Below are 56,379 nucleotides of genomic sequence, written 5' to 3'. Positions count from 1 at the left end.
GTGCGTCCCCTCGGGGGCGGCCGTGCCGAGGTATCTCATCTCGACGCCGACCATGCGGCAGTCCTCGCAGAACGTCAGCGAGACCATGAACGTGGCACTGGCGTGCGCGGCCGCGTTCCAGGCGGTGCACCTGCAGAACCTGGCACGGCCGGGCAGCATCCGGTCGGTCGCGCTCGTGGGGATGGGCGCGCGGACGGGACGGGTGCCGGCCACGGTCTGCGCCAATCTGATGTGGACGGGCTACACCCTGTTCCACGACCACGGGTTCGCCGGTTACGACGAGTTGCGTGCCGCGGTGCTCGGCCAGCTCGACGACATCGAGGGAGCGGGGTCCGCGCGGCGGGTCCGGATCAACGTGCCGGAGCGGCCTTCCTTTCGCCACTGACCCGACCGTCCAGCAGGCCGGCGCCGCACCACAGAGCGCGCCGGATCCGAGTTCCGGGAGTTCTGCCCTCGTGAGTGAGATCGACGTTCCGGCCGCGACCGTGCCCCCGGCGGGGGATCCGCTGGGTCTGGCCGACCTGTTCACCGGCGGCGGAGAGCCGTGGCTGCCGTTGCTGGGTCCGGTGATCGAGGCGCAGCCGGGCGCCGCCGACTTCATCGGCCCGAAGCGCGGTTCCGAGGTGGTGCCGGTCCGCGAGCTGACGTTCCAGGCGCTGAAGCCGCATCCGCCGCACAAGTGGAAGGTGGTCGTCTTCGGACAGAACCCGTATCCGCGGGCGGAGAGCGCGACCGGCATCGCGATGTTCGACAACACCTTCAACGACTGGAAGGACAGCCAGTTCGGTCGGGTGGTCAGCATGCGCTGCATCATCAAGGCGGCCGCGATGTGGAAGTACGGCATCGTCAAGAAGACGCCGATCGCGGACGTCCGGAGCCTCCTGAAGAAGGAGGACACGGTCCAGCCGCCGGAGTGGTTCCAGGCGATGCTCACCCAGGGCGTACTGCTGCTCAACGCGTCCCTCACGGCCAGCGCGGACGGGGCGATGCCGACCGATCTGCACACGTCGTTCTGGCGGCCCGTCGCGGAGCAGATCGTCGAGGAGATCCTCCGGGCCAAGCAGCACGCGGAGGAGGAGGACCGCGGTGTCGTCTTCGCCTGGTGGGGCGCGCACGCCCGCAGCCTGAAGAGGGTCGTCCAGCGGCTGGAGAAGAAGTACCCGGGGGTGGAGGTCCGGCACCTGGACCACCCGAACCCGGCGGCGCAGGGCGACATCTTCTGCGAGGGCGACCACTTCGCCCAGGTGAACGACGCCCTGGCGTCGGTGGGCGCCGAGCCGGTCGACTGGCTGCCCCGGAAGGGCTGGGACCAGGGGACGACGGGCGGCGGCGGTCCGGAGGGCGGTGGCGTCGCGGAGCGGATGGGGGCGTTCATCGCGTCGACGATGGAGCTGCACCAGCTGTATCTGGAGCGGCTCACGAGCGTCAAGGACGAGGGACTCGTCCTGCCGCCGATCACCGGCGTGTTCGACACGCCGCTGATGGAGTTCCGGAAGGCCGTCGAGCCGGTGTCCCGGGTGCTCGTGAACCTGGACCGGCACATCGAGAGGTCGAGCCTGTTCGGCGAGACCAAGGCCGCGGCGCAGGCTGCGGCAGAGGCGGCGGACGGGCTGTCCGCCGACGCGATCTCGGCGCTGTACCTGTACACCTGCGAGTCGGCGTTCTACCGCGAGATCAACGCCGTGCTGCGTTCCTCGGACCGGGAGCGGCTGGTGCCGTACCTGCCGTACCTCCGGCTGCTGTTCTCCGCGGTGGCGGCGCTGCCGGCGCGGACACAGCCCCTGTGGCGGGGTGTGGCACTGGACCTGCGGTCCCAGTACCCGGTGGGGCGGACGGTGACGTGGTGGGGCGTGTCCTCGTGCACGTCCGAGCTGGGCGTGGCCCGGGGCTTCCTCGGGAGCCGTGGCAAGCGGACCCTGTTCGAGGTGACACCGGCACGGGCGGTGGGCATCCGGCGGTTCTCCGCCTTCACGGGCGAGGAGGAGTACATCCTCGCGCCGGGCACCCAGCTGAAGGTGACGGACGTGAAGGCCGAGCGCGGCGGACTGTGCACCGTGCGGCTGACGGAGCTGGAGGGCCAGGGGCTGGTGTCCTAGAGACCGATCCGACCCGCAGACGCCCCGACCCACACCGCCCCGACCCACACTCGCCCCGCCCCGACCCGCCCCGGCCGTTCGCCCTACAGAGGCGGATGCGCCGGCGCGGGGCCCAGGGTGGTGGTGCCGGCCGTGCGGTGCCCGAGGCCCGTGCGGTACGCGTCGAGCGCGGCCTCCGTCCGGCCGGTGCGGCGCAGCAGGTCGCCGAGGAGCCGGCACAGGTCGGCGAGGTCCCCGGCGGCGCCCGCGCGCTCCAGGAGGCTCAGCGCGCGGACGTAGTGCTCCTCGGCGGCCTCGGTGTCGCGGGCGTCCTCGGCGATGATGCCGAGCAGCCGGTGCGCGGCGGCGGCGTGGACCGCGCCGCGTTCCGGCGACAGCCCCCCGAGCACGCCGCGCAGCAGCTCCGAGGCCTCCTCGGAGCTGCCGCGCCTGTGCAGCACGTCGGCGAGTTCGACGGCGACCTGACTGCTGTAGAGGGCGGCGTGATGGGAGGCGAGCATGGCCTGCGCGGCCCGCAGCTCCTCCTCGGCCCGGGCGAGGTCCCCGTTCTGGGCGTACACATAGCCGCGCATCCAGCGGCAGTTGGCCAGCTCGGTCCGGATCTTCAGCTGGCGGTACATCTCGGCGGCCTTGGCCAGCGAGGCGTCGGCCTCGGCGATCCGGCCCTCGGCCAGGAGGGTGCGGGCGACCGAGCGGTGCATCCGGGCGATCAGCGCGGGATCCCCGACCTGCGGGGCGAGGGCGAGTGCCAGCTCGGCCGCCTGCGCGGCACGGGCCTGCGCGCCCAGGTCCATGTAGGGGCCGATCGAGGCGGTGTAGAGCAGGAGCAGGGCGTCCGGGTCGTGCAGCCCGCCGAGGTTGAGCTCGTCGAGCGTGGACTCCAGGAGATAGACCGCGTACCGGAGTTCACCGGCCAGGTAGTGCGCGACGGCGCGGCCCCGTCGGGCCGGCACGCGGGCGGGCAGCGAGGCGTCCGCGAGGGTCTGTTCGGCGCGCTCGAAGTGTGCGCGGGCGGCCGTGAGGTCACCGGTCTCCAGATGGCATTCGCCGAGCCCGAGCTGTGCGGTGGCCTGTTCCTCGACGAGTTCGTGCGCCTCGGCCTCCCCGAGCAGACCGGTGTACTGGGCGGCGGCCTGTTCGGCCTCGCCGAGGGCGAGGGTGCGCTGGGCCTCGGTGAGCCGGAGGCGCAGGTCGGTGGCGAGGTGGGCGGGCCGTCCGGTGGCGAGCTCCTCGAAGGCGACGCCGAGCCGGCCGGCGAGATGGTGCAGCGCCTCGTCGGAGGGGCGTACGCGACCGGCCTCCAGGGTGGAGACGTACGCGGACGTGTAGGCGGGCTCGGCCAGTTGTCGCTGTGTCAGCCCCCGCTCGCGCCGCAGTCGCTGGACCCTGCGGCCGATGGTCCCGGGGTCGTCCCGCTTCGCCATGCGCTCCATCATGCCAGTGCCTCCCCTGTCGCCCGCCGCGCACGCGACAGCCGTGAGCGCCGTCCCGCGTCCCGTCGTACCCGTACGCGCCGAAGCCTTGTGTCCCCGGCGGTCGAGCCCCTAGCTTAAGCGGCTACTTAAGCCCAATTACCCAACTGCTTTAGAGAGGTTGTCGTGCCCGGACACGGACGCACCCGTACCCGCTGGATCACCTCCGTCGCCGCCGCCGTCACCGCCGCGGCCCTGCTCGCCGGCGCGCACACGGCCGGAGCCGCCCCCGTCCCCGCCGCCACCGGCTCCGGCCCGGTGGCCACGCACGAGGTCGAGTACTTCGAAGGCCCCACGGCCACGCCACGGCACAAGAAGGTCCCGGCGCGGCCGCCCGCCAGGATCGCCGGGCACCAGGCCCCCACCCCGGCCGCCGCGACGGCGGTCACGGCCGTCCAGGAGACCGGACCCGTCTCCGGACGGCTCGACCTGGTGGTCATGGGCGACGGATACACCGCGGAACAGCAGGCCGACTTCCGCGCGGACGCGCAGGCGACCCTCGACGCGGTCTTCGCCATCGAGCCGTACGCCAGCTACCGGGGCCTGTTCAACATCTGGCTGGTGGACACCGCCTCCGCCGAGTCCGGCGTCTCCGGCGACCCGACCGCGGACGTCGTGCGGAACACGGCCCTCAGCTCCTACTTCTTCTGCGACGACACGGAGCGGCTGCTCTGCGTCGACACGTCGAAGGTCACCGCGTACGCCAACCAGGCGCCCGCGTCGGACGTCGTCTTCGTGCTCTCCAACTCCGCCAAGTACGGCGGCGCCGGCTACTCCTTCGCCACCCCGCCGTCCGGGGCGTCCTACCACGGCGTCGCGACCATGTCCTCGGACAACGCGAAGTCGTACCTCATAGGTGCCCACGAACTCGGCCACTCCATAGGCGACCTGGCCGACGAGTACCAGTACGCCGGCTACGGCACCTACCCCTACCCGTCGTCGGCCAGCGCCAACATCTCCGTCACCGCCGAACTGGACGTTCGCAAGTGGTACCGCTGGCTGGGCGAACAGGACCCGACCGGCTCGGTCGTCGGCACCTACGAGGGCGGTGACTACTACGAGACCGGCGTCTACCGCCCCACCAGCACCTCCCTCATGCGGACCCTGACCTCCACGGAGTTCAACCACGTCGGACGCGAGACGATGATCAAGGGCTTCTACACCTACGCGGACGCCCTGACCTCGACCGTGCCGACCGGCACGCGAGTCGGCTCCACGCAGCCGCTGAGCGTGCGGCTCGCCCCGCTGACCGGCCTCGCGGGCCTCAGCCTGACCTGGTACGTCGACGGCCGACAGGTCACCGCCGCCGCCGGCGACCTGTCGGTGACGCCCGCCGAACTCGGCGCCACCCGCAGCGGCCAGCGCGTGACGGCCACCGTCACCGACACCACGGCGTCCGTGCGCGACCCCGCGGTCCGCGCGGCGACGGCCAACTCTCTGAGCTGGCGAGTGCGCTGACGCGCGCCTGACCGGGCCGTGCCGCCCGCGGCCGGCGGCCCGCCCGGTCCCGTTCCGTTCGCGTGCGTCGTCGATCCGGGTGAAGCTCGTAGGGCCGGCCGGGCGGCCGGGCTCGCGCCTCGCCGCCCTCGGCCGGTCCGGCCCGACGACCGGCCGGTCCGGGCCGAGGACCGGCCGGTCCGGGCCGAGGACCGCGTTCCCCGACGTGCGGGAGGCACGAGTGAGCTCCGACCCCGAGGAGTCCCGGCAGCCCCACCCCACGGACCCCTGGGACGAGGCCGTCCTGGAGGCGGTGTTCGCCCAGTCGGACATCGGCCTCCACGTCCTCGACACGGACCTTCGCGTGGTGCGGGTGAACGACGTCGCCGTCGGCGTGCGCGGCATCTCCGCCGACCGGATCCTCGGGCTGCCGGCGAGGGAGGCGTACGCGCCGGCCGGAGTGAGCGTCGACGAGGACGTGCTGAGAAAGGTGCTCGCCACCGGCCACCCGGCGCTCGACCGCCTCGTCAGGGGCCGGCCCCCCGCCGATCCGGGCACGGAGCACGTGTTCTCGGTCTCCGCCCATCGGCTCCAGGACCGTCGGGGAACCGTCCTGGGAGTGGTCGTCACCAGCACGGACGTCACCGAACGCGAACGCGCCCACGCGCGCCTTCGGCTCCTGCACGACGTCCACGAGCGCATCGGCACCAGCCTGGACGTCGAGCGCACCGCGCGGGAACTCGTCGCCGTGACGGTGCCGGGATTCGCCGACTGGGCGGTGGTCGCCCTCACGGACGCCGTGCTGCGAGGACGGGCACCCGGTCTCCTGTCCCGGGACCCGGCCCCCCTGCTGAGGTGCGCGGCGACCGGACGGACCGGGGCGGCACCCCCGGTGCCCGAGGCCGGCGCCGTCCTCCTGCCAGGGATCTTCGGAGCCGCCCTGCCCCCGTCGGCGTCGTTGTTGCCGCCGGACGGGCACGGCGGGGCCCACGGCGCCCGGCTCGTCACTCCTCTGGCGGTACGGGGCCAGATCTTCGGGGCCGTCGCCTTCCGGCGCGGATGCGGAGGAGAGACGTACGGGGAGGAGGACGTCGCACTGGCCGAGGGCATCGCGAGCCGTACGGCGACCTGTCTGGAGAACGCCCTGCGGTTCACGCGCGAGCACATCGTCATGACGGCGCTGCGGAGCTGGCCGCTGCGCCAGGAGCAGGCCACCCAGAGCGCCGTCGACGTGGCCCTGCGGCACCGGCCCGGCGGCAGCGCCGCCGGGTCGTGGTTCGACGTCATCCCGCTCCCCGGCGCCCGTGTGGCGCTCGTCGTCGGCCAGGTCGAGCACGCCGGCCTGAGCGCCGTGGCCACCATGAGCCGGCTGCGGACCGCCGTACACAGCCTCACCACGCTCGACCTCGACCCCCACGAACTCCTCGCCCGCCTCCACGCCACCACGCTGCGGCTCAGCGCCGAACAGGACACCTCCCCGAGCGCGGGAAGCGCCCGGGACGCCCAGGGTCCGGCCGAGGGCGGCGACCATCCCACGGCGAGCTGCACGATCGCCGTTCACGACCCGGTCGACGGGCGACTGGACATCGCACGGGCCGGCTCCTCGCTGTTCGCCGTCGTCCGCCCCGACGGATCGGTCGACACGAAGCCCGTCGACGACGGGCCCCTGCTGGGTGCCGAGGGCCCGCCGTTCGCCTGCTCCACGTTCCACCTGCCCGAAGGCAGCACCCTCTGCCTGGCCTCCGCGGCCGAGTCCGGTGACGCGGGCCCGCGCACGGCGGAGGTCGTCAACGCCCTCGCGCACCCGGACCACACCCCGGAGGCGATGGCGGACGCCGTGGAACGGCTCCTGGCCCCCGACCGCGTCCTGCTGATCGCCCGCACGCGGCACCTGCCCCCGAGCGAGCTGGGGCAGTGGGCCGTCCCCTTCGACTTCTCGGCCGTCGGCGCGGCACGGGCGCATGTCGAGGAGCGGCTCCGGCAGTGGAAGCACCCCGTCGACCCGTTCACGGCCACGCTCGTCGTCAGCGAACTCGTCACCAACGCCGTCCGCTACGGCGCCGCGCCGATCGTCCTGCGACTGATCACCGACGGCGACACGCTGACGTGCGAGGTCAGCGACGCGGGACAGGCCGCACCGCACCTGCGCCATGCCAAGGCCGTGGACGAGGGCGGTCGCGGTCTGCTGATCTGCGCCACCCTCGCGGACAACTGGGGCGTACGCCACACCGACGAGGGCAAGACCGTGTGGGCCGAACTGCGGCCGGAGGGCGAGGGGACGCCTCCGTAGGGCCTCTCGTGCGGATCAGGCCGGATCCGAACGAAAGACCCTGGACGCCCGGCCCGGAGCGATACTGGGGCTGTGGTCCGTTCACCGTCGTGCGTCGGCGCCCTGCGGGAGCGAGCCGGTGAGTCCCTTCTCCACCGGGTCGCGGGCCCCGAGGCGCACCGGAAGCGTGCCCGCATCCACGGCACGCCCGGCCCGCGCTGGTTCGGGCCCGACCGTCCCGTACGGACCGTGCACGGGGACGCGTCGATGTACATCGGCGGCCTCGCCGCCCTCCTCCTCCAGTCCCTGCACCCGACGGCGATGGCCGCCGTCGCGGCCCACTCCGGTTTTCAGGGAGACCCGTGGGGGCGGCTCCAGCGGACCAGTACGTTCCTGGCCGTGACGACCTTCGGCACCAGCCAGGACGCGGAGGACGCGGTGGCCCGGGTACGGGAGGTGCACGGCCGGATCCGGGGGACGACCTCCGAGGGCGTGCCGTACCGGGCCTCGGATCCGCATCTCCTCGGCTGGGTGCACATCGCGGAGACGGAGTGCTTCCTCAGGGCGCACCAGCGCTACGGGCGGGCTCCGCTGGATTCTGCCGGAGAGGACGGGTACGTGGCCGACATGGCAGAGGTGGCGCGACGGCTCGGCGCCGAACGCCCGCCAGACACCCGTGCCGCGCTCACGGCCCGCCTGGCCGAGTACCGCTCCGAGCTGCGTGCCACACCGGAGTCCCGGGCGGCCGCCCGCTATCTGCTGTCCGAGCCGCCGCTGCCGTCGCTCGCCAGGCTGCCCTACGCGTTCCTCGCGGCCGCGGCGGTCGACCTCCTGCCGGCCTGGGCCAGGACGGCCCTCGACCTGCCGGCCGCCACACGGCTTCTGCGGCCGCTGTCCCGTCCGGGAGGACACGCGATCACCGCCGCCCTCCGCTGGGTGATCACCGCCACACCGTCCCCGGAAGCCTGACGCGCCTGTCCTCACCGCCCCGGCGGGCGGCCCGTGGCCTCCGGCAGGTCACGTAAAGTTGTTGAAGGTGAGAGGACGGCGTGGCGCCGGCTCCCCGTCGCCGTGCCGGGGCCGATGGCGCCCCTGGCGAAGATCCGGTTCCTCGCGGATGCCGTCCGGCCGCTCCGCGTCCCCGCCGCACGCCCCGCCCGCCGTGTACGGGTGTGCCCGAGCACGACAGGTCTCCGTTCCCTTGTCCTCTTCCGCTCCCTCCGTGTCCCCGGCCTCGTACCTGCGCGGCCTGAAGCCCGACTGGCTGCGCGACCCGAAGGTGTGGCGTACGGAGGTCCTGGGCGGTCTGGTCGTCGCTCTGGCGCTGATCCCCGAGGCGATCTCGTTCTCGATCATCGCGGGGGTCGATCCGGCCGTCGGCCTGTTCGCGTCCTTCACGATGGCCGTCGTCATCTCCGTCGTCGGCGGCCGGCGCGCGATGATCTCCGCCGCCACCGGCGCGGTCGCGCTGGTGATCGCCCCGCTGAACCGCGAGCACGGTTTCGGCTACCTGGTCGCCGCCGTCATCCTGGCCGGCGTCTTCCAGGTGGTCCTCGGGGTGCTCGGAGTGGCGAAACTGCTGAGGTTCATCCCGCGCAGCGTGATGGTCGGCTTCGTGAACTCCCTCGCGATCCTCGTCTTCATGGCGCAGATCCCCGAGATGCGGAACGTGCCGTGGGCCGTGTACCCGCTGGTCATCGGCGGTCTCGCGCTCATGGTGTTCTTCCCGAAGATCACGACCGTGGTCCCGGCCCCGCTGGTGTCCATCGTCATCCTCACGGTGATCACGGTCGGGTCCGCCATCGCGGTGCCGACCGTCGGCGACAAGGGTGAACTGCCGTCCTCGCTGCCCGTGCCGGGCCTGCCCGACGTGCCCTTCACCCTCGACACGCTCACGACGATCGCCCCCTACGCCTTCGCGATGGCACTGGTCGGTCTGATGGAGTCGCTGATGACGGCCAAGCTGGTCGACGACATCACGGACACCCGCTCGGACAAGACCCGTGAGTCCGTCGGCCAGGGCATCGCGAACATCGTCACCGGCTTCTTCGGCGGCATGGGCGGCTGCGCCATGATCGGCCAGACGATGATCAACGTGAAGGTGTCCGGCGCCCGCACCCGGCTCTCCACGTTCCTCGCGGGCGCGTTCCTGATGGTGCTGTGCATCGTCTTCGGCCCGATCGTCTCCGACATCCCGATGGCCGCCCTCGTCGCCGTCATGATCATGGTGTGCTTCGCGACGTTCGACTGGCACTCGATCGCCCCGAAGACCCTCCGGCGGATGCCGGCCGGCGAGATCACGGTCATGGTCATCACCGTCGTGGCCGTGGTGGCCAGCCACAACCTCGCCGTCGGCGTCGTCATCGGCTCGGTCACCGCCATGGTCATCTTCGCGAAGCGTGTCGCCCACCTCGCCGAGGTCACCGCCGTCATCGACCCCGACGGCACGAGCGTCGTCTACCGGGTCACCGGCGAGCTGTTCTTCGCCTCCTCCAACGACCTCGTCGGACAGTTCGACTACGCGGGCGACCCCGGCCGGGTCGTGATCGACCTCTCCGCCGCCCACATCTGGGACGCGTCCACCGTCGCCGCCCTCGACGCCATCGAGACCAAGTACGCCCAGCGCGGCAAGACCGTCGAGATCACCGGCCTCAACACCCCGAGCGCCGACCTCCACGCGCGGCTCACCGGCGAACTCTCCGGCCACTGACGACCCGCCCACCGACGGTCCGCTCCCGACGGGCGCCGAGTGGTCGGTCCGACGGGGAGGGAGGACGCTGGAGGAAGGACGTCCGGGTGTCGAGGGCGTGCCGAACGGAGCGCCTGCCCGGTCGGAAAGGCCGTGCCATGCGCATGCTGATGAAGGTTCAGATGGACACCCCGGCCTCCAACGAGGCCATCAGGCAGGGCACCCTCCAGAAGCTGATGGAGGACGCGCTGAGCAGGCTCCGTCCCGAAGCCGCGTACTTCGGGTCCGAGAACGGCTGTCGGACGGCGTACCTCTTCGTGGACCTGGAGGACCCGTCGCAGTTGCCGAAGTTCTCGGAGCCCTTCTTCATGGAACTCGGCGCCAAGATCTCGTACTCGCCCGTCATGGACGCCGAGGACCTGCGCAAGGGTCTCGGCGCACTGTCGGCCGGCGCCTGACCCGCCGCCTCGCCGTCCGGGCGGTCATCCTGTGGGGTGACCGGCGCTGTCCGTGTGGTCCGCCTGGCTGGAGACGCCGCACCCGCGAACACGCTGAGTGCGCATTGATCGCGTTCCGTGCCCGCTGCGCGACCGCCGCACATCCCTGACCACGGGAAACACAGGTGAACCGCAGGTCGGAGCCCTGATATATTCATCTTGTCGCCGCGAGTGATCATCACTCGGAGCGACGCACACCTTGTCCGGGTGGCGGAATGGCAGACGCGCTAGCTTGAGGTGCTAGTGCCCTTTATCGGGCGTGGGGGTTCAAGTCCCCCCTCGGACACGACGGCTCGTCGTCGACGTGGTGGTCGGGATCGCTCCCGGCCACCACGTCGTCGTTTACGCGGTGTTCCCGGCGCGGCGTCACATGAGCAGCGCGCCGGGGTCCCGTACCAGGGGCGCCGTGCCCACCGAGTTGCTGACGTTGAAGGTGACGCTGCCCGCCCGGTAGCGGTCCTCGGTCCACTCGATGGGGCGGCCGTCCGGGTTGCTCGTGAGGTGGCGCTGGCGCAGGAGCGGGCTTCCCCTGCGGACGCGCAGGAGCCGGGCGTCGTCGCTTCCGGCGGGGACGGCGTCGATGAGGTGCTCGCCGTAGTGGGCGACGATTCCTGCGTCCTCCGCCATGCTGTCCATGATCGAGGCGCAGTCGACGGGCAGCGCCTCGACGGTGGGGGCGACCCAGTCCGCGTACGCGGTGCGCTCCACCATCACCGGTTCGCCGTCCAGGAGCCGCAGTCGCAGGACGTCCAGGACGTCGGCCCGTTCCGGCAGGGCGAGCCGGCGCGCCTCCTCGGGGGTGGCGCCGCGGCGCTCGCGGCGCAGGAAGCGGCTCGTCGCCTGGTAGCCCATGGCGCGCGCCCACTGGGCGAAGCTGTGGAGTTCGGCGAAGCTGTGCCTGCGCTCCCTGCGGAGCACGATGCGGCGGGCGCCCTGGCGCGAACCGATGAGGCCTTCCGAGGTGAGCAGGGCGACGGCCTGGCGTACCGTGCCGCGCGAGGCGGACCAGCGGTCGGCGAGGTCGCTCTCGGAGGGCAGCCGGGCGCCGACGGCGTACTCGCCGCTGAGGATCGATCGGCGGAGTCCCTCCGCGATCTCCACGTAGAGAGCCGTCACGGCATCCCCCTTCTCGCGCGTGGCTGTGCGCACCCGGTCACGGCGTGTGCTGTTCCGCCGCCCACCCTAACCCGAGAGGAGGTGGGGGAGTTGGGCCCGGTCTCCTGCTCAAGTCACCATGACAGGCGAGGTGTTCCGTGCCCCCGGCTCTTCCTGGAGCCGTGTGGAATCAGCCATGTCCTGTTCATTTTCCGGACAGGATGTAAGGGCGAACTAAGGGCGGCTTGTTCAGACAAGTTCCCTCACTCGTCTCTGGGAGAAACCCGTGCGCAGAACCCCCGTCCGCGGTGCCGCCGTGCTGCTCGGCGCCGCCGTCCTGACCACCGTCACCGCCTGTGGCGCCGCGCCCGAGGGCGCCGCCGGCGCCACGGGGGACGGCGCGAAGGCGGCCACCGCAGCCTCGGCGAAGGACTTCGGTGGCCTGGACGCCCTCGTGAAGGCGGCCAAGCAGGAGGGCGCGCTCCACGTCATCGCGCTGCCGCCGGACTGGGCCAACTACGGCGAACTGATCAAGACGTTCGAGGCGAAGTACGGGATCAAGGTCGAGAGCGAGAACCCGGACGCCGCGAGCGCCGACGAGATCGCCGCCGTCAAGTCCCGCAAGGGCCAGAAGCGCGCCCCCGACGTCCTCGACCTCGGCATCGCCTTCGCCCGCAGCGGCGCGGAGGAGGGCCTCTTCGCGCCGTACAAGGTCGAGGCCTGGGACAAGATCCCGGCCGCGCAGAAGGACGAGGCCGGACGCTGGTACAACGACTACGGCGGCTACGTCTCCATCGGCTGCGACGCCAAGCGGATCCCCACCTGCCCGAAGACCTTCGCCGACCTCCTCAAGCCCGAGTACAAGGGCAAGGTCGCCCTCAACGGCAACCCCACCAAGTCCGGTTCGGCCTTCGGCGGCGTGTACGCGGCGGCCCTCGCCAACAAGGGCTCCTTCGCCGACATCCAGCCCGGCATCGACTTCTTCGGCAAGCTGAGGAAGAGCGGCAACTTCATCCCCGTCGAGTCCACCCCGGCCACGGTCGAGAAGGGCGAGACGCCCATCAGCATCGACTGGGACTACCTCAACGCCGGCTACGCCGACCAGTTCAAGGACAAGGGCGTCGACTGGCAGGTCGCCGTGCCCACCGACGGCGTCTACGCCCAGTTCTACTCCCAGGCCATCAACAAGGACGCCCCGCACCCCGCGGCCGCCCGTCTCTGGATGGAGTACCTCTACAGCGCCGAGGGCCAGAACCTCTGGCTCAAGGGATACGCCCGTCCCGTCCTGCTGCCGGCCATGACCGCCGACGGCACCGCCGACAAGACCTTCGTGGCCAAGCTGCCCGCCGTCGCCGGCACCCCCGCCTTCCCGGCCTCCGCCGAGCTCGACAAGGCCAAGGCCACCCTCGCCGAGAAGTGGGACAAGGCCGTCTCCTGATGTCCTCCGCCTCCTCCACCCCCACCCAGGGAACCGCCGGCGGTACGGGAAGCACCACGGCACCCGCCGGCGGCACCCGTCGCCGGCGGCGCGGCCCGCGCACCTGGCTCGCCGCGCTCCCCCTGATCGCCTTCACCGGACTGTGCTTCGGGCTGCCGCTCGGCGCCCTGCTGTACGGCGCCGTGACCCGTACCGACCCGGCCACCGGCGCCACCGCCCTCACCGGAGAGCACCTGAGCCGCTCGCTCCAGGGCCCCTACCTGGGATCCCTCGTCGGCAGCGTGCAGCTCTCCGCCCTCACCGCGCTCATCGGCTCGGTCCTCGGCGTCCTCATCGCCCAGGCCGTCGTGACCTCCCGCTCCCGGGCCCTGCGCGACGCCGTCCTGACCGCCTCCGGGGTCCTCGCCAACTTCGGCGGCGTCCCGCTCGCGTTCGCGTTCATCGCGACCGTCGGCATCTCCGGCGTCGTCACCCAGCTCGCCGACCTGAGCGCGCTCGGCTGGAACCTGTACTCGTTCACCGGACTCGCCGTCGTCTACCTGTACTTCCTGATCCCGCTCATGGTCCTGGTGATCCTCCCCGCCCTCGACGGGCTGCGGCCCCAGTGGCGGGAAGCCGCGCAGAACGCGGGCGCCGGCGCCCGCCAGTACTGGCGCCACGTCGGCATCCCCGTCCTCGCGCCCGCCCTGCTCGGCGGGTTCGTGCTGCTCTTCGGCAGCGCGTTCGCCGCGCACGCCACCGCGGCGGCGCTGGTCGGCGGCTCCGTCCCCCTGGTCACCCTCAAGATCGCGGACGCGCTCTCCGGGAACGTCCTCGTCGGCCAGGAGAACGTGGCCCTCGCCCTCGGCCTCGACATGATCCTGATCGCCGGTCTCGTCATGGCCGTCTACCTCCCCCTCCAGCGCAGGAGCGCCCGATGGCTGCGATGACCCCCACCGCCCGGGAGGCCGCCCCGGAGGCCGAACGGCGCCCCGCCCCGCCGGCCACTCCCGTACGGGCCCGCCGTAGGCCCCGCCTGTGGCGCGGCGCCGTCCTCGGCCTCGGCGGCGCCTACTTCCTGGTCCCGCTGATCGCCTCGTTCGTCTTCACCGTGCACACCCCGGGTCAGGGCGTCTCCTTCGAGGCGTACACGGCGCTCCTGGCCGCCGACGGATTCACCGAGAGCCTGCTGCTCTCCCTCGGACTCGCCGCCGCGACCATCCTCCTCGCCCTGCTGCTCGCCGTGCCCGCCCTGGTGGCCGTACGGATCGGCTCGCCCCGGCTGCGGCCGGTCATCGAGGTCATGTGCATGCTGCCGCTCGTGGTGCCGCCGATCGCCCTGGTCACCGGCATCACCACCGTGCTGCGCTGGGGACCCGAGCACCTCTCGCGCACCCCGCTCTACCAGACCTTCCTGGCGGTCCAGAACGAGGACTTCCCCGTCGTTCTCGTCCTGGCCTACACGGTCATGGCCCTGCCGTTCGTGTACCGCTCCCTCGACGCGGGACTGCGCGCCGTCGACGTCCCGACCCTCGTCGAGGCCGCCCGCAACTGCGGGGCGAGCCGGCCGTACGTCATGTTCCGCGTCATCCTGCCCAATCTGCGCGCCTCGCTCGCGGGCGCAGCCTTCCTCACCCTCGCCCTGGTCCTCGGCGAGTTCACCATCGCCTCGCTGCTCGGCTTCCGGCCGTTCGCGGTGTGGATCGTCTCCATCTCCGGGGCCCATGCCCGCATGTCGGTGGCCGTCTCCCTCCTCAGCCTGGTCATCACCTGGCTCCTGCTGCTGCTCCTCTCCCGGGCCGGAACGGCGCAGACAGGCACTACCGGCACACCCCGTACCTCCCGCGCCTCCCGCAAGGAGTCCTGACCATGTCCTCAGCAACAGCGGAACGGACCGCGCCCGCCGCGGTCGGCGGGGCGCGCGTCGAATTCCGGGGCCTGCGCCGCGCGTTCGGCGCCACCACCGCCCTCGACGGACTCGACCTGACCGTCGAACCCGGCGAACTCCTCGCCCTCCTCGGCCCGTCGGGCTGCGGCAAGACCACCGCGCTCCGGGTCCTCGCCGGGTTCGAGCGGCCCGACGCCGGAGAGGTCCTCGTCGACGGCGCCGACATCACCCATGTGCCGGCCAACCGGCGCGACGCCGGCATGGTCTTCCAGTCGTACAGCCTCTTCCCCCACCTGACCGCCGCCGACAACGTCGCCTTCGGCCTGCGCGTACGGAAGGTCAGGGCGGCCGAGCGGCGCGAGCGGGCCGCCGAGCTCCTCGACCTCGTCGGCCTGCCCCAGCACGCCGACCGCTACCCGCACCAGATGTCGGGCGGCCAGCAGCAGCGGGTGGCGCTCGCCCGCGCGCTGGCCCTGCGGCCCCGCGTCCTGCTCCTCGACGAACCGCTGTCGGCGCTCGACGCCAAGGTCCGCCTCAGCCTGCGGGAGGAGATCCGGCGGCTCCAGCTCTCCCTCGGCATCACCACGGTCTTCGTCACCCACGACCAGGAGGAGGCGCTGTCCATGGCGGACCGTGTCGCCGTGCTCAACGCCGGGAGGCTGGAACAGTGCGCCGCTCCCGCCGAGCTCTACCGGCGGCCCGCGACCGCCTTCGTCGCCGAGTTCGTCGGCACCATGAACCGGCTCCCCGGGCTCCTGACCGACTCCGGCCTCGTCGAGGTGGCCGGAGTCAGGCTGCCCGTCGACGGCGAGGCGCCGCAGGTCCGCGAGGTGGATGTCCTGGTCCGCCCCGAGAACGTCACGGTGAGCGCTGCCCCCGACGGCGACGCGACGGTGGTCTCCACCTCCTTCCTCGGCTCGGTCACCCGCGTCCACGTCGACCACGCCGGTACGCGGGTCAAGGCCGACCTGTCCTCGCGCGAGGCGACGGCGCTCACCCCGGGCGCCCGGGTCGCCCTGGGCCTCGCCCCGCATCCCGTGCTCGTGGCGCCGAGGGCGCGGCGGTGACCGAACTCGACGCAGAGGGTGGGGCCGTGACCGGTCTCGCCGCCGTCCTCTTCGACATGGACGGCACGCTCGTCGACACCGAGGTCCTGTGGTGGGACGCCACGGAGGAGGTCGCCGCACGGCTCGGCCACCGGCTGACGCGGGCCGACGCGCCCGAGGTCGTCGGCCGCGCCGTCGAGGACACCGCCGCCCATCTCGTACGCGTCACGGGCGGGCGGGACACCGGCGAGGACGGCGTCGCGAGGGCGCTGACCGCCGCCTTCGAGGAACGCGTCGAAAAGGGCGCCCCCCTACGGCCCGGCGCGGGGCGCCTCCTCGCCGAACTGGAGGCCGAGGGGATGCCGTTCGCCCTGGTGAGCGCCTCGCCGCGGTCGGTGGTGGACTCGGTGACCGGGGGCGCGCTCGCCGGGGTCCCCTTCGCCTTCACCCTCTCCGCCGACGACACCGTACGGACGAAGCCGCACCCCGACCCTTACCGGGAGGCCGCCCGGCGTCTCGGTGTGCCGTACGCGGCCTGCGTCGCCGTCGAGGACTCGCCCGACGGAGCCGCCTCGGCCGCCGCCGCGGGCTGCGTCGTCCTGGTCGTGCCCTCGATGCTGCCCGTGCCAGCGGGCCCGGGACGGGTCTTCGCCGACAGCCTGGAGGAGGTGTCCCTCGCGAGCCTGCGCCGGAGCGTCGCCGCCGCGGCACCCTCGCGTGTTACTGGTTGGTAGTGCATTCTTGCGGACAACCATCCACACGGCCGGGGGTTGACGCGGAGATGACGACATTCGAGGAACGCGCCACGGTGCACGCCTTCCGGGACGACGCCCTGGGCGAGCACGACGCCGTCGGGCTCGCCCGGGCGATCCGGCGGGGTGAGGTGGGCGCCGCCGAGGCGGCGCGGGACGCGGCCGAGCGGGTCCGGGCGGTCGAGTCACGGCTCCACGCCGTCCAGGTGTACGTCGACGACGCTCAGGGACACGCCACCGGCGCGGGCGGCGGCGCGTTCGCGGGGGTGCCGACGTTCGTCAAGGACAACACCGACCACCAGGACCTGCCCACGGGCCACGGCAGCGAGGCCTTCACCCCCGGAGTCGCGCGGCGGCACGCCCCGTTCACCCGGCAGTTCCTGAGCAGCGGCGTCACCGTCCTCGGCAAGACCCGGCTGCCCGAATTCGGATTCAGCCCCACCACGGAGTACGAGACCGCCGAGCCGGTCCGCAATCCGTGGAAAACGGGCTGCTCGGCGGGCGGTTCGTCGGGCGGCAGCGCCGCGCTCGTCGCCGCCGGGGCGGTGCCGATCGCCCACGCCAACGACGGCGGCGGCTCGATCCGCATCCCGGCCGCCTGCTGCGGACTCGTCGGGCTCAAGCCGACCCGCGGCCGGGTCGTGCCGAACGCCCAGAGCCGCCGACTGCCCCTCGACCTCGTCTCCGACGGCATCGTGAGCCGTTCCGTACGGGACACCGCCGCGTTCCTCGCCGCCGCCGAGACGCACTGGCGCAACCCGAAGCTCCCGCCCCTCGGCCTCGTCGAAGGCCCCTCCGGGCGACGGCTGCGCATCGGGTTCCTCCTCGACTCACCGAACGGGGTCCACGCCGACACCACCACCCGCACGGCCGTCACGGAGACGGCGGCCACCCTGGAACGGCTCGGCCACACCGTGGAACCGGTGGCACCGGCCCTCGACCCCCACTTCACCCGGGACTTCCTCACCTACTGGGGGATGCTGTCGTTCCTCCTCGGCACGTCCGGCCGGACCCTCGGCCCGGACTTCGACCGGCGCGGCATGGACGGCCTCAGCAGGGGACTGCGGGAGGAGTACCTGAAGAACTGGCGGCGCACTCCGGCCGTACTGCGGCGGCTCAAGCGGACGAAAGAGGCGTACGCCGCGGCCTTCCGCGGCCTCGACCTGATCCTGACGCCGGTACTCGCCCACACCACGCCGCCGATCGGGCACCTCGCACCGACCGTCCCCTACCCGGCCCTGATCGAACGCATCCTCGCGTACGTGGCCTTCACGCCGGTCGACAACGTCGTCGGAACGCCCTCGATCTCGGTGCCCGCCGCGCGCACCACGGAGGACGGGCTGCCCGTCGGGGTCATGTTCTCGGGCCGCCCCGGCAGCGAACGGACCCTCCTCGACATCGCGTACGCACTGGAGGCGGACCGCCCGTTCCGGCGCATCCAGGACGCCTGACCGGGGCGGCCCCCACCGGCACCGGGGCTTCAGTCGCCGTCGCCCAGGGCGCGCTGGAGCTGCGCCTTGTTCATCTTCGAGCGGCCGTCGATGTCACGGCGCTTGGCCTCTTCGTAGAGCTGGTCGTACGTGCGCCCCCCGGAACCGCTCCCGGAGCGCCGGCCACCGCGCTCGCCGGAGGACATGTCCTCCCTGGACTGCTTGCTCGACGTCTTGGACTCGCCGTGCCGGGCCCGTTCCTTGTTCACGGTGCGGGCGGCGATCTCCTTGGCGCGCTTCGTGCTCTCGCCGCGGTCCTCCGCGCTCTCCTTGATGTGCTCGTACTGACGCTCCCGCTTCTGGCTGGATCCGCGAGGCATGATGTGTCTCCTTCCCGCACGTTTCCGAGAGTTCGACCGTGCGGGTACCCGGGCCGGCCGTCCGTCACTCGTCAGTCGTCACTGTTCGAGGTGTACCGGCTCCGGGCCCACAGGGGGAGGACGAACCAGCACAGGAGGTACCAGGCGAGGACCGGCGCGACGAGCCAGGGGACGAGCGTGTTGTCGGTGGCCACCCGCAGGATGAGGAAGAGAGCGGTGGTCAGGGTCGCGACGAGCAGCAGGATGCCGGTCAGGATGAGCCGGGAGGCCCAGGCGACCGCCTGGGGTTTGATCCGGCGCCCCGACACGAGGCGGTGGAAGGAGACCGGGCCGATCAGCGCACCGGTGGCCAGCGACCCGAGGATCACCGTCAGGATGTAGGTCGTCTTCTCGACCGAACCAAGAGTCACGTAGCGGGGCGTGAAGACCACGGTCAGCAGGAACCCGAGCAGGATCTGCACACCTGTCTGCGCCACCCGGATCTCCTGGAGGAGATCCTGCCACTGCCGGTCGGCGCGCTCGTCCACGGTCTCCTGGCGGCCCCGCCCGTTCTCGCGCTCGTTCATGCCCGCACCTTCCGGTCCGTACGGCCCGCGCCGTGCCTGCGGCTGCCGTACGCCGCGTCTGCCCCGGCGCGCCCGGTCGCATCCGTCGCACCGGGTCTCTTCGTGCCATCACATGAGAACGCGGACGAGAACACGGCGCACGAGAACACGGCGCACGAGAATGACCCACGGGAACGGCCGGTCGCGCGGGTGAAAAGGGAATGCGATGCGATCGTCGGGGAAGGCGCCCGGTTGAACGCCGGGGAAGAGGCCGGTGACGACGAGTGGAGACAGGTGGCCGGGCCAGTGACCGCAGGGCATCGCACGCCGGACGGATACCGGCCGTGGCGTCCGCGTGACGGGGGCGAAGCGCGCGTGATGCCGGAGGGGCACCGCCCCTGGCTGCCTCGTGACGCGGCCGAGGCGCGCGCCAGGGTGGCGGAGGCCCTCGACGTGGCCGAGGCGACGACGGGCGACCGGCCGTCGGCCCAAGCACGCGGCGACGCCCTGCTCGTCGCCTCCGAGCTGGTGACGAACGCGATGCGGCACGGCGGCGGCCTCACCGGCTTCGGCGTGGAGATCCACCGGGGCGTGGTGACGATCACCGTCGCGGACGCGAGCGGTGAGCTGCCCCACCTCGCCGACGCGCAGGGGCGCAAGCGCGCCTTCGGACCGGCGGAGGGTGGATTCGGCTGGCCCCTGATCAGACTCCTCGCGCGGGAGATCAGGCTGTGCCTGCTGCCGCAGGGAGGCAAGACCATCGAGGTACGGCTGCCCCTTCACTGAGCGACTGTGTGCGCCCTGTGGGATGTGTGATCAGGGTCACGTGCGTGATGCGTGATGTCTCGGATGCGGATTCCGCTTCAACAGCTGGCGACCGACGCCGCTTCGAAGAAGAACGGGGATCACGCATGGACCGCGAAAGCCCGACCCTGTCCGCAGCCGACATGCCCTGTCACGCAGCCGCGTTCGTGGAGCGCGCCACCACGCGGGCCCGGCTCCCGCTCGACTACACCGCGCCGAGTCTGAGCATCGTCGACCGTCTCATCGACGGGCTGCGCCAGGGCGGCGCGGGGCGGGAGGACGTGGCGGGCCCGTTGCTCGGCCTCGGCGCCTATGTCGGCGAGGTCCTGGTGCGCGAGGCGGGGGCGGTCTGGGTGGACATCCCTCCGGACCACCTGCTCCGGACCGTCTTCGCCCGCTCCGTCGGACTGCGGATGCCGGACGGCCGGGTCTGGAACCCGCTCGGCCGGACCGTGAACCGCTTCGAGATCGGGCCGCAGGAGTCCCTGCGGACGTACTTCCTCACCCTGCACGGGCGACGGCCGCCAGGCACCCGCAGACGGTGGGTCCACGCCCCCGACGGGCTGTCGGCAAGCAGGTGTTGACCATCTGACAGGATGATCGCGATCCGGTGCGCGCGGCGACCGGAGGATTCGCGAACAAAACCGGCTGTGAAGAGGATCGTGTGGACGAGGGGACGGGGCACGCGCCCCCCACGACACGCGACGCGGAACTGGGCTCGGACGTCGAACGGGCGCGGGCGGGCGACGAGGAGGCGTTCGGGCGGGTCTACCGGATGGTGGCCCCCCGGCTGCTCGGATATCTGCGGGGCATCGTCGGCGAGGATGCCGAGGACGTCGCCTCCGAGGCCTGGCTGGAGATCGCCCGGGACCTCGGCCGGTTCCGTGGCGACGGTGCGGGCTTCCGCGGCTGGACCGCGACCATAGCCCGGCACCGGGCCCTCGACCATCTACGGAGGGCGCGGGTCCGGCCCCGCCCCGCCCGGCTCGAACAGGACGTGCTCGATCTGCCCGCCGCCGTGGACACGGCGGGGGAGGCACTGGAGACCTTCTCGACGCGGCAGGCGCTCGCGCTGGTCATGGACCTGCCTCGGGAGCAGGCGGAGGCCGTCCTGCTCCGGGTCGTCGTCGGCCTGGACGGGCCGACGGCCGCCCGGGTCCTGGGCAAGCGGCCCGGTGCGGTACGGTCCGCGGCGCACCGGGGCCTACGGCGACTGGCGCGGGAACTCAAGGGAAGAGGGAGGTGACGGGATGCCCAAGGACGAACGGGACGGCGAACGGGCCGAACGGGGCGAACAGGACGACGACCCGGGGGCGGCTCCGGGAGCCGTGCCGTGCGCCGACGGGGGCGCCGTGAACGCGGCGGCCGGGGACGCGGCGCGCCAGGAGGCCGGGGAAACCACCGGCCGGGACGCCGAGGCGAACGCTCTCGCCGCCTTCCGGGCCGCGCGCGACGCGGGCCTGCACGCCTCCCGCCGAACGCGCCGCCGCGACGACTGGACGCCCGGAGCCCCGGCGCGCCGACGGAGCCGCTCCCTGCGGACCGCCGCCGCCGCGGTGCTCGCGAGCGTGACGCTGGGCGGCGTGGCCATCGCCGCCACGGACCTCCCCGGCCGGCTCCTGGACGACCCGGCGCCGGCGAACCCCGCCCCGGAGCCGCGCCGTGACACCCCGCCCGCCACGGTGACGGTGGCTCCGGACGAGCACGCGACCCTGCCCGCTCCGCCGACCACGGCCGCGTCCGAACACCCGGCGGAGGGACCCGAGTCGCACCCGGCCGACGGCAAGGCGCACTGCCACGGGCACGAGGCCGGCAAGAAGGCGAAGCAGAACCAGGGCTGCGGCCGGAGCACCGGCCCGGGCAACGGCGACGGCAACGGCAACAGCAACGGCAACGGCAACGGCAACGGCCCGGGCACGGGCATGGGTCCGGGCACGGCGCACGCCCCGAAGAGCGACCCGAAGGGTCCCCCGAGGACCGACCCGAGGAGCGAATCGGGGCACGGCCCGTGGAGCACGCCGCTCAACACGCCGCTCAACACCCCGTTCAACACTCCGCTGAACGGCCCGCAGAGCCGACTGAAGGACGGCGCCGACAACCTCAAGGCCGTCCTGCCGTCCCTCGGCATCGACCCCGCGCACCCCGAGCCGGGCGGGCCCTGAGGCCCCGCGGCCCGGCCCAAAACGATCCCGGAGACCGGAGCGGGCCAGATCACAGATGTCCGTGGTCTGCACCGCGCCGGGCGCGGTGGTCCACGAGGGTTCCAGAAGGTGGACTCCTCGTACGTCCCGCGTTCCGCGGGGAAAGCCCGCAGGACGGGAGCCGGGATGTCGGGCGTGAAGCTGCTGCGGGTCTCGCGCGGGCCGGCGGGCCCATGAAAGGGCCGGCCCCGACGATCCGTTCGGGCGCCGGCTGCCCGACCTCCGGGACGGCGACCGGATCACCCCGTGACGGCGGCGAGGCGCGGCCGTGACGTCGGGCGGGCGGGTCTCATGCGCGCGGTATCGGCAGAGGTCGCCCGGCCGTCCGCCCGGGTTCCGCCGACGCGCGCACATCACCCGTAAGGCCCGCGCCGACGGTCCCGCGACCGCTCAGCCGCCGCGGCGGATCCGGGCGGCCTGGCGGGCCTCGGCCGTCTTGCGGGCTTCGGCGGCCCGCCTGGACTCGTTCTTGGCGCGGCCCGGGCGTCCCGGGACGGTGCCGATGCCCCGGAAGGCGGCTCCGCCGCGCTTGACGCCCTCCTGGCTCGGCGCGCTGCCGTCGACGGGTACGCCCGAGGGGGTACGCGCGCCGGTGATGCGGCTCAGCGCGTCCTCGCCGGAGCGGACCTGGGTGACCTGCGGGTGGATGCCCGCGTCCGCCATCAGACGGGCCACGTCGCGGCGCTCGTCCTGGGTGACCAGGGTGACGACGAGGCCCGCCTCGCCGGCCCGCGCGGTCCGGCCGCCGCGGTGCAGGTAGTCCTTGTGGTCGGCCGGCGGGTCGACGTTGACGACGAGGTCGAGCGCGTCGACGTGGATGCCGCGCGCCGCCAGGTTGGTGGCGACCAGGACCGGGACCTCGCCGCTCCTGAAGCGCTCCAGGGTGCGGGTCCGCAGGGGCTGGGACTTGCCGCTGTGCAGCGCCGCGGCCCGTACGCCACTGCCGAGCAGGTGCCGGGTGAAGCGGTCCACGGCGGCCTTGGTGTGCAGGAACATGATCACGCGCCCGTCGCGGGCGGCGATCTCCGTGGCGGTGGCGAACTTGTCGGCGACGTGCACGTGCAGCACGTGGTGCTCCATGGTGGAGACGGAGGCGGCCGACGGGTCCACGGAGTGGACGACCGGGTCCTTGAGGTAGCGCTCCACGACGAGGTCGACGTTGCGGTCGAGGGTGGCGGAGAACAGCATCCGCTGGCCGTCGGCGTTCACCCGGTCGAGCAGCTCGGTGACCTGGGGGATGAACCCCATGTCGGCCATCTGGTCAGCCTCGTCCAGGACGGTGACGGTCACCCGTTCCAGGCGGCAGTCCTTGCGCTCGACGAGGTCCATGAGCCGGCCGGGGGTGGCGATCAGGACCTCGACCCCGTCGCGCAGCGCGGTGGCCTGGCGGCCGATCGACATGCCGCCGACCACGGTGGCGAGCCGCACCTTCAGGGCGCGGGCGAACGGGTCGAGCGCGTCCGTGACCTGCTGGGCCAGCTCGCGCGTGGGGACCAGGATCAGGGCGAGCGGCTTGCGTGCCTCGGCGCGCCGTCCGGCGGTGCGGACGAGGAGCGGCAGTCCGAAGGCGAGCGTCTTGCCGGAGCCGGTGCGTCCGCGTCCCAGTACGTCGCGTCCCGCGAGGGCGTCCGGGAGGGTGGCGGCCTGGATGGGGAAGGGCGTCTCGACACCTTCGCGGGCCAGTACGTCGAGGATCTCGGCCGGCAGGTCGAGCTCGGCGAAGGTGGCGGCTGGCGGCAGGGCCGGGGTCCCGGCGGGCGGCGCCGTGAATTCTTCCTTCGCCGCGGCGGCGCGTCGTGCCTTTTCGGCACGGGGTGTGCTGTGCGTGTTGTCCATGGGGAGCCTTCCTCGAAACCGGTGCACTTCGAGGAATTCGCGACGGGCCGTAGCCCGAAGAATTGCTGGAACGCCTGGGAAATGCCTGAAAGTGCCTGGAAAATGCAACGAGCCGGGGCCCTCACCACACGGGTGAGGACCCCAGCTACGTCGGACGTGTCAACGTCAGGCGGGGAGAATGTTCTCCGCCTGGGGGCCCTTCTGGCCCTGCGTGACGTCGAAGGTCACCTTCTGGCCTTCCTGGAGCTCACGGAAGCCAGAGGTGGCGATGTTGGAGTAGTGGGCGAAGACGTCCGGGCCGCCACCCTCCTGCTCGATGAAGCCGAAGCCCTTTTCAGCGTTGAACCACTTCACGGTGCCGTTAGCCATGTCAAATCTCCTTCGGGGCGTAGCCCAGGGGTCCGCACTGTGCGAAACCCGGAGTCGCCGTGATGATTGCCCCGTCCGGAAAACTGCACCGAAAACACAGAAAGTGCCTGACGATGTCGAATCGTCAAAGGCACTTGTAAGTTTCTTTGGGAACCACGACTGCAACTACTGTCGACTGTAGCACGTCAGCGCCGTGCACGCACGGAATCACCCACGGTCACACGCGGCCGGTCGGGGCGTGTGACGGCCCGGCGGGACGGTGGCGGTTCTCGCCCCGTGCGCGGTGAGGACGAAGGTCACCGTGACGAGCAGCGCCCACGCGCCGAACTTGGCGAGGGACACCGGCTGCCAACCGTCCAGCTGGTTCGGGTAGCTCCAGGCGCCGACGTACGTGGCGACGTTCTCCGCGACCCACAGGAAGAAGCCGATCAGGGCGAACGACAGGGCCAGCGGCATCCGGTGGTCCCGTTCGCCCACCCGGAACCGCACCCAGGTCCCCGCCGTGGCGGCGAGGAGCAGGGCGGCCAGCACCCAGCGGGCGTCGGGCAGCCAGTGGTGGCTGAAGAAGTTCACGTACACGGCGGCGGCGAGGACCGCCGTCACGCGCGGCCGGTAGCCCGTGACCCGCAGGTCGAGCAGGCGCCAGGCCCGGCAGACGTAACTGCCCAGAGCCGCGTACAGGAAGCCGCCGTACAACGGGACCCCGCCGAACTTCGTCAGCGCCGCCTCCGGGTAGCTCCACGAACCCATCCGCACCTTGACCAACTCGAAGAGCAGCCCGATGGCATGGCAGCCGGCGATGACGGCGACGTCCCGCCCGGTGTCCCAGCCGACCTTCCAGGCGAGCACGGTGAGCCCGATGCCGTAGAGGAGCAGCAGGTCGTAGCGGGCGATCGGGAGTTCGGGCAGCAGGGTGGAGACCGCGATGCCGCCGATGAGCGCGAAGGCGAAGGCGCAGCAGCGCGCCTCGAGGACGGCGAAGCGCAGGAGCTGGCGTATGCCGTGCGTGAACGTCGTCGTGAACGTCTTCATGGGGGAAGGGACGCCGGGGCCGCGGTGATCGGTTCGCCCCGGCCCCCGCGACGGCGAAGCGCCGCACCTCCCGGAGGAAGTGCGGCGCTTCGTCGTGCCGTTGCGCGGGGTGGGGATCAGACCGCCGGGGCCGGGAAGGTCGGGTACTCCACGCCGGAGACGTGCTGGACGACCCGGATGACCTGGCACGAGTAGCCGAACTCGTTGTCGTACCAGAGGTAGAGGATCGCGTTGTCGCCGTCGACCTTGGTCGCGCCGGCGTCGACGATCGACGCGTGACGCGAGCCGACGAAGTCCATCGAGACGGCGTCGGGGGCGGTGGTGAAGTCGATCTGACGCTTCAGCGGCGAGTGCAGCGAGACGTCACGGAGGTACTCGAGGACCTCGTCGCGGGTGGTCTCGCGGCCCAGGCGCAGGCTCAGGATCGCGATCGAGACGTCCGGGACGGGGACGCGGATCGAGCTGCCGGTGATGGGGGCCTTGAGGTCCGGGAGGGCCTTGGCGACGGCCGAGGCGGCACCGGTCTCGGTGATGACCATGTTGAGCGGCGCGGAACGGCCGCGGCGGTCGGCCTTGTGGTAGTTGTCCAGGAGGTTCTGGTCGTTCGTGAACGAGTGGACCGTCTCCACGTGGCCGCGCAGCACGCCGTACTCGTCGTCCATCGCCTTCAGCGGCGGGACGATCGCGTTGGTGGTGCAGGAGGCGCAGGACAGCACCTTCTCGTCCGGCTTGATCGTGTCGTGGTTGACGCCGTGCACGATGTTCGGCACGTCACCCTTGCCGGGCGCGGTCAGGACGACCTTGTCGATGCCGGGGCGCAGGTGCTTCGACAGGCCCTCGCGGTCGCGCCACTTGCCGGTGTTGTCGATGAGGATGGCGTTGTCGATGCCGTACGCCGTGTAGTCCACCTCGGAGGGGTCGTTGGCGTAGATCACCTTGATGGTGTTGCCGTTGGCGACGATCGTGCTGTTCGCCTCGTCGACCGTGATCGTGCCCTGGAACTGGCCGTGGATCGAGTCGCGGCGCAGCAGCGAGGCGCGCTTCACCAGATCCTGCTCACCGCCGCCGCGGACGACGATCGCGCGCAGGCGCAGACCGTTGCCGGAACCGGCCTTCTCGATGAGGAGGCGCGCGACCAGACGGCCGATGCGGCCGAAGCCGTAGAGGACGACGTCGCGTCCGTCGCGGCGCTCGATCTTGTTCTCACCCGTGGCGCCGGCGACGGCCTCGGCCGTGAACTCCTCCACCGTGAGACCGCGGTTGTCGGTCTTGTACTCGGCGGCCAGCATGCCGATGTCGATCTGGGACGGGCCGAGATCGAGGGTGGTGAGCGTCCGGAGGAAGGGGAGCGTCTCGGTGACCGACAGCTCCTCGCCGGCGATCTGCCGTGCGAAGCGGTGGGTCTTGAGGATGCTGACCACCGACTTGTTCACCAGGGAGCGGCTGTGGACCAGGACGGTGACGTCCTGCTCCCGGTGCAGCTTCCCGATGATCGGGATCATCGACTCCGCGATCTCCTCGCGGTTCTTCCAGCTGGTGAACGAGTCGTCATTGACAGTCACAAGTTTATCTTTCGAGCTAGGCGGCGCTCATATGGTAACCCCCGGCCTCTCCGCTCCATCAAGGGGTGTCGAACGGATGTGTGTCACACCTCTGACCGGCGGAAGGTCACGGGAAGGCGAGGCTCCGGAAGACGTCCCTGACCCGGGCCAGCGGACCCGGGTCGCGGGTGAGCCGGAGGCGGTTGGTGAGGAGAACCGCCCAGCGGCCCCGGGCCTGCGACACCCATAAGCCGGTGCCGGTGAACCCGAAGTGCGACCAGACGCCGTCCGCCGGTTCCGTGCCGGGCGCCGGGTGCCAGAACAGGCCGCGCGGCGGGGTGAGCCCTCCGGTGTGCACGCGGAGCGACGCGGCCGTCCACTCGGCGGAGAAGGTGCCGGGCACCGGGACGAGGAGGTGGCGCAGGAAGCGGCCGACGTCGGCGGCGGTCGTGAAGACTCCCGCGATCCCGCAGGCGCCGCCGAGCAGCCGGGCCGAGAAGTCGTGCACGGTCCCCTTGAGGTGCGTGCCGGTCACGTCGTCGTACTCGGTGGGCGCGCACCGCCTCCGGGCCGCGGCGGGCAGCGGACCGTACCGGGTGTCCGACATGGCCAGCGGGGCCCAGATCCGGTCCTCGGCGATCCGGGCGAGCGGTGTCCTGGTGAGGTGCTCGGCCAGATAGCCGAGGATCAGCGCCGCCCGGTCCGTGTACGCGACGGCCGCGCCGGGCCGGTGCCGGAGCGGCTCGGCGAGGACGCCGTCCCGGACGTCCTGCGGGTCCGAGCCGTACAGGTGCCGCAGGTTGGCGCGGAGCGGCAGGCCCGCGGTGTGCGTGAGGAGGTGGTGCGCCGTTGCCCCGGCGAGGGGCCGTCCCGCCGCCTCGGGCCAGAAGGAGCCGAGCGGCACGGTCAGGTCGAGCTTCCCCGCGTCGACGAGGGTGCCGGTCACGGCCCACACGGAGAGGATCTTGGTGAGGCTGGCGACGTCGAAGAGCGTGTCGGGTCGCATGGGTTCACCGGGGCGCGCCGGGTCGAGGAGGCCGACGGCCCCCGCCGACACGGTCGTACGGGGGTCACCCACGGCCCAGACGGCGCCGGGGAAGACGCCCTCGTCCGCCGCGGCGCGGAGGAGCCGCTCGAAGGGGTCGCTGCGCTGCGCCAAGGCGTGCCTCCGAGGGGGTGAGGGGCGGCCCTGGCTCAGGGGGTGTCCGGCGGATCGGGGCCGGATACCCCCTGGTGGGCCGTGCTCCGGAGTCATGCCCCCGCCATGGGGGAAGACACCCTTCCGTCAGCGCGGGTGCGCGCCGGTCCGGCCGGAGCGGGCGCGGGTCACTCGCAGGTCACCTCGTCGCGCGGGGTGTAGTGGGTCTTGAAGGTCTCGCGCTTGACCTCGGCGCCGCCGTCCTTGAACACCCGGTCCACCGAGATGTCGAAGCCCTCCAGGGGCGGCTGCGGCACACAGGCCTCGCCGGTGCCCTCGCGCTTGGCGGGTTCCTTGAGGTTCGTGCGCGGGCCGGCGACCGCCTCGACGGAGTCGTACTTCTTCGTGCCGAGGAAGCTCACCGTGACCGAGGAGTCCGTGGCGCTCGCCTTGATGTAGATCGGCTTGCCGGAGTCGTTGCGGAACTTCAGGTCGAGCGAGCCCCAGGCGACGGTCGCCTCGCGGCCGGCCGGGTAGCGCTCGATGTAGAAGGAGTGGGCGCCGTACTCGACGGGCTTCACCCCGGCGAAGAACATGGCGTTGAAGACGGTGGTGGCCATGGCCGACACACCGCCGCCGGGTCCCGACCGGTACTGACCGTCGAGGATCATCGTGCCGTCGACGAAGCCGTTGTCCGGGGTGCGCTCGCCGACCGTCCTGTTGAAGCTCCACACCTGGCCGGGCTGCACGATCGAGCCGTTGATGAGCTCGGCGGCCCGGCCGATGTTCGTCGTCCGGTAGGGCGCCGACGGGAAGTCCACCGTGAACGTCGACATCTGCTCGGTGATGCCGAGGCGGGCGAGGGAGTCGGCGGTCAGCTGGGGCTGGGTGACCGTCGTGGCCACCGGAGCCGTACGGGCCGCCTCGCCCGTCCTGGTGAGCAGCGGGCGCACGGCGTCGCCGAGGGCCTTCGCGGTCACCTCGTGCCCCGGCCGGCCCTCCGACTCCACCACGGCCTTGCCGTCCCGGACCCCGAGGCTCGCCTCCACGGGCGCGCCGGTCAGTGAGGCGAGCGGCCGGGCCACGTCCGGGTCCCGCAGCAGCGCCTCGGCGTCGAGGGCGGCGTCGAGCCGGCCGTTCTCGGCCTTCACCGTGAGGTGGTCGCCGAGCGTGGCGGGGGCGATCCGCAGCCGCTCGGAGCCCGCCGTGAGCGTCACGGGGCCGGAGACGGCGGGCTCGGCGTACGAGTCGAGGAAGCGGTCCACCTCCGCGGCGGGCAGCTTCGGTTCGGTGGTGGTGACGGGCAGGACCACGGGCGCCGAACCCGTGGCCGGGTAGGCCGCGCGCAGGGTCTCGGCGGCCCGCCCGGCGTCCAGCTTCTGGCCCGTCACCGGCCGGGTGGCGACGGCCTTGCCCTCGCGGAAGGCGACGGAACCCTCGCGCACCGCGCGGTCGTTCTTCTTGGCGAGACCGGCGACGGCCGCCCGCGTCTTGTCCGCGTCGTACGCGAGGACCGGCCTGATCTCCCGCTCGCCGGACGAGAAGAGCCGCCCGATGACGGTGAAGGGGTCACGGGAGGGGTCGGCCGCCAGATCGGCGGTCTTCGCCAGGTCCACCGTCAGACCGGCGGAGGCCGGCTCCACGGTCGTGGCGTGGTCGCCGACCTTCACCGGTATCGGGGCGCTCCACGCGGCCGGGGCCTCCGCCGCCAGCCTGGCCTCGGCCTGAGCGCGGCTCATCCCACCTATGTCCACGCCGGCCACCCGCGTACCGGCGGATATGTCCTCGCCGGCGGTGAGCAGGCCCGCCACGTACAGGCCGCCCGCGGCGACGGCGACCACACCCGTCGCGATGGCCGCCGTCCGCAGACGCGGACGGCGCCCCTCGCGGGGCGTCGGGGCACGGTCGGTCCTGGAGCGGGGCACACGCTCTCCCGGGGCGTCGAGGGTCTGGGGGATCCACTCGACGGTACGCCGATAGAGTGTCTTATGCACATAAAGGCCCTGTGACCTGCGGGGATACGGAGGGCTTCGGAGCGGGTACGGAGCGTCCTCCGACGCCTGGGGCCAGGCCCCGCACGCACCGGTCCTAAGCTGGAACGATGCCTGCCCACCCGAGCCCCGGGCCCCAGTCCGTCGACCGGGCCCTCGCCGTCCTCGACGCCGTCGCCGACGCCGACCGGCCCCTCGGCGCCAAGGCCCTCGCCCGGCGGCTCGGCTGCGCCCTCTCGACCGTCTACCACGTCACCGGCCCGCTGCTCGCGCGCGGCTACCTCGTCCGCACCACCGAGGGGTACGCCCCCGGGCCCCGCGTCCCCGCCCTGCACCGCTCCCACCAGCGGCACCACGGCCTCGGCGCCGGAACGGGCGAACTCCTCGGCCGACTGCGAAGGGCCACCGGAGCGGAGGCGTACCACACCGCCTACCGCGACGGCCTGATCACCGTCGTCGACACCACAGCACCCGTCACCGACACCGCCCACCCCTTCACCCCGGGCCCCGAGGACCGCGCCCACGCGACCGCCCACGGAAAGGCGCTGCTCGCCGCGCTGCCGCGACCGCTGCGCCGCCGCTACCTGGCCGAGCACGGCATGGCGCGCTTCACCGAGCGCACGATCACCAGCGCCGCTCGCTTCGAGGCCGAGGTCGACCGGGTCCGCGGCCAGGGGTTCGCCGTGTCGGTGGGCGAGGCCGACCTCGCGTACACCTGTCTCGCCGTGGCGCTGCCCGAGCGCGGCGACGGCATCGTGCACGCCCTGTCCGTGTCCCTGCCCACCGCCGACTTCGGGCGGCGCCAGGGCGAGATCCGGGCCGCGCTCACCCGCGCCGTGCCGGACTTTCCGGCCCTGCCGGAATCCTGACCCGGCCGGCTGGCCGCGACCCCGCGGCGCCCCGCACGCTGACCGCATGATCTTCATCGCCGTCCGCTTCACCGCCCGCCCCGACCACGCCGACCGCTGGCTCGACCTGGTCGCCGACTTCACCCGCGCCACCCGCGAGGAGCCCGGCAACCTGTTCTTCGACTGGTCCCGCGGTGTCGACGACCCGAACGTCTTCGTCCTCCTGGAGGCCTTCGCCGACGCCGAGGCCGGCGCCGCCCACGTCGCCTCCCCGCACTTCGCCGCCGGGCTCGCGGCCATGGCCGGCGCCATCGCCACCACCCCCGAGATCATCAACGTCGAGGTGCCGCAGCAGGGCTGGGGCGCCATGGCCGAGCTCGCCCCGACCGGCGCCTGAGTCGATCCCCCGGGGGCGCGCCGCCCGCCTGATAGGTTCGCGTCCACACGCAGGCGGGGCGGCGGGCCCGAGGGGAGAAGCGGCATGGCGGTGAGCGGGCGGCAGACCGGCAGGCCCACCCTGGAGGAGGTCGCGGCGCGAGCCGGAGTCGGCCGCGGCACGGTCTCCCGGGTCATCAACGGCTCCCCCCGGGTGAGCGAACAGGCCAAGGCCGCCGTCGAACAGGCCGTCGCCGAACTCGGTTACGTCCCCAACAGGGCCGCCCGCGCCCTGGCGGGCAGCCGCACCGACGCCGTCGCCCTCGTCATCCCCGAGACCGAGGCACGACTCTTCGCCGAGCCGTACTTCCTCGACATCATCCGTGGCGTCAGCAGCGAACTCGCCGACGCGGACAAGCAGTTGCTGCTCACCCTGATCCGCAGCGAACAGGAACGGCAGCGCTTCGAGCAGTACCTCGCCGCCCAGCGTGTCGACGGCGTCCTCCTCGTCTCCGTCCACGGCGCCGACCCACTGCCCGACCAGGTCCGTGCCCTCGGCCTGCCCGCCGTCCTCAACGGCCGCCGCACCGAGGACGAACGCGTCGCCTTCGTCGACTCCGACAACACCGGCGCCGGCCGGACCGCCGTCGCCCACCTCGCCGCGCGCGGCCGGCAGCGCATCGCCACCATCACAGGCCCCCTCGACATGTACGTCGCCCGCTGCCGCCTCGACGGCTACCGCCAGGGCCTGGCCGAGTCCGGCCTCGCCGCCGACGAGGCGCTCGTCGCCACCGGCGACTTCACCGAGGAGGGCGGCCGCCGCGCCATGCGGGAACTCCTGGACCGCAGGCCCGACCTGGACGCCGTCTTCGCCGCCTCCGACGTGATGGCCGCCGGCGCGCGGGGCGTCCTGCGCGAGGCGGGCCGCCGCGTCCCCGAGGACGTCGCCCTCGTCGGCGTCGACGACTCGGCCGTGGCCCGTCACATGGACCCCCCGCTGACCAGCGTCCGCCAGCCCATCGAGGAGATGGGCCGCACCATGGCCCGGCTGCTCCTCCAGGAGATCGCGGCCCCCAGCGACCCGGACGAGCAGCCCCGCCGGATGCTCCCCACGGAACTCGTGGTCCGCGCCTCCTCCTGACTCCGCCCGCCCGGCCGCCCGGGGCGCTCCGCCATATGGCGCCGACGCGCACGGCGTTCCCGCCGTACGGGTCGTGCTGCCGTGCCCGTACCTCCTCGCGTCATCGCGCTGTGGCATGATCGCGCCGCGTTCCGGCAGGGAGCCGGGAGGACAAGGGGCCACCATGGACTGGTACGTCGTCATACCCGGCGCGCTGGCGCTGCTTTTCGCGATCTCCGGTGTGGCGGCGCTGCGCACCGGCTGGATCGTGGCGTGGCAGCGGCGGCGCGTGTACCGGACGGCGCCGCACGGCTGGGGCCAGCTGGCGTTCGCGGCGGCGTTCGCGTTCCAGGCGGCCGGACAGCTCGCCGACGACCGGGCCGTGAGCACCGGCCTGGGTGTCGTCACCGTCCTGGCCCTCGTCTGCGGCCTCGTCCTCCTGGTCCTCGCCCAGCGCCCGCGCCAGGACCTCTGAGCCTCGGCGTGTCGTTCGGGTGCGTCCAGCGGGCGGGTCCGCCGGGTGTGGGTTCGAATCGGGGCATGGCTTCCTACGACAGGTACCGCGCGGGCGGCTCGCAGAGGCCGCTGGAGACCGGTGACACCTGGTGGTACGCCGCCGTGGCAGGTGAGGCGGCCGGCTCGTTCATCACCCGCGTCCGCACCCGGACCCGGCGTGCCTGCCTCGGGGCCGTCCTCGTCCTCACGGTCGTCTACGCGGGCCTCGTGCTCACCGCCACCGGCCGCCGCTGGGGCGACGCCGCCGTGACCGGCCGGCGCGCCGACACGGCCGCCGCCACCCTGCTCCGCGAGCACCCCTCACTCGCCGGGCTCACCACCGTCTCCCTGGTCGCCGGATGCGTCCTGCTGCTCGCCGTCGGCCTCATACGCAAGCGGTACGCGCTCACCGGGGCCGCCGCGGGAGCGGTCGTCACCGCGCTCGCCGTCACCGGACTGCTCCAGCGGTACGCGCCCCGCCCCCGGCTCCTCGACACCGGCGGTGCGCTCGTCCCGAGCGGCTTCCCCAGCGCCCAGACCACGCTCGCCCTGGGCATCGCCTTCGGCCTCACCCTCGTCGTCCCCTACCGGCTGCGCGGCCTCGCCGTCGGCGCCGGCACGCTCTGGGCCGTCGCCGTCGGCGCCCACACCATCGCGGCCGGCCGGCACCGGCCCGGTGACGTCATCGCCGCCGCCCTGGTCGTCCTCGCCGTCCACTGTGGCCTCCTCGCCTTCCTCGCCCGCAAGGGCAAGGTGCGTCCCGGCGCCCGGCGCGGAGCCGCCCTGCGCGGCCTCCCCGCGACGGTGCCCCTCGGCATCCTCGCCGCCGCCGGACTCGGCGCCGGGTTCTGGCTGCTCGGCGACACCCTCGCCCTGCCCGCCACCGCCCCCTACGACCCGGCCGAGCTGCGGCTCGCCCACCGCTGCGGCCAGGCGCTCGCCGCGGGCGTGACCGCCGCGACGGGACTGCTCCTGCTCGGACTGCTCCGCCGCGTCGAGCTGGACGGCGCCCCCAGCCCGTACCGCCTCGGCGGCCCCTTCGTGGAAGCCGCCGGAGCGCCCGGGGACGGCGAGCTCGTGGGCCCCTTTACCGAGGACCACGATCACGAGATATCTTGATGTCGAGCAATCTCGCATAGGCAGACGTGGAGCGGAGCACCCTGGTGACTGAGTCGACCATCATCTACACCCACACTGACGAGGCGCCCGCCCTGGCGACGTACTCGTTCCTGCCCGTGATCCAGGCGTATGCCTCGCAGGCCGGCGTTTCGGTCGAGACGCGGGACATCTCCCTCGCGGGCCGCATCATCGCCGTCTTCCCCGAGTACCTGGAAGAGGGCCAGCGCATCGCCGACGCCCTCGCCGAACTCGGCGCGCTGGCCAAGACCCCCGGCGCCAACATCATCAAGCTGCCGAACGTCTCGGCGTCCATCCCGCAGCTCAAGGCCGCCGTCGCCGAGCTCCAGGCGCAGGGCTACGCCCTCCCGGACTACCCGGACGACCCGAAGACGGACCAGGACAAGGACGTCCGCGCCCGCTACGACAAGATCAAGGGCTCGGCCGTCAACCCGGTCCTGCGCGAGGGCAACTCCGACCGCCGCGCCCCCGGCTCGGTCAAGAACTACGCCAAGGCCCACCCGCACCGCATGGGCGCCTGGACCCCCGAGTCGAAGACGAACGTCGCCACCATGAGCGACAACGACTTCGCCGCCACGGAGAAGTCCACCGTCATCGCCGCGGACGACACCCTCCGCTTCGAGTTCACCGCCGCCGACGGCACCACCAGCGAGCTCCGCGAGCCGCTGAAGGTCATCGCCGGCGAGGTCGTCGACGCCGCCGTCATGCGCGCCGCCGCCCTGCGCACCTTCCTCAGCGAGCAGGTCGCCCGCGCCAAGGCCGAGGACGTCCTCTTCTCCGTGCACCTCAAGGCCACGATGATGAAGGTCTCCGACCCGATCGTCTTCGGCCACGTCGTGCGCGCCTTCTTCCCGAACACCTTCGCCAAGTACGGCGAGGTGCTCGCCGCCGCCGGCCTGTCCCCGAACGACGGCCTCGGCACCGTCCTGAACGGCCTCGACGCCGTCCCGCACGGCCTGGGCGCCGAGATCAAGGCCTCCTTCGAGGCCGAGCTCGCCGAGGGCCCCGCCCTGGCGATGGTCGACTCCGACAAGGGCATCACCAACCTGCACGTGCCGTCCGACGTCATCGTCGACGCCTCGATGCCGGCCATGATCCGCACCTCCGGCCACATGTGGGGCCCGGACGGCCAGGAGGCCGACACCCTCGCCGTCCTCCCGGACCACAGCTACTCCGGCGTGTACCAGGTCGTCATCGACGACTGCCGCGCCCACGGCGCCTTCGACCCGTCGACCATGGGCTCCGTCCCGAACGTCGGCCTCATGGCGCAGAAGGCCGAGGAGTACGGCTCCCACGACAAGACCTTCGAGATCGCCCAGGCCGGCACCGTCCGCCTCGTCGACTCCGCGGGCAACGTCGTCCTGGAGCAGGAGGTCGCCGAGGGCGACATCTTCCGCGCCTGCCAGACCAAGGACCTGCCCATCCAGGACTGGGTCAAGCTCGCCGTCACCCGCGCCCGCGCCACCGGCTCCCCGGCCGTCTTCTGGCTCGACGAGAACCGCGCCCACGACGCCCAGCTGATCGCCAAGGTCAGGACGTACCTCGCCGAGCACGACACCGAGGGCCTGGACATCCGGATCCTGTCCCCGGTCGAGGCCACCAAGTTCTCCCTGGAGCGCATCCGCCGCGGCGAGGACACCATCTCGGTCACCGGCAACGTCCTGCGCGACTACCTGACCGACCTCTTCCCGATCCTGGAGCTGGGCACCAGCGCCAAGATGCTGTCGGTCGTCCCGCTGATGGCGGGCGGCGGCCTCTTCGAGACCGGCGCCGGCGGCTCCGCCCCGAAGCACGTCCAGCAGCTCGTCAAGGAGAACTACCTCCGCTGGGACAGCCTCGGCGAGTTCTTCGCCCTGGCCGCCAGCTTCGAGCACCTCGCGACCTCCACGGGCAACGCCCGCGCCCAGGTCCTCGCCGACACCCTCGACCGCGCCACCGGCACCTTCCTCAACGAGGACAAGTCGCCGACCCGTCGCCTCGGTGGTATCGACAACCGCGGCAGCCACTTCTACCTCGCCCTGTACTGGGCCCAGGAGCTGGCCGCCCAGACCGACGACGCGGAGCTGGCCAAGGCCTTCGCCCCGCTGGCCGAGACCCTCTCGACCAACGAGCAGAAGATCGTCGACGAGCTCAACGCCGTCCAGGGCTCCCCGGCCGAGATCGGCGGCTACTACCAGCCCGACCCGGCCAAGGCCGCGGCCGTGATGCGCCCGTCCGCCACCTTCAACCAGGCCGTCGCGTCCCTCGCCTGACCGGCGCGCGTACCGAACCGCCCCGGCCGGAACTCCTCCGGCCGGGGCGGTCCCGTCGGTGGCGCATCCGCCGTTCGGGTGTGAACCTGGATGGATGAGCTGGGCATCTTGGACGACCGCCGGTGTCTACACCGGGCGAGGTGGGGTGCTGACCGACGAGGCCGGCGCTCTCACGGGCGATGTGACCGTGCACACGACCTGGGCCGAGGGCGAAGCACGCGTGGCCGTGCAGTACAGCGGCGCGTCCGACTGGTTCACCATGTCGGGCAGTCCCGTTCCGTGCGCGACGGAGGAGGAGAGCCGAGATTTCCACGACGCCGTCGTGGAAGCCGTCCGGCAGGGCAACAGGGCCACGGTCCCGTCCGTGCCCGTACCACCGGTGTGAAAGTGTTATCCCTCTCCCGCCCACGGGTCTCCTGACGACGGGGACCCGGAGCAGGGACGAGGGAGCAGATCCATGCACAGCGACGAGCGCCGCACCACCGCACTGGTGGAGGCGGCCAGGGCCGGTGACGCGCACGCCAGGGACGCACTGGTACGCGCGTACCTGCCCCTCGTCCACAACATCGTCGGCCGGGCCCTCGACGGCCACGCCGACACCGACGACATCGTCCAGGAGACGATGGTCCGCGCCCTGGACGGCCTGACCGGTCTCCGGGACCCGGCACGCTTCCGCTCCTGGCTCGTCGCCATCGCCATGAACGGGATACGGCGCCGCTGGCGCGAACGCCAGCAGGCACCCGTGCCCGGCCTCGACCACGCCGCGGACCTCGCCGATCCGGACGGCGACTTCACCGAGGTCACCATCCTCCGGCTCGGCCTCTCAGGACAGCGCCGCGACGTGGCCCGCGCCACCCGCTGGCTCGACGAGGACGACCGCGAACTCCTCGCCCTGTGGTGGCTGGAGGCTGCGGGGGAACTGACCCGCGCCGAACTCGCCGAGGGCCTCGGCGGGATCTCCCCGCAGCACGCCGCCGTCCGCGTCCAGCGGATGAAGGAACGCCTCGAAACCGGCCGGGCCGTCGTCCGCGCCCTCGACGCCCTGCCGATGTGCCCCGCCCTCGCCGAGACCGTCACGGCCTGGGACGGCCGCCCCTCCCCGCTCTGGCGCAAGCGCGTCGCCCGCCATCTGCGGACCTGCGCAGCCTGCACCGCCCGCGTGACGGGCCGCCGCGGCCTCGCCCCCGTCGAGGGTCTCCTCGTCGGCATCGGCCTGGTACCCCCGCTCGCCGTCGCCTTCGGGAACGGCGACGTCCTCGAACCGGTCTCCCTCGCGGCCGGGAACGGCGACGCCCTCGCGGCCGGGGGCGGCGAAGGGCCCGGACCCGTCGCCATCGAGACCCCAGCCCGCGCGACACCGCTCCGCCGCGCCGGGATCACCGGAGCGGCGGTCCTCGTCGTACTCGGCGCGGCCGCCCTCCTCGTACCGGAGGAACCGCACACCCGCTTGACGCCCGCCGCGCCGGCCGCCGCCCCACCCGCGACCCGCACCCCGGCACCCACGACCCCCGCACCGGCCGCCACCGTCGCCGCGCCCGCCCCCACGACCACCCCGCCGGCGCCCCGCCGCACCGCCCGCCCCACTCCGCCGCCGACCGCCGAGGAACGCCTCACCAAACTGGTCAACCGGCTCCGGACGCAGGCAGGTTGCGCGCCGCTGCGGATCGACCCGCGCCTCACCGAGGCGGCCCGCGGATACGCCCGCGACATGGCGGCGCGTGGCTACTACGGCCACGCCAGCCCGGAGGGCGACTTCGCGGACGCCCGGATCACCGCCGCCGGCTACGACTGGAGCGCCTGGGCCGAGAACCTGGACCGCGGCAGGTCCGACCCGGCGTCCGTCGTCGACGACTGGAGGGACGGCGCGCAGCACGAGGAGAACATGCTCGACTGCCGCTACCGCGACACCGGAGTGGCCTCCGCGCCGGGCCCCGACGGCACGGTCTGGGTGCAGAAGCTGGCCGCTCCCGCCTCCTGAGCACCGGCCGGGCGCTCAACGTCTGGCGCCGAAGTCCTGCACCCACCAAGGGCCGTTGGCCGTGAGGGCCACCCCGACGCCGGTGTCCTCGAAGGAGCAGTTGAGGATGTTCGCCCGGTGACCGGGGCTCTCCATCCAGTCCTCCACCGTCCTGGCGGGGGTCGTCGTCCCGCGGTGGATGTTCTCCCCCCAGGTCGACCACGTGTACCCGGCGCCGCTCATCCGGTCGCCCGCGTCACGGCCCTCCGGGCTGGCGTGGCCGTAGTAGTCCCGGGCGGACATGTCGTCGGCGTGCCCCTGGGCGGCGGCCCGCAGGTGCTTCTCGGCGCGGAGCGGCCCGCAACCGGCCTGCTCCCGTTCGGCGTTGACGAGGGCGAGGACGTCCTTGACGTATCGGGCGGCCTTTCCCGCGGGGGCCTGCGCGGCCAGTTGCTCCCGCCGCTGTTCCTGCGGCCGCACGGCCTGTCGCGCCGGCGGGCGCTCGGGCTCGGACTTCGGTTCCGTCTCCGGTTCCGCGACGGTGGGGGTGACGGCGCCGGAACCGGTCGCGGCCGTGGTGCCGGTGGAGGTCGGGGAGGCCACGTACAGCCCGGTCGCGACCGTCAGGGCGGCGGCCGTCGTTCCGACGGTGAGGACGGCGGCGCGGAACGAGGGGCGGCGGAGCCGGAGGCGCCGTGCCACGCGGCCTCTGCGGTGCCGGCCGTTCGTACGCGCCGCCGGGTCGGAGTGGCCGCCACGCTCGGCGGGCTCCTCCCGCGGCGCGTCGTGGTCCGGGACGTGGGGGTGACCGTGACGGTCGTGGTGCCGCATGGAGCTCCGCTCTCTCGCCGTGGCCGCCGGACGGGCCGGCGCTGGGGAGAGCCACCGGGGCGACGGCGGTAACTCTTTCCGGCCCCGGCCGCCCCGACACTCCTCGTCAACGTGACGCGTCAACGTGACGCGTCACGTTGACGCGTCGACCGCGCGTGTCGACCGACGAGACCGTTCGGGTCTCCACGAACCCTTTCAGCCCTGGGGCACGACCGCCACCGGACAGGGCGCGAGGTGCAGCGCCGCGTGCGCCACGGAGCCGATCCTCGGCCCGACGGCCCCTCGCTTGGCCCGCCGGCCGACCACCAGGAGCTGGGCGGCCCCCGAGGCGGAGAGGAGCACCTGGCCCGCGCTGCCCAGCTCGACGTGCTCGGTGACCGGCACGTCCGGGTAGCGCTCGCGCCAGGGCGCGAGGGCGTCGCTCAGGGCCTTCTCCTCGTACGGGACGAGCCCGCCGGCGTCGTCGGCGAGCCGCATCGAGAGCGGGCTGTACGCGAACAGCGGCGGCAGGCTCCAGGCGCGTACGGCCCGGACGGAGGCCCCGCGCGCGGCGGCCGTCTCGAAGGCGAAGCCCAGCGCTGCGGCGCTGTCCTCCGGGCTGCCGAGCTGCCCGACGAGCACGTGTCCGGTGGGGGGTTCGGCCGGCTCGCCGTCGCGGGACCTGACGGCCACCACCGGGCGGGTGGCCCCGGCGATGATCTGCTGCCCGTACGAACCGAGCAGGAATCCGGTGACCGCGCCGTGCCCGCGCGAGCCGATGACGAGCATCTCGGCGTGTTCCTCGGTGCTCAGGAGCGCGGCGACCGGCGTGTCGCCGATGACCTCGGCCGAGAGCGCGAGTCCCGGGTAGCGGCCGGCGATGGTGGCCTCGGCCTCCCGCACGACCGCGTCCGCGACGTGATCCTGGTCGGCGCGGTCCTGGACCAGGGGGAGGTCCAGCGGTTCCCAGCGCCAGGCGTGCGCGAGCCGTAGCGGGAGACCCCGGTGCAGGGCCTCGCGGGCGGCCCAGTCGGCCGCCGCCAGGCTCTCGGGGGAGCCGTCCACTCCTGCGACGATCTCACGACTCATCAGACTTCCTCCGTGGGTGAGGTGTCGGGCCCTCCGGTGGGGCGGGCCCCTCTCCTCCCAGCTTGGGCCATTCGGCGGGCCGATGAGAGGGCCGGAGGTCCCGACATGCCGGTCCGCCCGGTTCAGACCGGCAGCGTGAGCCGCGCGTGGGTGCCGTTCAGGTAGTGGTCCCCGATGTCACGGAGCCGGTGGGCCGCCCGTGTGGGCGCGGTGAGCGCGCGGGCGTTGCGCCAGAAGCGGTCGAATCCCGGGCCGCCGGCGTGCGTGTCGGCGCCCGCCGTACCGTCGACGAGTTCGAGGACGCGGGTGGTGATGTGGACGGCCGCCCGGCCGGTGACGGTCTCTGCCGCCGCCACCAGGACGGCGATGTCGGCCCGTTCCTCCACGCCGAGCGACGCTCCGGCGAGCAGACCGTGGGCGAGGGCGTCCGTCGCCCGCTCCACCACCGCGGCGGCGGCGTGCGCCGCCGTCGCCAGCTCCCCGTAGGCGAGGAGCAGGTACGGATCGTCCCCCGCCCCGGTCGGCAGGGGGCCGTCCGCGTCCGGCAGTCCTCCGCGACGGCCGGCCGGGTGGCCTCCCGGTGCCGGTCCCGCCTGGCCGGCCCGGCTGATGTCCCGGGCCTCCGCGAGCGCCCCCTCGGCGATGCCGAGCCCGACCTGCACGAGGAGCAGACGCAGGGCGAGCGGGGCGAGGGTGGTGAAGGGGGCGACGTCGTGCTCGTCGTGGGGGAGGGCGCCGAGGACGTCCTCGGGCGGTACCGCGACCCGGTCGAAGGTGACGGTGCCCGCGCCCGCGAGGCGCTGCCCGACCCGGTCCGGCGCTGCGGACGTGAACACCCCGGGCCCTGCCGGGTCCACCAGGACGACGAGCAGGTCGCCCGTGCCGCCGGGGCGGGCGCCGACGACGAGCCGGTCCGCGACGGTCACCGCGGAGGAGAAGGTGCGGCTCCCTTCGAGGAACCACCCGCCGCCGGAGGCGGCGGGGGCCAGGGTCAGGCCGGGTCCGGCCTCGTTGCGCGGCGGTTCGACGCCGCCGGCGAGCAGCCAGTGCTCCTCGGCCGTACGGACGTCGAGCGCGGGTCCCGCCGCGGGCGCGGAGGGTGCGGTGCCGGTTCCTCCGGTCCCGCGGCGGCCGGCGGCCGGCTCCGGCGCGGGGGCGAAGAAGCGGCTGCTCCAGGACAGCGCGTAGTGGTGCGCGAGGAGTTCGCCCACCGAGCTGTCGGCGGCGGAGATCTCCCGTACGACCGCACACGCGGCCCCCCAGTCGGCGCCCCGCCGGTTCGGGCCGGGCGCCGTGAGGAGGGCGGGCAGGCCGGCCTCCTGGAGCCGGGCGACCTCGTCGAACGGGGCCTTGCCGGCCCGGTCCCTGGCGAGGGCGTCGACGGCGAGGTCGTCGGCGAGTTCTCGGGTGACGCGGGGCCAGATCTCGTCGTCGGCGCGGCGTGCGGGGCCGTCGGAGGGCGGGGCGCCCCGCCCTCCGACCGGTGCGGAGGTGGTGCGTGTCGCGGGTCTCTTCGGCGATTTCCTCGGCGTGCTCACGTCACCTCACATGATCCCTAGTATTCCCACTGGAATAGTAGGGATAGTGGCAGAGGTGTTCGCCGGGTCCCAAGGGGCGTCCAATGGGTGGACGTGCTCGTCTTGCTCTCTGAGATCACGTCAGGGTTCCCGCAGCCTCGCGGGGTTGACCACGGGGGCCGGTGGCTCAGGGGTTGGTCCAGGACTCCGGGTCGTCCGCGAGCGCGACGATCCCGGCCGGCAGCTGTGCCGCCGCCACCTCCGCGAGCGAGACCCCGAGCACCTCGCGGACACCGGCCCTCAGGGCGATCCACAACGTGAGCAGCGACTCGGCGGGGCCGGTGTACGACAGGTCCGGCGGCCGCTCCCCGCGGACCGAGACCAGGGGGCCGTCCACGCAGCGTATGACGTCCGCGACCGAGATCGACTCCGCCGGCCTGGCCAGCCAGTAGCCGCCGTTGCCGCCCCGCTGGCTCTGCACCAGACCGCCCTTGCGCATGTCCCCGAGGATGCCCTCGAGGAACTTGTGCGAGATGCCCTGGCCCTCGGCGATGGCCTCGGCCTTCAGCGGCCCCGCGTCCTGGGCGGCGGCGAGCTGGAGGGCGGCACGCACCGCGTAGTCGGCCCTGGCTGAAATGCGCATGGGCGCATTATCCCGTACGGCCCACCACGAGATCGCCCGTACCGCACCCTTGACGCCGCCGGAGACCGGTCGGACACTCAGGACGGGAATCCGAGCGAACAGGTAGGGAACCATGGTGCGCAGCGGCCGGCGGAACACCTCACCCGCCGCACCCCTCCCGCGCTCCCTGCCCCTTACCTCCCGCCGCCACATCGATCTGCTGCGGGTCTGCAGCGCCGCGAGTCGCCGCTCACACCCGGGCGTCCGTACCACTCGCTGAGACGCCTGTCCGTCTCTCCTCGCCGTACCCCTGCTGCCTCCGGGCCCCGCGCCCCGACCCGCCGTCGCACCGCCGCGACCGGGCTCCGCGCGCCGCCCGACCCGGCACCGCGCGCCATCAAGGGAGAAGCATGTCCGTCGTCCCGTCCTCGCTCCTGCCCGCCTCCGCCGTGCCCGTCTTCCGCGGCCGGATCGGCCGCGACGAGCACAGCGGCCACTACGCCGTGCCGCACCGCTACCGCCTCCATGTCGCACCGTCCGACCCAGGCTGTCTGAGCATCGCGCTCACCCACGGCCTCCTCGGACTCGACGACACGCTCCCGCTCACCGTCCTGCCCGGCACCCCCGACACGCCCGACGGCGGGTACGCCGCGCTCCGCCCGCTCTACGAGGCGAGCGCCCACCTCTACGACGGCCCGGCCGCCGCGCCCGTCCTCAGCGACGGGTGGACCGGAAGGATCGTCAGCACCCACGTCCCCGACATCCTCAGGGACCTCGCCCTCCGCTTCCGCGGCGAAGGGCCCGAGCTGCTGCCCGAGGAACACCGGGACGACATCGAGGCGATAGCGGACCTGTGCGAGCGGAGCGTCAACAGGGCGGCCCAGCGGGCCGGAGAGCTCGGGCTCGACGGCGACGCGGCCCACCGCGACCCGCTCGACGTCCTCTTCGCGGCCCTCGGCTCCCTGGAACGCCGCCTCGCCCGTCACCCGTACGTGCTCGGCGAGACGCCGACCGCCGCCGACGTGCACGTCTGGGTCACCCTGGTCCAGCTCGACACCGTGCACCGCTGGCACCTGGACGCCACGGCCATGGACCGGGTCGCCGGGTACGGCTCCCTGTGGGCGTACGCCCGGCGGATGGCCGCCCGCCCGGAGTTCGCCCGCCGCCTCGACATCGACGCGGTCCTACGGCGCCACCGTGCCCACTGCCGCGGCCGCGAGGCCGCGGGCGCGGCGATCCGGCTCGTCGACTGGCCGACCGCCACCGCTCCCTGACGGGCCGTCCCGTCGGCGCGGGCGACTCCACCGGGCTCCACGGGCAGCCGGCCGCCTATCGGGTCAGCCGACGCGGTGGCCCGCCAGGGGAGCCGTGTCGTCGCCCGCACCCGCGCGGACTCCGCGCAGGAACGCTTCCAGGGCGTCCAGGGAACTGTGCGACGGCTCCCATTCCAGCTCGCGCCGCGCCCGCTCCGTCGCCAGGAGCGGGATGTGCCGCACCGCGTCGAAGAGCCCGGGCGAGGCCGGGGCGAGCCGCAGGTGCCAGGCCGCCGACAGGGCGCCCCGCACCGCGCCCGCGGGGACCCGTACCGGCCGGGCCCCGAAGAGCTCGCCCAGGGTCGCCGCGTCGAGCGCCGGCTCGGCGGCCAGGTTGAACGGCCCCCGGACGTCCCGGAGCAGCGCCCGCCGATAGGCGTCGGCGGCGTCCTCCGTGTGCATGACCTGGATCCGCAGACCGTCGAACTCCGGCATCAGCGGGAGGAGTTCGGGCCGCATCAGCGTGCCGGGGAAGAAGCGCCCCGCGAAGATCCGCCGCTGCTCGCTCGCCGACTCCTCCTTCAAGAGGAAGGCCGGACGCATCCGGACCACCCGGGTCGTGGGATGGTCCCGCTCGAAGGTGTCGAGGACCCGTTCCAGATACGCCTTCTCCCGGGTGTACGCGGCGCCCGGCCAGCCGTGCGTCGGCCACGCCTCGGACACCGGCGCGCCGCCCGGCGGGCCGGGGGAGTAAGCCCCCACCGAGGAGGCGTGCACCAGGACCGGCACGCGCGCCGCCGCGACCGCGTCGAAGACGCGCACCGAGCCCAGCACGTTCGACCGCCAGGTCTCCACCGGGTCATGGGTCGGCTGGAACCGCCAGGCCAGGTGCACGACGGCGTCCGCGTCGGCGACATGCCGCGCGAGCAGGGGCTCGTCGCCCTCCCGTGAGAGGTCGACCTCGGCCCACTCGACCCCTGGGAGGTCGAGGCCCGGCCGGCGGCGGGCGAGTCCCAGGACCGAGCCGACGCGCGGCTCGTCCGCCAGGACCCGGACCAGACTCGTGCCCACGTTGCCGGTGGCGCCGGTGACGACCACCCGCGAAATCGCCTTCGGGTTCATGTCTTCGACCCTCCGCCATGGGCGGCGGAAGCGCACCCCGGGCGGTGCTCGGGACCGCCGGGCCGGAGGCCGCTCCCCAGAGTTGTCACGCTTCGTGTCCGTGCGGGTCGCGAGGGTCGTCGACGACCGGGATTATGAAGCGACTCACCAGCCAGGAGGACACCATGCTGCTGCCCGACAGGAACACGGTCGACCGGCTGCTCCGGCACTACCGCGCCCAGGAGCGGACCGTGCTCGCCAGGCCGTGCGACCTGTCGGCGCGGCGGCGCTTCGAGGACACGGCGTACACCCTGTGCGTCCTGATGGGAGAACGCACCGCCCGAGAGGCCGTCCAGGCCGCCGAGCGCCATGTGGCGGGCGGTCGCCCCGGATCCCGGCACACCCTGGAGGGCCTGCCGGGGGCCTGAACCCCGCCGACGGCGATCAGGATCGCGGACGACGATCAGGACCGACGATCAGGATTTGAGAAGCGTCGGCGACCGGCCGCCGCTAGCGTGACTGCCATGGACACCGCGAGCGGTCGACAGTGGACCCGACACCTCGCGCACGTCCGTGATTCAGCCCGTGAGCGACCGCTGGAGAGAAGACGATGAGCAAGGCCCCCAAGGACGAGCAGCCGCCGCATCCGGCGGACCGGCACGACCTGATCCGTGTGCACGGCGCGCGCGAGAACAACCTCAAGGACATCAGCATCGAGATACCCAAGCGCCGGCTCACGGTGTTCACGGGCGTCTCCGGCTCGGGCAAGAGCTCCCTCGTCTTCGACACGATCGCCGCGGAGTCGCAGCGGCTGATCAACGAGACGTACAGCGCCTTCGTGCAGGGCTTCATGCCGACCCTGTCCCGGCCCGAGGTCGACGTACTCGACGGCCTGACCACGGCGATCATCGTCGACCAGCAGCGGATGGGAGCCGACCCCCGCTCCACCGTGGGCACCGCCACCGACGCCAACGCGATGCTGCGCATCCTCTTCAGCCGCCTCGGCAAGCCCCACATCGGCCCGCCCAGCGCGTACGCCTTCAACGTCCCCTCGGTCAAGGCGAGCGGCGCGATCACCGTCGAGGTCGGCAACAAGAAGGCCGTCAAGGCCACCTTCAACCGCACCGGCGGCATGTGCCCGAACTGCGAGGGCCGGGGCAGCGTCTCCGACATCGACCTCACGCAGCTCTACGACGACTCCAAGTCGCTCGCCGAGGGTGCGCTCACCATCCCCGGCTACACGACGGGCGGCTGGAACTACCGCCTCTACACCGAGTCGGGCCTCGTCGACGCCGACAAGCCGATCCGCAAGTACACCAAGAAGGAACTCCACGCCTTCCTCCACCACGAGCCCACCCGCATGAAGATCGCGGGCATCAACATGACGTACGAAGGGCTGATCCCACGGATCCAGAAGTCGTTCCTGGCCAAGGACAAGGAGGGGATGCAGCCGCACATCCGGGCCTTCGTCGAGCGGGCGGTCACCTTCACCACCTGTCCCGAATGCGACGGCACCCGCCTCGCCGAAGGAGCCAGGGCGTCGAAGATCAAGCGGATCAGCATCGCCGACGCCTGCGCGATGCAGATCAGTGACCTCGCCGCCTGGGTCCGCGGGATCAAGGACCCGTCGGTGGCGCCGCTGCTCACGGCGCTCCAGCTGACCCTCGACTCGTTCGTGGAGATCGGCCTCGGCTATCTCTCCCTCGACCGGCCGGCGGGCACGCTGTCCGGCGGCGAGGCCCAGCGCGTCAAGATGATCCGGCACCTCGGCTCCTCGCTCACCGACGTCACCTACGTCTTCGACGAGCCCACCGTCGGACTGCACCCGCACGACATCCAGCGGATGAACGACCTGCTGCTGCAGCTGCGCGACAAGGGCAACACGGTGCTCGTCGTCGAGCACAAGCCGGAGACGATCGCGATCGCCGACCACGTCGTCGACCTCGGCCCCGGAGCCGGTACCGCGGGCGGCACCGTCTGCTACGAGGGCACACTCGACGGGCTGCGGGCCGCGGACACCGTCACCGGCCGCCACCTCGACGACCGGGCCGCCGTCAAGGACGCGGTCCGGAAGCCGACCGGCGTCCTGGAGATCCGGGGCGCGTCGACGCACAACCTGCGGGACGTCGACGTCGACATCCCGCTCGGAGTCCTCGCCGTCGTCACCGGGGTCGCCGGCTCCGGCAAGAGCTCCCTCGTACACGGTTCGATCCCCAAGGGCGAGGAGGTCGTGTCCGTCGACCAGAGCCCGATCCGCGGCTCGCGCCGCAGCAACCCGGCGACGTACACCGGACTGCTCGACCCGATCCGGAAGGCGTTCGCGAAGGTCAACGGCGTGAAGCCCGCGCTGTTCAGCGCCAACTCCGAGGGCGCCTGCCCCACGTGCAACGGCGCGGGCGTCATCTACAGCGACCTCGGGATGATGGCCGGCGTCTCCTCCACGTGCGAGGACTGCGAGGGCAAGCGGTTCCAGCCGTCCGTGCTCGCCTACCTCCTCGGCGGCCGCGACATCAGCGAGGTGCTCGCGATGTCCGTGACCGAGGCGGAGGAGTTCTTCGGCTCCGGCGAGGCGGCCACCCCGGCCGCGCAGCGCATCCTCGCCCGGCTCGCCGACGTCGGCCTCGGCTACCTCAGCCTCGGCCAGCCGCTGACCACGTTGTCCGGCGGCGAGCGCCAGCGGCTCAAGCTGGCCACGCACATGGGCGACAAGGGCGGTGTCTACATCCTCGACGAGCCCACGACCGGTCTGCACCTCGCCGACGTGGAGCAGCTGCTCGGACTGCTCGACCGGCTCGTGGACGCGGGGAAGTCGGTCATCGTCGTCGAGCACCACCAGGCGGTCATGGCCCACGCAGACTGGATCATCGACCTCGGTCCCGGCGCGGGCCACGACGGCGGCCGGATCGTCTTCGAGGGAACCCCCGCGGACCTCGTCGCGGCCCGCTCGACCCTCACCGGCGAACACCTCGCGGAGTACGTCGGCGCCTGACCGGCCCCCGACTCCCACGGCGCCCCCGGTGGCTTCGGCCGCCGGGGGCGCCGTCCGCCTCCCGGCCCCTCAGCGAGGTGGACGGGACGGGGCGGCGGCAGGTGGGAAGAGCGCCCGGGGCGCGTCCACACAGGTGTCCCGCGAGACGGGCCCGCCGAAGCGGAGCCGGTCGTACGCCGTGAAGGCCGGCTCCAGGGCGTCGAGCGCGTCCACGCGCGCGTGGAGGGCGGCCCGCCACTCCGGCGAGGGGTCGGCGCCGGCCGCCGCGAGGCTCGCGGTGATCTCCGCCGTCAACCGCTCCTTCGTGAGGATGTTCTCCGGCGTGACCGCGTGCAGACAGACGTACCGGCCGCTCAGGTACGCCGCCCACTCCGCCGCCCCCTGCGCCGGGTCCTCCCAGTGGTCGGTGAACCACGCCTGCAACCGGTCCACCCCGCCCGCCGCGCCGGCGAGGGCGAACAGATCGCGCGGGACCATCTCGGCGCCGTCCGACCGCAGATAGCCGGGCAGCGGCAGCAGCCCCGCGAGCATCAGCCGCCGGACCTCGTCGGGGTCCTCGCCGTGATCGGCGCACAGCGTGTCCAGCGGGACGAACTGGGCGGTGACGTACGCGTCGTCGGCCTCCGTCATCGGATGGTCGCCGTTCACCTCGCGGAACCGCTCGGCGAGCAGCAGGGACGTCGAACGCGTCACCGGCGCCACGTCCGCCGGCATCCCGGCCGTCGGCACCCGGCCGCCCTTCGGCGTACCGTCGTCCGCCGTCAGCGTGCGGTCCGTCATCACGTCACTCCCCGGGTAGGCCGCCCGGGCCGCTCCCGGACGGAGTTCCCGCAGACTAGAAGCCGGACCGTGCGGCGCCCGCCGAACCGTCGTCGGCACGACCCGGTGGACGCCACCCCGGTGCGGGGTCAGGCGCGCCGGGCCGTTCTGCGCCGCCACCCCCACAGGGCGACCGCGGCGGCGCACGCCGAGCCCACCAGAGTCAGCGGCAGGCCGGCCGACGGGCCCGCGGGCTCCTCCTCCGGGGACCTCCTGCCCGGAGCGGACGCCGCCTCCGCACCGGCCAGGGGCGCCCGGCCGTCGGCCCCGGCGCCGCCGTCACGGGTCGCCGTCACGGCCCGCGCCTCCCCGGGCTCCTTCGCCTTCGCCCGTACCGGCAGCAGGGAGCCGACCGGCTGCACCCGTCCCGCCGCCTCGAAGCCCCAGTCGAGGAGCTCCCTGGCCTCCTCGTAGACGGCGAGCCCGCCGCCGCCCTGCGGGTTCATCACCGAGACGACCAGGGTCCGGTCGCCGCGCCGGGCGGCGGAGATGAGCGTGTTGCCCGCGTTGCTCGTGTAGCCGTTCTTGATCCCGATGAGCCCCGGATAGCGGGCCACGCCGTCCGCTCCCGTCAGGAGCCTGTTGGTGTTGGCGATGCCGTACGACCAGGAGCCCGCGGGAAAGTCCGCGTACGCCGTCGAGCAGTAGCGCGTGAACTCCGGGTCCTGGAGCCCGGCCCTGCCGAACACCGCCAGGTCGTACGCGGAGGACACCTGCCCCGGGGCGTCGTAACCGTCGGGGGACACCACATGGGTGTCGAGGGCGCCCAGGGACCTGGCCTTCTCCTGCATCTGCCGGGCCATCGACTCCCAGCCGCCGTTCATCGCGGCGAGCACGTGCACCGCGTCGTTCCCTGAACTGAGGAACACGCCGTTCCACAGGTCCGAGACCTTGTACGTGTACCCCTCCTTCACCCCCACCAGGCTGCTGCCGTCCCCGATCCCGGTCAGCTCGGAATCGGCCACGGTGTGCTGCGTGGACGGGTCGTGACGGGGCAGTGCGGTGAGGGCGAACAACGCCTTGAGGGTGCTGGCCGGCGGCAGCTTCCGGTGCGCGTTCCGCGCGGCGAGCACCGCGCCCGAGGACGCGTCCGCCACCACCCACGACAGCGCGGACACCGAGGGCACCGCGGGCGCGCCCGCCAACGGCTGCACCTGGGTGCCCTTCCGGGCGAGCCGGGCCCGGTCGACGTACTGCCGCGCGGGCGGCGTGGGCTCCCCGACGGAGGAGGACCGCGCCGTGGTGAGGGACTGGGCCGAGGTGACGGGGGACGCCGTGGCCACCGGAACGGGCAGCACGAACAGCACCGCCGCGGTACCGGCGGCGGCATGACGGACAGCTGACGTGACGATCATTCAGCCACCGTAGGAAGGAGGCGCGGGACACGCAGATCGGAGTGCGCCGACCGGCGTAGCGGCCGTGGCGTACGGCGGCGCGTCGTGAGCCGCCCGGGTGGTACGGCCTCCGTCCGAGGGACGACGGCCCTCGCGCATCGCCCGCATCGCCCGCACCATTCTCCGAGCGCGTCCCCGGGACCGGTCGGCGCGTGCGACGCCCACGGCAACCGCGCCCGCCCGGAACGGGGTTGACCGTAAGATCTGACCGCCCGCGTACACCACGCATTCCACGGCCCCACGCATTCCACGGCCCCACGCATTCCACGGCCCCACGCATTCCACGGCCCCACGCATTCCACGGCCCCACGGGACCGAGCGCCACCGCCCCCGCCGCCTCCCCGCAGTCAGGAGTTCCCGCCGTGAGCACACCGCCGCACAGCGCCGCCACCGGCCGGCCGCCGCACCGGATGGACCCGGCGGGCGGCTGCCCGCACGCGCGGAACGCCCGGCTGCTCGCCGAGGGCGCCGTCGCACCCGTGATCCTGCCCGGAGAGATCGAGGGCATGGCGGTGCTCGGCCACGACGCCCTGCGCGACTTCCTCTCCCACCCCGACGTCGCCAAGGGCGCCCAGCACTTCACCGCCCTCACCGAGGGCCGCATACCCAACGGCTGGCCGCTACGGACCTTCGCCACCGTCCCCGGCATGACCACCGCCGACGGCGCCGACCACCGGCGGCTGCGCGCCCTCGTCAGCAGCGCCTTCACCGCCCGCCGCGTCGAGGCGCTCCGCCCGCGCGTCGAGGCGGTCACGGCCGCCCTCCTCGACGGACTCGCCGAGGCAGCCCGGAGCGGGGACGGTGTCGCCGATCTGCGCCGGCAGTACGCGCTTCCGCTGCCCCTCGGCGTCATCTGCGAACTCCTCGGCGTCGACCCCGCGCACCAGGACCGGCTGCACCACCTCTCCAGCCTGGTCGTCGCCACCGACACCGAGCCCGCGCGGGCCGTCGCCGCCAACCGCGAACTCCTCGGACTCCTCGCCGCCATCGCCGGCGACAAGGCCGCCGCCCCCGGCGACGACCTCACCAGCGCCCTCATCGCCGCCCGGGACGAGGACGGCGACCGGCTCAGCGAGCCCGAGCTGATCGGCACCCTGCTCCTGCTGATCATCGCGGGCCACGAGACCACCCTGAACCTCGTCACCAACGCGGTCCGGGCGCTCTGCGCCCACCGCGACCAGCTCGCCCTGGTCACCGAGGGCCGCGCCGACTGGGCGGACGTGGTGGAGGAGACCCTCCGCTGGGACAGCCCGGTCAGCTACTTCCCGTTCCGCTACCCCACCCGCGACCTCACCGTCGACGGCACCCTCATCCCCCGGGGCACCCCCGTCCTGGCCGGCTACTCGGCGGCTGGCCGGGACACGAAGGCCCACGGCCCGGACGCCGACCGCTTCGACCTCACCCGCGCCGGAGCGGTGAAGCACCTGTCGCTCGGCCACGGCCCCCACTACTGCCTGGGCGCCCCGCTCGCCCGGATGGAGGCCGCCGTCGCCCTGGAAGCGCTCTTCACCCGCTTCCCGGACCTGGATCTGGCGGTCCCGGAGTCCGAGCTGCCCCGCCACTCCGGCTTCGTCGGCAACAGCGTCCGCACGCTCCCGGTCCGGCCGGGCGGCTGACGGCCGCCGGCCAGGCTGACGGCAGCCGGCCCGCGGGGGTCCCGGCCTCAACCGGCGTGCCCCCAGGCGGTCGCGGGCGAGGTCCGCAGGGCCGAGACGAGCCGCAGCAGCCGGTCCTCGTTCCCCGCGAGACCGGCCGCGCGCAGCGCCTCGTCCGCCTCGGCCATCGGATTCGTGAGCATCACCCCCGCGTACGGGGCGAGCTGTGGATCGGTCAGCACGGCCTGGGTGGATTCGAGCAGCCGCAGGTACGCCTGGGCGGCCGCGCGCTCGCTGGCGGTGATCGTGGTCATGTCGGGCTCCCTCTCGACAGTTCGGCGCTGACCACCCTCTCGTACGGGTCTGACAATCGTGCTCAGCCCCGGCCGTCCAGGTGCTCCACCAGCCGTTCGAGGAAGACCCGCTGCCCCGCGACGAGCAGGGGAGCGGCCGCCTCGGGGGTGAACCAGCCCACCCGGTCGATCTCGGGGAACTCGGCCTGGACGCCCGACCGGGGCGGCCACTCCATGGTGAAGGTGCCGGGCACGACCGCCGCCGTGTCGAGAGTGCCCTCGACGGCCCAGATGGTCACCAGCTTTCCGTTGCGCTGCCGGGACTCGCCGAGGTCGAACCACGCGCCGTCCGGGGCCGGAAGGCCGAGTTCCTCCAGGAACTCGCGGCGTGCCGCCGCCTCCGGGTCCTCGTCAGGCTCGTACTCCCCCTTGGGGATCGACCAGGCGGCCTGCTCGCGAGAGGCCCAGAAGGGCCCGCCCATATGGCCGATGAGGACCTCGACACCGCCGCCCGGCGTACGGCGGAACACCAGGAGGCCTGCGCTGCGTTTGTCCGGCATGCCGCCCAGTGTGGCCGAAGGGCCTTCCGGCCGCAGCCGCGCACAACCGGCTCCGAGCGCCCCCGGTGCACGCCTCCGCCTCATTCCGCCGCGCTGATCACCACCGGGCCGCCCGCCGGATCCACACCGGTCGTCCAGCGGGGTGGCAGCCGTAGCGAACGCCCGGGCGCCGGCGACCCGCCCAGTCGTTCCCGGCGCAGCGGGACGCCGTCCTGAGCGACGGTCAGGACGGGACGGACGAGCCGGCGCTCCGGACGGACGAGGAGCGGGACGGCCTCCGGGCCGAGGAGCGCGGGCGACACCCACCGCAGCGGCCCCTCCGTCTTTACCGGCACCCGGCGCAGGGGCCAGGGCCGTCCCGCCAGCCGTTCGAGCACGGCCACCGCCGCCGCCCGCCCCTCCGCGGCGGCCGCCTGGGCCGGCTCCACCCCGCGCAGGAGGTTGCCGGCCGCGAAGACACCGGGCTCGGCGGTGCGGAAGGCGCCGTCCGTCGCGGGCCCCCGCGTGCCCGGGGCGAGCGGCAGCCCGCGGGCGCGGGCGAGTTCGTGGTCGGGGATCCAGTCGCCGGTGAAGACCACGGTGTCGCACCGCAGCGTGGCCGTGCGGCCGTCCTCGCCCCGGATCGCGACCCCGGACGGACGGCCGCGCCCGACGACCTCCGTCACCACCGTGCCGCCCAGCACCGGAACGGACCCGAAGGCGCCCCGCCGCACCCGGAGTTCGCTGACGACCGCGGCCACCTCCACCCCCGCCGCGCGCAGGGAGCGCACGGCGCCACGGGTCACGGGCTCGTCGCCGCCGACGACCACCGCCCGCCGCCCGATGTACTCCGCGCGGGGACCGAACCGCAGCACCGTCCGCTGCAGTTCGCCCGTGGTCAGCACCCCTGCGGGCCGTGAACCCGGCACGAGCCGCGCGCTGCGCGGCCGTTCGCGCGCCCCGGTGGCCAGGACCACCGCGCGGGCCCGGACGCGTTCGAGCCCGGTCGGGGCCGTGACGTCGAGGGTGAGGGGCCCCGCCCAGCCCGTGACCGACACTCCGGTACGGACGGTGGCCCCCGCCCGTAGCGCCGCCCGCACCGCGCGCCGCGCGTAGGCCGGGCCGTCCAGCGGCCGGCCCAGGGCGTCCGCCCCGAACCCGGGCCCGGCGCAGTGCCGCGGCGCCCCGCCCGCGGCCCGCTCCCGTTCCAGTACCTCGACACGGCCCGCGCCCGCGGCCGCGAGCCGGGCCGCCGCGGCGAGCCCGGCGGGTCCCGCGCCGACCACGAGCACGTCGACCGTACGGTTCACCGGGCGCCCTCCCCGTACTCCTCGACCATGGCCCGCACCTCGGCGCCGCAGTCCTGACCCTGGCACCGGCCGCCACGCGCGCGCGTGCGCCGCCGCAACCCGTCGAGGCCTCCGGGCGGGATCGTCGAGGTGAGCGCGGACCGGATCTCGCCCCGGGTGACCCGCTCGCAGTGGCAGACGATCGAGCCGAAGTCCGGCTCGCGGGCGATGAGCCGGGCGTCGCGGTACGGGCGGTCGGAGGCCTCGCCGAGGTTCGGCATCCGGATCCGGGCGAGCGGCCGTTCGGGACCCGGATCGAGTCCGCAGTCGGCGAGCAGCCCGCGTACGTGCTCGGCGATGGCCAGGGAGGCGGTGAGTCCGGTGGAACGGATCCCGCCCACCGTCACGTACCGGAGCGCCGGATGGGCGGCGATCCGGTAGTCCTCCTGCCCGGTGGCGGCCCGCAGGCCCGCGTAGACGGCCGTGACCTCCTCGTCGAGGAGGGCGGGCAGGATCCGGCCGCCCTGCTCCCGGAGCCCGGCGAGTCCCTCCGCCGTGGTGCCGGTGGCGGTCTTGTCCTCCAGGTCCTCTGCGGTGGGCCCGAGCAGGACGTTCCCGTACACCGTCGGCGTGATGAGCACCCCCTTGCCGAGGGGGCCCGGCACGGGCAGCAGGATGTGCCGGACCAGGTCGCGGGCGAACTTGTCGAAGACGAGCAGCTGGCCACGGCGCGGAGTGACGGTGAAGTCCTCGCGGCCGAGCAGCGCGTCGAAGGCGTCGGCGTGGAGGCCGCAGGCGTTGACGAGGTGGCGGGTCCGCAGCTCCCCGCGCCGGGTGACGAGCCGGTGGTACGGGTCGCCCGGACGCACCTTCTCCACCCGGCAGTTCAGGTGCAGGTCCACCCCGGAGCGGACGGCCTGGGTCGCGTACGCGAGGGTGGTCGTCCACGGGCAGATCACCGCCTCGCCCGGTACTTCGAGCGCGGCCCGCGCGCCGGGACCCAGATGCGGTTCGCGTACGCGGAGTTCCACGGCGGACAGGAGCCGCGTCGTGCGGTGTCCGTTGCGCTCTGCCTTCTCCGCGAGCCGGGGGAGGGCCGCCTGCTGCCGCTCGTCCCAGGCGACGAGGAGGGCACCGAGCGGTTCGAGCGGGATGCCGACCTCCCCCGCGTACGCGGAGAGGAGCCGGTGTCCCTCGCGGACGAGCCGGGCCTCCAGGGTGCCGGGCGTGGCGTCGAAACCGGTGTGCAGAATCGCCGTGTTGGCCTTGGAGGTGCCGTCGCCGACGTCGTCCGCGGCCTCCACGAGTGCGACCCGCAGCGGATGGCGGGCCAGCGTACGGGCGATGGCGCAGCCGACGACGCCCGCGCCGACGACCACCACGTCGTACGTCGAGGCGTCGGCGCCCGGGGGCAGGGGACCCGTGCGGGTGACGGTCATGCGGGGCCGGGGCCGGGGCCGGGGCCGGAGGCAGTGGCAGGGGCGCCTTGGGGTTCGGAAGCCGCCGCGCGGTCGACGAGCGCCGCCACCTCGGCACGGAACCGGGCGAGGCGCGCGGCGGCCTCGTCGGCCGGGATCCGGGGCTCGTACACGGCTGCGGGCTTCCACTCCGGTACGGCCTCGCTCGGCGTGAGCCCCGGCTCGTGTCCCAGCCGGGCCACCGCGCCCACGCCGAGCGCTGTCGCGTCCGGCGACGAGGAGACCTCGACGGGTAGTTGCAGCAGATCCGCCTGCGTCTGCATGAGCAGCGCGGACCGGGTGAGGCCGCCGTCGGCGCGCAGCGAGGTGAGGGGCGCCCCCCGGTCCGCCGCGACGGCCCCGGCGAGTTCGACGACCTGCGCGGCGATGCCCTCGCAGAGGGCGCGGACCAGGTGACCGGGGGTGGTGTCCAGACCGAGGCCGGTGAGCGAGCCGCGCACATCGCCCCGCCACCAGGGCGCGGCGAGCCCCGCGAGCGCGGGGACGAAGGTGACGCCGCCGCTGTCCGGCACCGCGCCGCCGACCGGGTCGATCGCCTCCGCCCCCGCGAGGACACCGAGGTCGGTGAGCCAGCGCACGGCCGACGCCACCGTGTACACCTGACCGTCCAGGCAGTGGGCGACCTGACCGCCGAGCCGCCAGGCGACACAGCTGACCAGGCCGGAGGCGGCCCGCCGCGGTTCGGGACCGGTCTGCGCGAGGAGGAAGGCTCCCGTGCCGTACGTGCACTTGGCGGCGGCCGGGTCGTCGGCGCTCTGGGCGAGCAGCGCCGCCTGCTGGTCGACCAGGAGGCCGGTGAGCGGCAGCGGCGGGCCGAAGGCGCTCGTGGTGCCGACCGGCGTGTCGCAGTCCACGACCCGGGGGAGCCGCTCGCCGCCGAGGCCGTACAGGTCGAGGGCGGTCTCCGACCAGGCGACCGTGTCGAGGTCGAGGAGTCCGGTCCGTCCGGCGGTCGCCGCGTCCGTGACGAAGGCGCCGGTGAGCCGGTGGACGAGCCAGGCGTCGCTGGTGGTGACGACACCGGCGCCGGTGGCGTGGCGGCGGATCCAGGCCATCTTCGGCGCGGCGAAGTAGGGGTCGAGCGGCAGGCCCGTCAGGTGCCTCAACCGCTCGGCGTGGGCGCCGAGTCCGGCGCAGACGGAGGCCGCCCTGCGGTCCTGCCACACGAGTGCGTCGGTGAGCGGCGCACCGGTGGCGGGATCCCAGGCGAGGACGGTCTCGCCCTGGTTGGCGAGACCCACCGCCACCACCGGCGTGCCCGCCTCGGCGAGCGCGGCCCGCCCCGCGGCGACCACGGAGTCGTACAGCTCACGCGGGTCGACCTCGACCAGGCCGCCCGGCAGGTGGCGTGGCCGGACGGGGGCCGTCCCGCTGCCGATGACTCCGCGCTCCGGACACAGGACGAGGGCCTTGGTGCCCGAGGTGCCCTGGTCGACGGCGAGTACCGGGCCGCCCGTCATCGCACTGCTCCTGTTCCTGGAC

The 56,379-nt window shown here is 73.4% G+C and carries 51 protein-coding genes and 1 tRNA gene (1 of these 52 only partly in view); 30 read left to right on the top strand and 22 right to left on the bottom strand.

All coding sequences use genetic code 11. From position 1 onward, the window contains the following. Together IO20_RS0109935 and IO20_RS0109930 are read left to right on the top strand one after the other, a co-directional pair. Window positions 1-385 carry the 3' portion of a macro domain-containing protein gene (locus tag IO20_RS0109935; protein ID WP_030555806.1) on the top strand. It extends 284 nt beyond the left edge of the window, so only the last 385 of its 669 coding nucleotides appear in the window; its start codon lies beyond the left edge, outside the window; the stop codon is at window positions 383-385. 70 nt (window positions 386-455) lie between these two features. Continuing rightward, window positions 456-2,096 carry an ADP-ribosyltransferase domain-containing protein gene (locus IO20_RS0109930; RefSeq protein ID WP_031127067.1) on the top strand — a complete coding sequence of 547 codons (1,641 nt, stop codon included), beginning with the start codon at window positions 456-458 and terminating at the stop codon, window positions 2,094-2,096. Window positions 2,097-2,179: 83 nt separating this feature from the next. On the opposite strand, the gene IO20_RS0109925 is transcribed toward IO20_RS0109930, so the two are convergent. After that, complete coding sequence (locus tag IO20_RS0109925) at window positions 2,180-3,520, bottom strand: helix-turn-helix domain-containing protein (RefSeq protein ID WP_030555810.1); 1,341 nt, start codon at window positions 3,518-3,520, stop codon at window positions 2,180-2,182. 174 nt (window positions 3,521-3,694) lie between these two features. On the opposite strand from IO20_RS0109925, the gene IO20_RS0109920 reads away from it, so the two are divergent. The 6 genes from IO20_RS0109920 to IO20_RS0109895 all read left to right on the top strand — a co-directional run bounded on the left by IO20_RS0109920 (window position 3,695) and on the right by IO20_RS0109895 (window position 10,746). Beyond that, the gene (locus IO20_RS0109920; RefSeq protein ID WP_030555814.1) at window positions 3,695-5,026 is read left to right on the top strand and encodes a M64 family metallopeptidase; all 1,332 of its coding nucleotides are present in this window, start codon (window positions 3,695-3,697) and stop codon (window positions 5,024-5,026) included. A 220-nt stretch (window positions 5,027-5,246) separates the two neighbouring features. Next, the gene (locus IO20_RS0109915) at window positions 5,247-7,295 is read left to right on the top strand and encodes a SpoIIE family protein phosphatase (RefSeq protein WP_030555817.1); all 2,049 of its coding nucleotides are present in this window, start codon (window positions 5,247-5,249) and stop codon (window positions 7,293-7,295) included. A gap of 72 nt (window positions 7,296-7,367) precedes the next feature. After that, complete coding sequence (locus tag IO20_RS0109910) at window positions 7,368-8,243, top strand: oxygenase MpaB family protein (protein WP_030555818.1); 876 nt, start codon at window positions 7,368-7,370, stop codon at window positions 8,241-8,243. Between the two features lie 253 nt (window positions 8,244-8,496). Continuing rightward, window positions 8,497-9,984, top strand: a complete 1,488-nt coding sequence (locus IO20_RS0109905; RefSeq protein WP_030555824.1) for a SulP family inorganic anion transporter — start codon at window positions 8,497-8,499, stop codon at window positions 9,982-9,984. Between the two features lie 143 nt (window positions 9,985-10,127). Further along, a complete protein-coding gene (locus IO20_RS0109900) occupies window positions 10,128-10,421 on the top strand; it encodes a hypothetical protein (protein WP_397789104.1) in 294 nt (97 codons plus the stop codon). 240 nt (window positions 10,422-10,661) lie between these two features. After that, window positions 10,662-10,746: transfer RNA gene (locus IO20_RS0109895), tRNA-Leu, on the top strand. Between the two features lie 80 nt (window positions 10,747-10,826). Here IO20_RS0109895 and IO20_RS0109890 read toward each other — a convergent pair. Beyond that, entirely contained in the window at window positions 10,827-11,576 is a 750-nt protein-coding gene (locus IO20_RS0109890; RefSeq protein WP_030218771.1) for a GntR family transcriptional regulator, read from the bottom strand. 298 nt (window positions 11,577-11,874) lie between these two features. Between IO20_RS0109890 and IO20_RS0109885 the strand changes: the two genes are divergently transcribed. From IO20_RS0109885 to IO20_RS0109860, 6 genes are read left to right on the top strand one after another with little or no spacing between them, the layout of a single operon-like run. Beyond that, the gene (locus IO20_RS0109885) at window positions 11,875-12,993 is read left to right on the top strand and encodes an ABC transporter substrate-binding protein (RefSeq protein ID WP_211270359.1); all 1,119 of its coding nucleotides are present in this window, start codon (window positions 11,875-11,877) and stop codon (window positions 12,991-12,993) included. After that, on the top strand, window positions 12,993-13,922 hold the full coding sequence (locus tag IO20_RS0109880) for an ABC transporter permease (RefSeq protein ID WP_030555830.1): 930 nt from the start codon (window positions 12,993-12,995) through the stop codon (window positions 13,920-13,922). Before IO20_RS0109885 ends, IO20_RS0109880 begins: the two co-directional genes overlap by 1 nt. Further along, complete coding sequence (locus IO20_RS0109875; RefSeq protein WP_078946244.1) at window positions 13,910-14,839, top strand: ABC transporter permease; 930 nt, start codon at window positions 13,910-13,912, stop codon at window positions 14,837-14,839. Before IO20_RS0109880 ends, IO20_RS0109875 begins: the two co-directional genes overlap by 13 nt. A 2-nt stretch (window positions 14,840-14,841) precedes the next feature. Beyond that, entirely contained in the window at window positions 14,842-15,927 is a 1,086-nt protein-coding gene (locus tag IO20_RS0109870) for an ABC transporter ATP-binding protein (RefSeq protein ID WP_030555834.1), read from the top strand. Next, on the top strand, window positions 15,924-16,640 hold the full coding sequence (locus IO20_RS0109865; RefSeq protein WP_281181598.1) for an HAD family hydrolase: 717 nt from the start codon (window positions 15,924-15,926) through the stop codon (window positions 16,638-16,640). Before IO20_RS0109870 ends, IO20_RS0109865 begins: the two co-directional genes overlap by 4 nt. A gap of 47 nt (window positions 16,641-16,687) precedes the next feature. Further along, window positions 16,688-18,109: an amidase gene (locus IO20_RS0109860; RefSeq protein ID WP_030555838.1), complete on the top strand. Its 1,422-nt coding sequence runs from the start codon at window positions 16,688-16,690 to the stop codon at window positions 18,107-18,109. Window positions 18,110-18,138: 29 nt separating this feature from the next. On the opposite strand, the gene IO20_RS0109855 is transcribed toward IO20_RS0109860, so the two are convergent. Both IO20_RS0109855 and IO20_RS0109850 read right to left on the bottom strand, forming a co-directional pair. Next, window positions 18,139-18,468, bottom strand: coding sequence for a hypothetical protein (locus IO20_RS0109855; RefSeq protein WP_030555840.1), 330 nt, complete (start codon window positions 18,466-18,468; stop codon window positions 18,139-18,141). Window positions 18,469-18,539: 71 nt separating this feature from the next. Beyond that, window positions 18,540-19,034: a DUF6328 family protein gene (locus IO20_RS0109850; RefSeq protein WP_030555842.1), complete on the bottom strand. Its 495-nt coding sequence runs from the start codon at window positions 19,032-19,034 to the stop codon at window positions 18,540-18,542. 357 nt (window positions 19,035-19,391) lie between these two features. Between IO20_RS0109850 and IO20_RS0109845 the strand changes: the two genes are divergently transcribed. The 4 genes from IO20_RS0109845 to IO20_RS40235 all read left to right on the top strand — a co-directional run bounded on the left by IO20_RS0109845 (window position 19,392) and on the right by IO20_RS40235 (window position 21,979). Beyond that, window positions 19,392-19,799, top strand: a complete 408-nt coding sequence (locus tag IO20_RS0109845; protein WP_051874923.1) for an ATP-binding protein — start codon at window positions 19,392-19,394, stop codon at window positions 19,797-19,799. A gap of 125 nt (window positions 19,800-19,924) precedes the next feature. Continuing rightward, window positions 19,925-20,401: a hypothetical protein gene (locus IO20_RS0109840; RefSeq protein ID WP_051874925.1), complete on the top strand. Its 477-nt coding sequence runs from the start codon at window positions 19,925-19,927 to the stop codon at window positions 20,399-20,401. Between the two features lie 80 nt (window positions 20,402-20,481). Next, a complete protein-coding gene (locus IO20_RS0109835; RefSeq protein ID WP_030555845.1) occupies window positions 20,482-21,063 on the top strand; it encodes an RNA polymerase sigma factor in 582 nt (193 codons plus the stop codon). Between the two features lie 4 nt (window positions 21,064-21,067). Beyond that, window positions 21,068-21,979 (top strand): hypothetical protein, encoded by a 912-nt coding sequence (locus tag IO20_RS40235; RefSeq protein WP_030555847.1) that lies wholly within the window; start codon window positions 21,068-21,070, stop codon window positions 21,977-21,979. A gap of 429 nt (window positions 21,980-22,408) precedes the next feature. On the opposite strand, the gene IO20_RS0109825 is transcribed toward IO20_RS40235, so the two are convergent. From IO20_RS0109825 to IO20_RS0109800, 6 genes are all read right to left on the bottom strand, one after another. Continuing rightward, window positions 22,409-23,854 (bottom strand): DEAD/DEAH box helicase, encoded by a 1,446-nt coding sequence (locus IO20_RS0109825; protein ID WP_030555848.1) that lies wholly within the window; start codon window positions 23,852-23,854, stop codon window positions 22,409-22,411. A 165-nt stretch (window positions 23,855-24,019) separates the two neighbouring features. Next, complete coding sequence (locus IO20_RS0109820; RefSeq protein ID WP_030218719.1) at window positions 24,020-24,223, bottom strand: cold-shock protein; 204 nt, start codon at window positions 24,221-24,223, stop codon at window positions 24,020-24,022. 207 nt (window positions 24,224-24,430) lie between these two features. Further along, window positions 24,431-25,255: a DUF817 domain-containing protein gene (locus tag IO20_RS0109815; RefSeq protein ID WP_051874926.1), complete on the bottom strand. Its 825-nt coding sequence runs from the start codon at window positions 25,253-25,255 to the stop codon at window positions 24,431-24,433. 116 nt (window positions 25,256-25,371) lie between these two features. Beyond that, window positions 25,372-26,817 carry a glyceraldehyde-3-phosphate dehydrogenase gene (locus tag IO20_RS0109810; protein ID WP_030555852.1) on the bottom strand — a complete coding sequence of 482 codons (1,446 nt, stop codon included), beginning with the start codon at window positions 26,815-26,817 and terminating at the stop codon, window positions 25,372-25,374. A gap of 106 nt (window positions 26,818-26,923) precedes the next feature. Further along, window positions 26,924-27,955 (bottom strand): serine hydrolase domain-containing protein, encoded by a 1,032-nt coding sequence (locus tag IO20_RS0109805; RefSeq protein WP_030555854.1) that lies wholly within the window; start codon window positions 27,953-27,955, stop codon window positions 26,924-26,926. 167 nt (window positions 27,956-28,122) lie between these two features. Then, the gene (locus tag IO20_RS0109800) at window positions 28,123-29,859 is read right to left on the bottom strand and encodes a VanW family protein (RefSeq protein WP_030555856.1); all 1,737 of its coding nucleotides are present in this window, start codon (window positions 29,857-29,859) and stop codon (window positions 28,123-28,125) included. A 176-nt stretch (window positions 29,860-30,035) separates the two neighbouring features. On the opposite strand from IO20_RS0109800, the gene IO20_RS0109795 reads away from it, so the two are divergent. The 8 genes from IO20_RS0109795 to IO20_RS0109760 all read left to right on the top strand — a co-directional run bounded on the left by IO20_RS0109795 (window position 30,036) and on the right by IO20_RS0109760 (window position 38,130). Continuing rightward, entirely contained in the window at window positions 30,036-30,794 is a 759-nt protein-coding gene (locus tag IO20_RS0109795; RefSeq protein WP_030555858.1) for an IclR family transcriptional regulator, read from the top strand. Window positions 30,795-30,840: 46 nt separating this feature from the next. Next, window positions 30,841-31,170, top strand: a complete 330-nt coding sequence (locus IO20_RS0109790; protein ID WP_030555860.1) for a putative quinol monooxygenase — start codon at window positions 30,841-30,843, stop codon at window positions 31,168-31,170. A gap of 84 nt (window positions 31,171-31,254) precedes the next feature. Next, entirely contained in the window at window positions 31,255-32,289 is a 1,035-nt protein-coding gene (locus IO20_RS0109785) for a LacI family DNA-binding transcriptional regulator (RefSeq protein ID WP_030555862.1), read from the top strand. A gap of 163 nt (window positions 32,290-32,452) precedes the next feature. Beyond that, on the top strand, window positions 32,453-32,743 hold the full coding sequence (locus IO20_RS0109780) for a hypothetical protein (protein ID WP_030555864.1): 291 nt from the start codon (window positions 32,453-32,455) through the stop codon (window positions 32,741-32,743). A 65-nt stretch (window positions 32,744-32,808) separates the two neighbouring features. Beyond that, window positions 32,809-33,882, top strand: a complete 1,074-nt coding sequence (locus IO20_RS36370; protein WP_030555865.1) for a phosphatase PAP2 family protein — start codon at window positions 32,809-32,811, stop codon at window positions 33,880-33,882. 44 nt (window positions 33,883-33,926) lie between these two features. Further along, window positions 33,927-36,152, top strand: coding sequence for an NADP-dependent isocitrate dehydrogenase (locus tag IO20_RS0109770; protein ID WP_030555866.1), 2,226 nt, complete (start codon window positions 33,927-33,929; stop codon window positions 36,150-36,152). A 94-nt stretch (window positions 36,153-36,246) separates the two neighbouring features. After that, window positions 36,247-36,537 (top strand): hypothetical protein, encoded by a 291-nt coding sequence (locus IO20_RS0109765; protein WP_030555867.1) that lies wholly within the window; start codon window positions 36,247-36,249, stop codon window positions 36,535-36,537. A gap of 72 nt (window positions 36,538-36,609) precedes the next feature. After that, complete coding sequence (locus tag IO20_RS0109760) at window positions 36,610-38,130, top strand: sigma-70 family RNA polymerase sigma factor (RefSeq protein ID WP_031127056.1); 1,521 nt, start codon at window positions 36,610-36,612, stop codon at window positions 38,128-38,130. Window positions 38,131-38,145: 15 nt separating this feature from the next. On the opposite strand, the gene IO20_RS38015 is transcribed toward IO20_RS0109760, so the two are convergent. The 4 genes from IO20_RS38015 to IO20_RS0109740 form a co-directional block, all read right to left on the bottom strand. After that, on the bottom strand, window positions 38,146-38,940 hold the full coding sequence (locus tag IO20_RS38015; protein ID WP_063761406.1) for a CAP domain-containing protein: 795 nt from the start codon (window positions 38,938-38,940) through the stop codon (window positions 38,146-38,148). A gap of 195 nt (window positions 38,941-39,135) precedes the next feature. Then, window positions 39,136-40,008, bottom strand: a complete 873-nt coding sequence (locus tag IO20_RS0109750) for a universal stress protein (RefSeq protein WP_030550848.1) — start codon at window positions 40,006-40,008, stop codon at window positions 39,136-39,138. Between the two features lie 122 nt (window positions 40,009-40,130). Then, complete coding sequence (locus IO20_RS0109745; protein WP_030550847.1) at window positions 40,131-41,546, bottom strand: acyl-CoA dehydrogenase family protein; 1,416 nt, start codon at window positions 41,544-41,546, stop codon at window positions 40,131-40,133. Between the two features lie 166 nt (window positions 41,547-41,712). Further along, entirely contained in the window at window positions 41,713-42,168 is a 456-nt protein-coding gene (locus IO20_RS0109740) for an RrF2 family transcriptional regulator (RefSeq protein ID WP_030550845.1), read from the bottom strand. Window positions 42,169-42,557: 389 nt separating this feature from the next. On the opposite strand from IO20_RS0109740, the gene IO20_RS0109735 reads away from it, so the two are divergent. Further along, window positions 42,558-43,421, top strand: a complete 864-nt coding sequence (locus tag IO20_RS0109735) for a glutathione S-transferase C-terminal domain-containing protein (RefSeq protein ID WP_030550843.1) — start codon at window positions 42,558-42,560, stop codon at window positions 43,419-43,421. 63 nt (window positions 43,422-43,484) lie between these two features. Here IO20_RS0109735 and IO20_RS0109730 read toward each other — a convergent pair whose 3' ends face one another. After that, a complete protein-coding gene (locus IO20_RS0109730; RefSeq protein WP_030550841.1) occupies window positions 43,485-44,522 on the bottom strand; it encodes an NAD-dependent epimerase/dehydratase family protein in 1,038 nt (345 codons plus the stop codon). Window positions 44,523-44,686: 164 nt separating this feature from the next. Between IO20_RS0109730 and IO20_RS0109725 the strand changes: the two genes are divergently transcribed. Both IO20_RS0109725 and IO20_RS0109720 read left to right on the top strand, forming a co-directional pair. Continuing rightward, window positions 44,687-44,929: a DUF5133 domain-containing protein gene (locus IO20_RS0109725; RefSeq protein ID WP_030550838.1), complete on the top strand. Its 243-nt coding sequence runs from the start codon at window positions 44,687-44,689 to the stop codon at window positions 44,927-44,929. A gap of 182 nt (window positions 44,930-45,111) precedes the next feature. After that, window positions 45,112-47,490, top strand: coding sequence for an ATP-binding cassette domain-containing protein (locus tag IO20_RS0109720; RefSeq protein WP_030550836.1), 2,379 nt, complete (start codon window positions 45,112-45,114; stop codon window positions 47,488-47,490). Between the two features lie 69 nt (window positions 47,491-47,559). Here the strand turns inward: IO20_RS0109720 and IO20_RS0109715 are convergent, their stop codons facing one another. Both IO20_RS0109715 and IO20_RS0109710 read right to left on the bottom strand, forming a co-directional pair. After that, window positions 47,560-48,204 (bottom strand): DUF6058 family natural product biosynthesis protein, encoded by a 645-nt coding sequence (locus IO20_RS0109715; RefSeq protein WP_051874509.1) that lies wholly within the window; start codon window positions 48,202-48,204, stop codon window positions 47,560-47,562. Window positions 48,205-48,398: 194 nt separating this feature from the next. Next, window positions 48,399-49,664: a D-alanyl-D-alanine carboxypeptidase family protein gene (locus IO20_RS0109710; protein WP_030550832.1), complete on the bottom strand. Its 1,266-nt coding sequence runs from the start codon at window positions 49,662-49,664 to the stop codon at window positions 48,399-48,401. Window positions 49,665-50,113: 449 nt separating this feature from the next. Between IO20_RS0109710 and IO20_RS0109705 the strand changes: the two genes are divergently transcribed. Then, complete coding sequence (locus IO20_RS0109705) at window positions 50,114-51,319, top strand: cytochrome P450 family protein (RefSeq protein ID WP_037635080.1); 1,206 nt, start codon at window positions 50,114-50,116, stop codon at window positions 51,317-51,319. 47 nt (window positions 51,320-51,366) lie between these two features. Here the strand turns inward: IO20_RS0109705 and IO20_RS0109700 are convergent, their stop codons facing one another. The 5 genes from IO20_RS0109700 to IO20_RS0109680 form a co-directional block, all read right to left on the bottom strand. Further along, on the bottom strand, window positions 51,367-51,612 hold the full coding sequence (locus IO20_RS0109700) for a hypothetical protein (RefSeq protein ID WP_030550828.1): 246 nt from the start codon (window positions 51,610-51,612) through the stop codon (window positions 51,367-51,369). Between the two features lie 62 nt (window positions 51,613-51,674). Next, window positions 51,675-52,151 (bottom strand): NUDIX hydrolase, encoded by a 477-nt coding sequence (locus IO20_RS0109695; RefSeq protein WP_030550826.1) that lies wholly within the window; start codon window positions 52,149-52,151, stop codon window positions 51,675-51,677. A gap of 80 nt (window positions 52,152-52,231) precedes the next feature. Next, window positions 52,232-53,440, bottom strand: a complete 1,209-nt coding sequence (locus IO20_RS0109690; RefSeq protein ID WP_030550824.1) for an FAD-dependent oxidoreductase — start codon at window positions 53,438-53,440, stop codon at window positions 52,232-52,234. Next, complete coding sequence (locus IO20_RS0109685) at window positions 53,437-54,858, bottom strand: FAD-dependent oxidoreductase (RefSeq protein WP_030550822.1); 1,422 nt, start codon at window positions 54,856-54,858, stop codon at window positions 53,437-53,439. Before IO20_RS0109685 ends, IO20_RS0109690 begins: the two co-directional genes overlap by 4 nt. Then, window positions 54,855-56,357 carry an FGGY family carbohydrate kinase gene (locus tag IO20_RS0109680; RefSeq protein ID WP_078946020.1) on the bottom strand — a complete coding sequence of 501 codons (1,503 nt, stop codon included), beginning with the start codon at window positions 56,355-56,357 and terminating at the stop codon, window positions 54,855-54,857. Before IO20_RS0109680 ends, IO20_RS0109685 begins: the two co-directional genes overlap by 4 nt. Window positions 56,358-56,379: the final 22 nt, after the last annotated feature.

The organism is Streptomyces exfoliatus, from assembly GCF_000725545.1.
Classification (GTDB): Bacteria; Actinomycetota; Actinomycetes; order Streptomycetales; family Streptomycetaceae; genus Streptomyces; species Streptomyces exfoliatus.
Note: the sequence above shows the minus strand (reverse complement) of the source record. Positions and strands in the feature narration are given on the sequence as shown.

What these genes read in the sequence shown, in the direction of transcription:
- IO20_RS0109925 (WP_030555810.1), bottom strand. Translation starts at nt 3,520, where the DNA reads ATGGCGAAGCGGGACGACCCCGGGACCATCGGCCGCAGGGTCCAGCGA.
- IO20_RS0109900 (WP_397789104.1), top strand. Translation starts at nt 10,128, where the DNA reads ATGCTGATGAAGGTTCAGATGGACACCCCGGCCTCCAACGAGGCCATC.
- IO20_RS0109880 (WP_030555830.1), top strand. Translation starts at nt 12,993, where the DNA reads ATGTCCTCCGCCTCCTCCACCCCCACCCAGGGAACCGCCGGCGGTACG.
- IO20_RS0109875 (WP_078946244.1), top strand. Translation starts at nt 13,910, where the DNA reads ATGGCTGCGATGACCCCCACCGCCCGGGAGGCCGCCCCGGAGGCCGAA.
- IO20_RS0109870 (WP_030555834.1), top strand. Translation starts at nt 14,842, where the DNA reads ATGTCCTCAGCAACAGCGGAACGGACCGCGCCCGCCGCGGTCGGCGGG.
- IO20_RS0109860 (WP_030555838.1), top strand. Translation starts at nt 16,688, where the DNA reads ATGACGACATTCGAGGAACGCGCCACGGTGCACGCCTTCCGGGACGAC.
- IO20_RS0109855 (WP_030555840.1), bottom strand. Translation starts at nt 18,468, where the DNA reads ATGCCTCGCGGATCCAGCCAGAAGCGGGAGCGTCAGTACGAGCACATC.
- IO20_RS0109850 (WP_030555842.1), bottom strand. Translation starts at nt 19,034, where the DNA reads ATGAACGAGCGCGAGAACGGGCGGGGCCGCCAGGAGACCGTGGACGAG.
- IO20_RS0109845 (WP_051874923.1), top strand. Translation starts at nt 19,392, where the DNA reads ATGCCGGAGGGGCACCGCCCCTGGCTGCCTCGTGACGCGGCCGAGGCG.
- IO20_RS0109840 (WP_051874925.1), top strand. Translation starts at nt 19,925, where the DNA reads ATGGACCGCGAAAGCCCGACCCTGTCCGCAGCCGACATGCCCTGTCAC.
- IO20_RS40235 (WP_030555847.1), top strand. Translation starts at nt 21,068, where the DNA reads ATGCCCAAGGACGAACGGGACGGCGAACGGGCCGAACGGGGCGAACAG.
- IO20_RS0109825 (WP_030555848.1), bottom strand. Translation starts at nt 23,854, where the DNA reads ATGGACAACACGCACAGCACACCCCGTGCCGAAAAGGCACGACGCGCC.
- IO20_RS0109820 (WP_030218719.1), bottom strand. Translation starts at nt 24,223, where the DNA reads ATGGCTAACGGCACCGTGAAGTGGTTCAACGCTGAAAAGGGCTTCGGC.
- IO20_RS0109815 (WP_051874926.1), bottom strand. Translation starts at nt 25,255, where the DNA reads ATGAAGACGTTCACGACGACGTTCACGCACGGCATACGCCAGCTCCTG.
- IO20_RS0109795 (WP_030555858.1), top strand. Translation starts at nt 30,036, where the DNA reads ATGCCTGCCCACCCGAGCCCCGGGCCCCAGTCCGTCGACCGGGCCCTC.
- IO20_RS0109790 (WP_030555860.1), top strand. Translation starts at nt 30,841, where the DNA reads ATGATCTTCATCGCCGTCCGCTTCACCGCCCGCCCCGACCACGCCGAC.
- IO20_RS0109785 (WP_030555862.1), top strand. Translation starts at nt 31,255, where the DNA reads ATGGCGGTGAGCGGGCGGCAGACCGGCAGGCCCACCCTGGAGGAGGTC.
- IO20_RS0109780 (WP_030555864.1), top strand. Translation starts at nt 32,453, where the DNA reads ATGGACTGGTACGTCGTCATACCCGGCGCGCTGGCGCTGCTTTTCGCG.
- IO20_RS36370 (WP_030555865.1), top strand. Translation starts at nt 32,809, where the DNA reads ATGGCTTCCTACGACAGGTACCGCGCGGGCGGCTCGCAGAGGCCGCTG.
- IO20_RS0109765 (WP_030555867.1), top strand. Translation starts at nt 36,247, where the DNA reads ATGAGCTGGGCATCTTGGACGACCGCCGGTGTCTACACCGGGCGAGGT.
- IO20_RS0109760 (WP_031127056.1), top strand. Translation starts at nt 36,610, where the DNA reads ATGCACAGCGACGAGCGCCGCACCACCGCACTGGTGGAGGCGGCCAGG.
- IO20_RS38015 (WP_063761406.1), bottom strand. Translation starts at nt 38,940, where the DNA reads ATGCGGCACCACGACCGTCACGGTCACCCCCACGTCCCGGACCACGAC.
- IO20_RS0109750 (WP_030550848.1), bottom strand. Translation starts at nt 40,008, where the DNA reads ATGAGTCGTGAGATCGTCGCAGGAGTGGACGGCTCCCCCGAGAGCCTG.
- IO20_RS0109740 (WP_030550845.1), bottom strand. Translation starts at nt 42,168, where the DNA reads ATGCGCATTTCAGCCAGGGCCGACTACGCGGTGCGTGCCGCCCTCCAG.
- IO20_RS0109735 (WP_030550843.1), top strand. Translation starts at nt 42,558, where the DNA reads ATGTCCGTCGTCCCGTCCTCGCTCCTGCCCGCCTCCGCCGTGCCCGTC.
- IO20_RS0109730 (WP_030550841.1), bottom strand. Translation starts at nt 44,522, where the DNA reads ATGAACCCGAAGGCGATTTCGCGGGTGGTCGTCACCGGCGCCACCGGC.
- IO20_RS0109725 (WP_030550838.1), top strand. Translation starts at nt 44,687, where the DNA reads ATGCTGCTGCCCGACAGGAACACGGTCGACCGGCTGCTCCGGCACTAC.
- IO20_RS0109720 (WP_030550836.1), top strand. Translation starts at nt 45,112, where the DNA reads ATGAGCAAGGCCCCCAAGGACGAGCAGCCGCCGCATCCGGCGGACCGG.
- IO20_RS0109715 (WP_051874509.1), bottom strand. Translation starts at nt 48,204, where the DNA reads ATGCCGGCGGACGTGGCGCCGGTGACGCGTTCGACGTCCCTGCTGCTC.
- IO20_RS0109710 (WP_030550832.1), bottom strand. Translation starts at nt 49,664, where the DNA reads ATGATCGTCACGTCAGCTGTCCGTCATGCCGCCGCCGGTACCGCGGCG.
- IO20_RS0109705 (WP_037635080.1), top strand. Translation starts at nt 50,114, where the DNA reads ATGGACCCGGCGGGCGGCTGCCCGCACGCGCGGAACGCCCGGCTGCTC.
- IO20_RS0109700 (WP_030550828.1), bottom strand. Translation starts at nt 51,612, where the DNA reads ATGACCACGATCACCGCCAGCGAGCGCGCGGCCGCCCAGGCGTACCTG.
- IO20_RS0109695 (WP_030550826.1), bottom strand. Translation starts at nt 52,151, where the DNA reads ATGCCGGACAAACGCAGCGCAGGCCTCCTGGTGTTCCGCCGTACGCCG.
- IO20_RS0109685 (WP_030550822.1), bottom strand. Translation starts at nt 54,858, where the DNA reads ATGACCGTCACCCGCACGGGTCCCCTGCCCCCGGGCGCCGACGCCTCG.
- IO20_RS0109680 (WP_078946020.1), bottom strand. Translation starts at nt 56,357, where the DNA reads ATGACGGGCGGCCCGGTACTCGCCGTCGACCAGGGCACCTCGGGCACC.